We start from the raw sequence: 55752 nt of genomic DNA on the forward strand, positions 1-55752 counted from the left end.
CCGGTTGACGTGGGTCCTAGACAAGCCACACCTCAACCGGAGGTTCTCCCCACGTCAACCAGAACCTTCCGCTACCAACGTCCTGGCCAAATACATCTAGACCCCGTCTGACCTGGCGTAACATCCCGTTGATGACACCCGAGGAGCAGCTGCGCGAAGCCGACCCGGTCCTCGGCCGGGTCATGGACGAGATCGTCGGGCCGCCGCCCCGGCTGCCGCCCGACCCCGCGCTGGCCGGCGACCCGGATATCCCGAAGGACAACTACGGCGTGCTGGTGCGCGCGATCGTCAGCCAGAACATCTCGATCCACTCGTCGCGCGCCATCTTCCGCAAGCTGAAGGACCGCTTCGGCGGCCGGCTGCCGACGCCGGAGGAGCTGCTGGCCGACGACCCCGAGGAGCTGCGCCCGGCCGCCGGGCTGTCCCGCGCGAAAACGGTGTCGCTGCGCTCGCTCGCCGACTGCATCCTGTCGGGCCGCCTCGATCTCGACGCGCTGAACGAGCTGCCCGACGACGAGGTCGTCGCGCAGCTCGACCTGGTGAAGGGCATCGGCGTGTGGACCGCGCAGATGTTCCTGATGTTCCACCTGCACCGCCCCGACGTGCTGCCGACCGGGGACCTCGAGCTGCGCCGCAGCGTCGAGCGGGCCTACGGGCTGGCCACCCGGCCGACGCCGGCGGAGCTCACGCGCCTGGCCGAGCCGTGGCGGCCGTACCGCACGCTGGCGTGCCTGTACCTGTGGCAACTGGCCGAGCAGGCGCCGCGGTTGTGATTAAGCTGGTGCCACAGGACTTTTCGCGCAAAGGAGAAACACGTGGAGGGTGTCGACCCCGCGGTGGCGCCGAGCGGCAACGGCTGCGCCGAGTGTGATGCGGCCAGCCCGCAGGGCTGGTGGTTCCACCTGCGCCGCTGCGCGCAGTGCGGCCACATCGGCTGCTGCGACTCGTCGCCCGGCCAGCACGCCAGTGCGCACGCCGCCTCGTCCGGCCACCGGATCGTCCGCAGCTTCGAACCTGGCGAGGAGTGGTTCTGGGACTACGCCGAGGAAGTGATGTACGAACGCGGCCCCGAGCTCGCCGCCCCGACGCACCACCCGCTCACCCAGTCCGCTCCTGGTCCGGCCGACCGGCTGCCGGCGGACTGGGCCAACCGGCTTCACTGACCCGGCTCCGGGCGCCCGGCCGTGGTGACGGCCGGGCCGTCCGGGCCGGCACAGTACCTTCGACACCATGACCAGCTCACGTCCGAATCCCACCGACGTCGCGGGTGCGTTGTTCGATTTCGCACTTCGGCCCTCACAGGTGCAGGCGGCCGACGCGGTCGCGGCGGGCCAGGACACGTTGGCCGTGCTGCCCACCGGTAGCGGGAAAAGCGCCATCTACCAGGTCGCGGGCCTCGCCCGGGGTGGGCTGACCGTGGTCATTTCGCCGCTCATCGCGTTGCAGCGCGACCAGCTCCGGTCCATCGCGGGTCGCCCTTACGGCGACCGCATCATCAACGCCGAGCTCCTCAATTCCAGCCAGAAGGTCCACGAGCGCCGCGAGACGCTGGCGCGGCTGGAGAAGGGCGAGCTGGACTTCGTCTTCCTGGGCCCCGAGCAGCTCACGAACGCCGAGACGCGTGCGGCGATCACCAATGTCACGTTGTTCGTGGTGGACGAAGCACATCTGGTGAGCGAATGGGGACAGGAGTTCCGCCCCGAGTACCTGCGGCTGACCGACGCGGTCGCCGAGTTCGGCCGGCCGCCGATCCTCGCGCTCACGGCCACGGCGTCGCCGCCCGTGCAGGCGGACATCACGCGCCGGCTGGGGATGCGCGACCCTCAGGTGGTGGTCGCCGACTTCGACCGGCCCAACATCTCGCTCTCGATGCGCCCGACGCAGCCCAGCAAACCGGAGGCCCGGGCCGTCGACGACCGGTGCGTCGACGTCCTCATCCAGCACGACACCCCGGCCCTCGTCTACGCGCTCACCCACGCCCGCTGCGAGTCCCTCGCCGATCGCCTGCGCCTCGACGCCTTCCGCTCGGCGCCGTACCACGGCGGCATGACGGCGGCCGCCCGCGCGCAGGTGCAGGACGACTTCTTCGCCGGGAAGCTGGACGTCGTCGTGGCCACGAGCGCGTTCGGGATGGGGATCGACAAGCCCGACATCCGCACGGTCGTGCACGCCGGGGTGCCCGCGAGCATCGACGACTACTACCAGGAGATCGGCCGCGCCGGCCGTGACGGGGAACCCGCGGTGGCCGTCCTCGTGCACGACCCGCGGACCATCCGCATCCCGCGCCTGCTCGCCGCCCGCACGCACCTGGGCGAGGAGACCGTGCACCTGGTCGTCGACGCGGTCGAGAACTCGCCTCGGCAAGCGGCGCTCACCGACCTGACCGCCAGCGCCGGGGTGCCCGCCCACGCCGTCGAGCGGGTGGTCAACGAGCTGGCGGAGCTGGGGTTCGTGGGCGTCACGGGGTCGGGCCACCACCGCATGGTGGAATGCGAACACGAACTCACACCACCGGCCCAGCTCGCCGACCAGCTCGTGGACCTCGACCGGCGCCGGCAGGCCGTGCTCGCCAGCCGGATCGAGGCCGCGCGCTCGTACGCCGAAAGCACGCGGTGCCGCCGTGCGGAACTCCTCGCATACTTCGGTGAGAACTACACACCCCCGTGTGAGAACTGCGACAACGACCGTGCGGCGCACACCACCGAACACCAGCGCGCCGACGTCTCCGGCGGTGCTCCCGTGCACCACCGCCTGTGGGGAGACGGACAACTGTTGTCCCAGGACGAACACGAGTTGCTCGTTTACTTTCCCAGCGTGGGCTACAAGCACCTCACCGCGTCGACGATCTCGTCCGGCATCCTCCAGCCGCGCTGAACAACCGCGCGCGGGCTCGCCTGGTAACTTCCCGACTCGGGCGCGAGACTGGGTGCGCCCGGAGAGAGGAGCCGTCCGTGGACGACGACATCGAGGACAACGCCGACACCGGCGTGCTCGACCCTGAAGACACCCTCGAGGACGGCGATCCGTACGACGAGGGCTACTCGCCGCCGGAGAAGCCGTACGAGGTCGACGAGTTCGGCACCACGCCCGAGGAGGAGCGCGAGGGCGAAAGCTGGGAGGGCCGCCTGGCCCGCGAGGTGCCCGACGTGCAGCCCGAGGAGGGCGACGACCTCGGCGACAGCGAGGACACCGACGGCGAACTCATCGACGACGAACTCGGCGACTTCCGCGCCGGCCGCCTGGTCGCCGCCGACGAGGGCACCGGCGAAGACTCCGACGCCGAGCTCTACGCCTCCGACGTCGGCCTCGACGGCGGCGCCGCCTCGGCGGAAGAAGCCGCCGTCCACGTGGTCGACGACCCCGAGGACTACTGAGCACCACCGAGCATCACCGAACACCGCTGAGTGCGGGGTGGTGCGGGCCTTCCCGCACCACCTCCTCCAGCCGCCGCGGCCCGGGTTGCACCGCGCCCCACACCGCCGATTGGTGCGTCGCACCGGGGAGATCGCCCCTACGCTGCGCCGCGGCTACCACGCTGAGGTCTCGCTGTTCACCGTGTCGCTCGGCCGGCTTCCGCGAGCTTCGACCGGACTGCCCTGGGGCGCGAGGGATCTGGCGTGGCTGTCTTGCCGGGGGCAACCGTTCGGGCGCCGCACGCCCGCTATCCGCGAGCCGGGAGTATCCCAGCGCGGGGGCAGCGAGCCTCGCAATCGTGAAGGCGCGCCGCTGAGATTCCCGCCCAGCCCGACGTCCATCGACCTGCATCCGGCGTCCGGCAGCGCAACAGTCGCACGCCCTGGGGAGTCACGCCTTGCGCGCGATCTCCTCCAGCCAGCCAGTCACCTTCTCGCAGATCGTGGCCTCGCCGCCGCGCGTGTGTTCCACCAGCTTGTCCTGGGACCACAGCATGGCCGCGATCACGCCGTGGCGCACCGGTGTCAGGCCGATCTGCCAGCGGCCGTGGCGCCACTCCGCCGTGCTCCACTGGCCGGTCGTGGGGCTGCGCTCGACGGTCCAGGCCGGGCCGGCCGCCAGTTCTGCCACCGTTTTCGGCGCTCGCCACTGCCGCACGGTGTGGTTCTCGGTGCTCATCGGGGTCCCTCGGGGTGCGCAGGAACGGGGTCGTGTCGCGGGAGCGGCGGTCCGGCCGCGAGAGCGGGGAGTCAGCGCACGGTGGCAACCCTTTCGTTCAACTCCCGTTCACTTTAGCGGCCCGTGAGGTGTGTTTGCGCGTACTTCCGGAAAGCCGCGACGAGGCGGCTGCGGTCGTCGGCGCGGGTGGCGAGCACGACGTGCGCCGGTTCGACGTCCTCCAGTACGACCGAGGTCAGGTCGGGGCGCAGGAAGCGCACGTCGTGACCTGCGGAAATGGCCACGGCCTGACCGGACGCGACCAGCTCGAACTTGTCCTCCAGCGCTTCGATCACCGGCCCGTCGCGCACCGGCCGGCCGTTGGGCCGAGGTTCGATGCGCCAGTACGCGCTCCACGCCGGGTCGATGTCCCGCATGCGCGGCAGCGGCTCGTCGGCGATGTCGTTGATGCTCACCGACTCCTTGCCCGCCAGGCGGTGATCGAGTGGGAGAATAACCACACGCGGCTGATCGAAAAGCACCGTGACGTGGAGTCCTTCGGTCGCGAACGGCAGCCGGCTCACCACAACGTCGACCCGGTGCTCCAGCAGCGAAGCCGGCACGTCGTCGAACGCGATGTGCAGCGTCTGCACGTCGGCCTCCGGGTGCCGGTGGCGCATCTCCCGCACGGCCGGCGTGACGATGAGCCCGCCCGCGTACCCGACGGCCAGCCGGCTGGGCTGCGCGGCGGCCCGCGTGCGCGCGATGGTCTGGGCCGCCGTGCGCAGCAACGCCTTCGCCTGCGGCAGGAACACCTCGCCCGCCTCCGTGAGCCGGCTGCCCTGCGGCGTGCGGTCCAGCAGCCGCGCGCCGAGCTGCTGCTCGAGACGGCGGATCTGCCGGCTCAGCGAAGGCTGCGTCACGTGCAAGGCCTCGGCAGCGCGGCCGAAGTGCCGGTGCTCCGCGACGACCGTGAAGCAGTGCACCAGCCGGAGGTCGAGGTCGACCGGATGTTCGGGCATGTGCGCATTCTACCTGCGGTGATGCATGAAACGTATTGCGCAATACGAAGGTTTCATTGGCCGATGTGCGGGATCCGACGGCAGGGTGGAAGAACCAGAACATCCCTTGTTTGAGGAGCAACACCATGCGTGTGTTTGTCACCGGTGCGACCGGGTTCATCGGCACCGCGGTCGTGCGTGAGCTGCTCGGCGCCGGCCACCAGGTACGAGGCCTGGCCCGCTCCGACGCGTCGGCCGCCAAGCTGACCGCCGCCGGCGCCGAGGTCCACCGCGGCAGCCTCGAAGACCTCGACAGCCTGCGCACCGGCGCCGCCGCGGCCGACGGCGTGGTCCACATCGCGTTCGTCCACGACTTCAGCGACTTCGAGCGCTCCGTCGGCACCGACCGCCTGGCGATCGAGACCATCGGCGAAACCCTGGCCGGCACGGGCCGCCCGTTCGTGATCAGCTCCGGCACCCCGGCCACCCCCGGCGGCGTCGCGACCGAGGACACCGTCCCCGAAGGCGGCAGCCTCGCGGCCGGCCGGTTCGCGTCCGAAGAGATCGTGGTTTCGCTCGCAACGCGGGGAGTCCGCGGCTCCGTCGTGCGGTTGCCCCGGTCGGTCCACAGCGACGAGGATCGCCACGGCTTCATCCCCTTGCTCATCGAAACCGCCCGCACGCGCGGCGTTTCGGCTTACCCCGGCGACGGCGCGAACCGCTGGCCCGCCGTCCACTGCCTGGACGCCGCGCGGCTCTACCGCCTCGCCCTCGAACACGCCCCGGCGGGCACGCGCCTGCACGCCGTCGGCGACGAGGGCATCCCCGTGCGCGAGATCGCCGAGCGCATCGGCAAGCACCTCGGCCTGCCGGTCGAGTCCGTCCCGGCCGAACAGTCGGCCGAGCACTTCGGCTGGCTGGGCCCGATCTTCGCCGCGGACATGCCGGCGTCGAGCGTCGGCACGCAGGACCAGTTCGACTGGCAGCCGGCGCATCCCGGCCTGCTGTCCGATTTGGACGCCGGCCACTACTTCGCCCGCTGATGGCCACGTTCGAACCCGGTCCGGTCGGCGTCTGCCTTCCGGTCACCTTCACCAGCACGCCATCCGCCGACGACCAACGCGCCGCCGTGCGCCGCCTGGAACGCTCCGGCTACCACGCGGCGTGGACCAACGAGGTCATCGGCAAAGACGCCCTCGCCCAGCTGGCGGTGCTCCTGGGCGCCACCGAGACGCTGGCGTTCGGCACCTGCGTTGCCAACATCTGGGCCCGGGCGCCCCAGACCGCGCACGCCGCCGCTTCCTTCCTGGCGCAGGCTTTCCCGGGCCGGTTCACACTCGGCCTGGGCGTCGGCTACCCGCAGCAGGCGTCGAGTGTGGACCGTCCTTTCGGGACTGCGCTCGCCACCATGCGGTCCTATGTGGAAGGAATGGCCGCCGAAACCTGGCCACCCGCCCCTGACGCCCCGTACCCACTCATCCTGGGCGCCAACGGCCCCAAGATGCTCTCCCTCGCCGCCGACATCGCCGACGGCGCACTCCCCGCCGGCCTCCCTCCACAACACACGGCTCTCGCCCGGCAGACGTTGGGCCCGGACAAACTCCTGGTCGTGGCGCTGTCGATCGCCGACTCGGTCGAGACGGCCCGCCAAACCGTCTCGAACTGGCTCGACCGCCCCGCGTTTCGGGCAACACTCACGGACCTCGGCTACCCCGCCGAGCCCACCGACGACCTGGTCCGGACCCTCGTCGCATACGACGGCCCGGACCACGTCGCCGCCGCCGTCCAAGCCCACCTCGACGCCGGCGCCGACCACGTCACCCTGCTGTCCCCCGCGGGCACGGAATTCGGCCCGGGCATCGACCACCTCGTGGCGCTCGCCCCGGCACTGCGCTGATCACAACCTCCCGGCCACAGTCTTCGCGAGCGATGCGTAACTGTCGCGGGACGCGTCGCTCGGCCTCAGGGTGAGCGAGAGCAAGACGACGCGGGTCTCGCCGTGACTCGGCTTGGCCACGGTGATGTCGGTGCCGTTGTCCGCGTTGGTGCAGTAGACGGCGGCTTCGCTGAGGGTCTGCGGCTTGTCAACGCATTCCTGTGTGGACACCTGCAGCGCCGTCTTCTGCGAAGGATTCCCCGGCGCGGCAAGGACGGTCAGGCTCGCCCATTCGTAACTCGGCTCGTCGGAACGGTGGTATTCGCAGGTGTATGAAGTAAGGCCGTTTTCGGTTGTGGGGGATTCTTCGCTGCTGTCGTAGGTGTCCCCGTTGGTGAGCGCCCGCGCGATCTCGGCGGCGTCCAACAACGGACACGCCGCACTCAACCGCGCGGGCGACGCGGCCGGCACGAACGACGTCGGGGGAGCGGAACTCGTGGTGGTGGTCGTTTCGGGCGCCGTGCTCCCGCTCGGCGGTGGTGCCACCAGCGTCCCGTCTCCACCATTCGAACACCCCGCGGCGGCCGCCACCACAAAGGCGACGGCGATGAGTCTTCTGGGCAAACGCATGCCCCGAATCCTGCCCGATCTTCGGGGAGATCCCCGTCTTGGAGATCTACTCGTGATCATCCCTATTGTCCCTTTTTGGCCGAGATAGGGTGATTCGTGGTCCCGAGGAAGTGTCTCGGCGTTCCAGGACCGTCGACTGCGCGGATCTCACCGAGAAAGGGAGTGACCCCGGGCCGCCGAGCAGTCCGGGGTCACCACCTCAAGCCTTCGGCTTCGTCAGCTCGCATCCGGCCAACGAAAGGTCCACCGTCGACCCCGCGCCGAGGCAGGCCGGGATCCCGGCGGTCTGCTGTCCGTACGACCGACCCATGTGGACGGTGACCACGCCGTTCTCGTCGACCTCGCAAGGGTTGTCCACCTCGCACACCTTGCCCAGGCCGTTGGAGGTGTTGTGGATGCCCACGACCTGGCCGGTGTGCGGGTCGAGCACGGGCGAGCCGGAGTCGCCGCTGCCGGGGGTGCAGTCTTCGCTGTACTGGATCGCGTTGTGCTGCGTGTAGCCGCCCTCGCGGAGTTCCGGGACGATGTTCGCGACCGAACACGCCCAGGTCTTCCCGCGGGTGCCCGAAAGGACGTCGAGCTGGTCGGCCTGCTGGGGTTCGCTCGTGCCGAGGTCGAAGATCTTCGCGCCGGCGGCGGCGAGCTGCGCGTAGGTCTTGTCCACTTGGTACAGGGCGACGTCGGTGCCGGTCATGGTGGCGTACAACAGCTTCGTGGTGCGCAGCGTCGTCTTGATCCCGCCCGACGCGGACAGCACCGCGGCGTCGCGGGCCTCCGCGCGCTCGGTCACCGCCGAGCCCACGGCGGGGTGGTCGCCGGCGATGCAGTGGCCGTTGGTCAGCAGGAGGGCGGGGTCATCCGGACCCGCGCCGGCCTTGCGGACCAGCGATCCCGCGCACGAACCCAGGTTGACGGCGCCCTCGAGCGTCGGGTGGCGTTCCGCGATGGTTTCGCGCACCCAGTCGGCGTACGCGGGCACGTTCGTGTAGATCCCGGGCCCGTTGTCACCACCGCTGACGACACCCGCCAGCGTCCACGCGCCGCCTTCCTTCACGAGCGCCGGGCCTCCGGAGTCCATGTTGATAGGGCCGACCTTGCCGTCGAGTGCGCCGATGCACAAGTCGCTGAGCGAAACCTGACAGGTCGATGTTTGCTGGACAACAGTGTCGGCCTCGCGCAGGTGGTCGGGGTAACACTGGGGCGCGGACTGGTTGCAGGTCATGCCCCAGCCCATGATGCGCGCTTGCGTGCCCGGCGCCGGGGCCTTCGCGCTGATCTTGATCGGCGCGGCCTTCGCCGGGTGCGCGAGCTTCAGCAGCGCGATGTCCTTGCCGAAGATGTGCGGGAGGGTGCCGTTCGAACGGCGCACGAACTTCTCGACCGGGATCACCTCACCACCGGACGACGCGCTCACCGACCCCAGCCGCACCGACCAGTCGTGCGGATAGCCGACCTGGGTCTCGAGATCGTTGCGCGCACAGTGCGACGCCGTCACCACCCACTGGGGCGCGACCAGCGTCACCCCGCACACGTGCCCGTCGGGCCGCGGTGAGTCGGCCGGTCGGTTCAGCGACCCGGTGAACGGATACGCACGCGGAGATGGGACTCCGCCAACAATCGCTGATGCCGGAGCAACACCCAACGCGGTCACGGACAACGCGGCCGCCACGGCGGCCAGCACACTTCGGAGTTTCAACGGGCTCCCTCTCACCTGTGGATCACAGAACCCGCTCAGACTCCTCACCCTGTGTGCGCGCACCTCGACCGGAACGTCACGATCCTGTGACAGCGCCCGAAAACCGTCTACGGGTACGGCCCCAGAACACCCTGGACTCATGTCCTCGCCGAGCGCGACGCCCATCTCTGCCCCCTACAGCCGGTCGCAGACCGTCTCAGGGCACGGCCTCTTCCGGAGTGCGTGGACGGACACGCGAATGGTGTTCTTTTCACTCAGGCTGTCGCTTTAAGACCACGCCAGCCCAATGCCTATGGCAATGCGGCTCCATAGCGGGTCAATTGGCGCTCGTGGGGCTCCGGTGATCAGCGCGGCGGCCATGCTCGCACCAGGTCTTCCGTGAGGTTCCAGGTCGGCAGTTGAGACGTGGCGACCAGCACCGGCATCGCCGGGCCGTGCTCCGGCGCCTTCATCAGTTCGGGCGGGACAGTTTCGCTGCCGCGGCCGTTTGTGTGGCCCCACGACCTGGCGAAGATCCCGAAGAGGTCTCCGTGTCGATCCCGGACGCTGCCCCGATCACTACCGCGCGCCGCCCGCCGAGGTCTACGCGTTCGGCCACTTCTGCCGCGACGCCGGCGAAGCCAAAGGGAGTCTGAATGGAGGTCGCACTTTCACGCCAAGCAGCCACAGGGCATGCTGCCAGCGAAAGTTCACCGAGTCTGGTATGCGTAACTGTCATGGCCTTCACCGACGCGTCGCTGACCTCGCTGCGGGTGTTCCGCGAGGTGGCCGAGCGAGGCTCGTTCACCGCGGCAGCAGCGGCTCTCGGTTATACGCAGTCTGCCATCTCACGGCAGATCGCGTCGCTGGAGCGCGCGGCGGGCACCCGGCTCGTCGAGCGCCGCCACGACGGTGTGCGCCTCACCTCCGCCGGGCGGCTGGTCGTGCGCCGTGCCGCCGCCGTCGTCGACGAGGTGGACGCCGCGGCGCGCGACCTCGTCGGCTTGCCCGAGGGGCACGGGAGCGTCCGGCTCGGCTGGTTCGCCAGCGCGGGCGCCGCCCTGGTGCCCCGCGCGCTGGCGGAGCTGCACCGCGCGCACCCGGGCATCACCGTGACCACGCGCGAAGGCAGCACCCCCGCGCTGGTCCGCGCCTTGCGCGCGGGCACGTTGGACCTGGCGCTGATCGCGTCGACGCCGCCGTTCCGCCCGCCTGACAGCGAAACCCCGGCGCTGCGGGTGCAGATCCTCGCCGAACGCAACCTGTGCGTCGCCGTGTCGACCACCCACCCGCTCGCGCGCGGCGAGTTCATCGATGTCGCAGACCTGTCCGGCCGGCGCTGGATCGCCGGCTCCCGCAACGAGCCCGTCATGGGCGTCTGGCCCGGCCTCGACGAGCGCCCCGACATCGCCCACACCGCGCGCGACTGGCTCGCCAAGCTCCACCTCGTCGCCGCCGGCTGCGGCATCACGACCGTGCCCGCCGCCCTCACCCCGGCGCTCCCGCCCGGCGTCCGCGTCCTCCCCGTCCGTGGTGGCCCTGCCGAACGGCGGCGAATCCTGCTCGCTCGCCTGCCGGGCCGCCCTTCGGATGCCACGGCGCGGCTCGCGGAGGCTTTCCGCGCGGCAGCGTTGGAAGGCGATGTCGAGGGGTTCTGACGGTGTGATCCGATTGCCGCTGGTGGAGGGTGTGACCGTCCGAAGGGCGCACCCACTGTCAGCGCTGTCATCACTTTGTGTACTCATGCGCGAGAACGCACACTCGAGTCTCACCGGTGATCAAGTTTTGTGACTACCATCTCACCGGATGTGCGAATCCGACCGCGGGCGCGTCGCCAAAACGTCAACCCTTGATCGGCCGCGCACAGTCTTCCCTGGTCAAGGTGGTGCCGAAGTCACACACCTTGCTCAGATGAGCACTTCGATTCACTTGAACGTGTCCAGTCCCTAGTCTGGACTTGTTCCAGAAAACGTGATCTGATGCCCTCATGCCGGCCACCGATCCTGCGGAACGTCTGCGGGGTGTCTCACTGCGAGTCACCAAGCAGCGGACCGCCGTGCTGCACGCGGTGGCGCAGCGGCCCCACGCGGATGTCGAGGCCGTGGTCCGCGCGGTGCGCTCCGAGCTCGGCGCGGTGTCGACGCAGGCGGTGTACGACATCCTCGCCGCGTTGGGGGAAGTGGGGCTCGTGCGGCGCATCGAGCCGGCCGGGTCGCCGGCGCGGTTCGAGGTGCGCACGGGCGACAACCACCACCACGTGGTGTGCCGTCGCTGTGGTTCGGTCGCCGACGTCGACTGCGCCGTGGGGGAGCGGCCCTGTCTGACGCCGGCGACCACCAACGGGTTCGTCATCGACGAGGCCGAAGTGACGTACTGGGGCCTTTGCCCTTCCTGCAACGAAAACTGACTGTCCACCACCTGAAGGAGATGAAGTGGCTTTCGAGGAAAACACCAAACCGCTGACGACGGCGGCGGGTGCGCCGGTCGTGGACAACCAGAACAGCGTCACCGCCGGCCCGCGCGGCCCGGTGCTGCTGCAGGACCTGTGGCTCATCGAGAAGCTGGCGCACTTCGACCGCGAGGTCATCCCGGAGCGCCGCATGCACGCCAAGGGCTCCGGCGCGTGGGGCACTTTCCGCGTCACGCACGACATTTCGCAGTACTCGAAGGCCGCGATCTTCGCCAAGGTCGGCAACGAGTGCGAGATGTTCGCGCGGTTCTCGAGCGTCGCGGGTGAGCGTGGCGCGGCCGACGCTGAGCGGGACATCCGTGGTTTCGCCCTGCGTTTCTACACCGAAGAGGGCAACTGGGACGTCGTCGGCAACAACACGCCGGTGTTCTTCCACCGTGACCCGCTGAAGTTCCCCGACCTCAACCGCGCGGTGAAGCGTGACCCGCGCACCAACTTGCGTGACCCGGAGAACAACTGGGGTTACTGGACGAACCTGCCCGAGGCGCTGCACCAGGTCACGATCATCATGACCGACCGCGGCATCCCCAAGTCGTACCGGCACATGCACGGCTTCGGCTCGCACACCTACAGCCTCATCAACGCCGCGGGCGAGCGGAACTGGGTCAAGTTCCACTTCCGCACCCAGCAGGGCATCGAGAACCTGACCGACGAGGAAGCCGGCGCCGTCATCGCCGCCGACCGCGAGTCGAACCAGCGCGACCTCTTCGACGCCATCGAGCGCGGCGACTTCCCGAAGTGGAAGCTGTTCGTGCAGATCATGCCCGAGGCCGACGCGGCGACGTACCGCTTCCACCCGTTCGACCTGACGAAGGTGTGGAGCAAGAAGGACTACCCGCTGATCGAGGTCGGCGAGTTCGAGCTCAACCGCAACCCGGACAACTACTTCCAGGACGTCGAGCAGGCCGCCTTCACCCCGGCGAACCTGATTCCCGGCATCTCGTTCAGCCCGGACAAGATGTTGCAGGGCCGCCTGTTCTCCTACGGCGACGCCGCCCGTTACCGCGTCGGCGTGAACCACCACCAGATCCCGGTCAACTACCCGCGCGGCGCCAAGCTGGTCAACACCTACCACCGCGACGGTGCCATGCGCGTCGACGGCAACCAGGGTGGCGTCCCGGGCGTCGAGCCGAACAACTTCGGCCGCTGGCAGGAACAGCCCGCCTACGCCGACCCGGCCCAGGCCGTCGGCTCGACCGCGGACCACTTCAACTTCCGCGAAGACGACGACGACTACTTCACGCAGCCGGGCAACCTGTTCCGCCTGCTGTCCGCGGACGAACAGCAGCGCCTGTTCGAGAACACGGCGCGCGCGATCAAGGGTGCGCGCAAGGAAACCGTCCAGCGCCACATCGAGAACTGCACCAAGGCCGACCCGGCCTACGGTGAGGGTGTGCAGAAGGCCTGTGAGGCCCTGGGCGCTCTGTAAGTCCTTTGTGGCCGTTGCCCCCGTCGCCGTTTGCCGCGACGGGGGCACGGTCGTTCTTACAGGCTTTGCCCGAACATTTTCGCGGCTTCCCGCGCGCTCGGTGTCCCGGCGTCCAGATCGGCCCCCGCATTCTTCAACGCCGCGACGATTTCCGTCTCGCCCTTGAACAACGCACCCGCGATCGGCGACTGGTTGCGCGCGTTGCAGATGTCGGGATCGGCGCCGTGCTGCAGCAGGTAGCCGACGGTCTCGCTTCGCCCGTGGTACGCGGCGAGCATGAGGAGTGAATTGCCGGCCTCGTCGAGGGAGTTGACGTCCAGGCCGTGCTCGATGAACTCCGCGAGTTCCTTGGTGTTGCCTTCACGCGCGAGGTCCGCCATGACGGTGCGGGCTCGTTTTCGGAGATCTTCGTTTTCGTCAGAGGGCATGGCGGAATTTTAGCATCGGTCAATTGTCCAAGCCGACCTTCGATGCGTTGCGACTATTGGGCGGGCTTCGGAAATGGCCCTGATCGCGCGCCGCGGGGCCGCGCACAAATGCGTGCGCGGCCCCGGTGAAAAGATCAGCGCAGCGGTTCGAGCGCCTTCGCCAGCGGCTCCAGCACCGCGGGGGTGTGCGGCGGCGGCAGGTAGACGATCGCCAGGTCGAGGCCGGCCTCGCCGAGGGCTTCGGCCTGCTTGGCGACCGCGGCGTAGTCCAGGTCGGGCTCGAGGCGCACGTGCGAGGACAGCGTGATCTCGCTCGGGTCGCGGCCGATGTCGGCGCAGTGGCGGTGCAGGACGTCGCGCTTGTGGGCGAACTGCTCGGGCGTGCCGCCGGTGAAGTTCCAGTGGTCGGCGTACTTCGCGGCCGTGCGCAGGGTGCGCTTTTCGCCGCTGCCGCCGATGCAGATGGGCGGGTGGGGCTTCTGGACGCCCTTGGGTTCGTTGCGGGCGTCGGTGAGCTGGTAGTGCGTGCCCTTGAAGGTGGTGGTTTCCTTCGTCAGCAGGCTGATCAGGACCTCGCAGCCTTCCTCGAACCGGTCGCTGCGTTCCTTGAGGGTGCCCAGCTCCATGCCGTAGGCGCCGGACTCCTCCTCGTTCCAGCCGGCGCCGATGCCGACCTCCAGGCGCCCGCCGGACACGATGTCGAGCGTCGCGGCCATGTTCGCGAGCAGTGCGGGGTGGCGGTAGTGCATGCCGCTGACGAGCGTGCCCAGGCGCAGCCGCTTGGTGGCCTGCGCGAGCGCGGTCAGGGTGACCCAGCCCTCCATGCAGGGGCCGGTCGAATCGGAGAAAATGGGGTAGAAGTGGTCGAACGTCCAGCCGGATTCGAACAGCTCGATCTCGTCGGCCGCCTGCCAGACCGCGAGCATGTCCTCCCAGACGGTGTTCTGGGGCGAAGTCTTGATGGCGAATCGCATGGTCGTGAGCGTAAACCTGGAGTAACCCCAGCTGCCAACACCGCTGTAGTGGACCGGTGCTCGTCCGAATTGTGTCGCTTTGGGTGTAACAGGCGCTGGGCCTCCCGTGGGTGCACCTGGAAGAAGAGCTGACCTTCAGTACTTTGTGGACAGTGGGCACCACACTGGTGAACCACCGGCACGGTGCCCACCGCCGAAAGCCTCAGTCGCGGATCGCCTTGAGGGCGCCGGACCACGTCTCGAGCTGGGTGAACAGCGTGTCGGCCGCGTCGTTGTGGAGGGCGGCCGGGGCGAAGGACGCGAAGTTCTCGAAGTCCGTGAACAGGGAGAACGACAGCTGCTGCCGCACGTGGGCGATCTGGAGCTCGCTGCAGATGGCGCGCAGGTGTTCGATCGCGCGGGCGCCGCCGAGGGAGCCGTAGGACACGAAGGCCGCGGCCTTGTTGTTCCACTCCGCGTAGAGGTAGTCGATGGCGTTCTTGAGGACGGCGGACGTCGAGTGGTTGTACTCGGGCGTCACGAAGATGAAGCCGTCGTAGGAGTCGATCTTCGCGGCCCACGCCTTGGTGTGCTCGCCCGCGTATTGGCCGAGGGTGGGCGGCAGGGCCTCGTCGAGGTGGGGCAGCGGGAACTCGGCCAGGTCGACGAGCTCGTAGTCCGCGTCGGTGCGGGCCTTGGCCTTCTCGAAGACCCAGTCGGCGACCTGCTTGCCGTTGCGTCCCGGGCGGGTGCTGCCGAGGATGACGGCGATCTTCAGGTTACTCACTTGTGCCGGTTCCTTCCGGAGGTGTGACTTGAATGTTCATGTCAACTATCGAGCACCGGTACTTGAACATTCAAGTCACGCGCTAGACTGGGACGCATGACACACCGGCAGGCCACCCCGCGGTGGCTCGACTCCGAAGAGCTGCAGACGTGGCGCTCGTTCACGTACCTGCTGCACCGGCTGCCGACCGAGCTGGAGAAGCAGCTGCGGGAAGACGCGCAGCTCAGCTACGTCGAGTACTACGCGCTGGCAGGGCTGTCGGAGGAACCCGGCCGGCGCATGCGGCTCAGCGAGCTTGCGATCCTGACCAACGCCGAGCTCTCCCGCCTGTCGCATCTCATCAGCCGGCTGGAGAAGCGCGGGTTCCTCTACCGCGAGCCCGACCCCGAGGACGGTCGCTACACCCACGCCGTGCTCACCGAAGCCGGCTACGCGCACGTGCTCGAGTCCGCCCCGGGCCACGTCGAGCGCGTGCGTGAGCTCGTGTACGACGTGCTGTCCGAATCGGAGCTGCGCACCCTGCGGACGGCGGCCGACAAGATCACCCGGCGCATCGAAGCCGATGGCTGAAGGTCTCCATGAGAGGGAGCGGCAGGCGGCCCCCGCGCCGACGCATCCTGGTGGCATGACGAAGAATCCCGGCTTCGAGTTCGGGCTGAACTCCTTCGGCGAAGTCGCCACCGACGGATCGCGCACCCTGAGCGACGCGGAGACCGTCCGCCTGCTCGTCGACGAGGCACGCCTCGCCGAAGAAGCCGGCCTCGACGTCTTCAGTGTCGGCGAGCACTACCGCGAAGGCCACAACGACAGCGCGACACCGGTGCTCCTGGCGGCCGTCGCGACGGCGACCGAGCGCATCAAGCTCGGCACGTCGGTGACGGTCCTGAGCACCAACGACCCCGTCCGCCTCTACCACGACTTCTCCACCGTGGACGCCGTGTCCAACGGCCGGGCGCAGCTGGTGCTGGGGCGGGCGTCGGCGACGGAGTCGTTCCCCTTGTTCGGATACGACCTCGCCGACTACGAGCACCTGTTCGAAGAGAAACTCGAATTGTTCATGCGGTTACAACGCGAGGAGTCCGTGACGTGGTCGGGCACCGTGCGGGCGCCGCTGGTGAACCAGACGCTGCACCCGCGGATGCGCCCGGGCGGGATCCCGACGTGGATCGGTGTGGGCGGCAGCCCGGATTCCGTCGTGCGTGCCGCGAAGTACGGGCTGCCGCTGATGCTGGCGATCATCGGCGGGCGGCCGCAGCGGTTCGCCGGGCACGTGGAGCTTTACCACCGTGCTTTGTCGCAATTCGAACAGCCGGTGTTGCCCGTCGGACAGCACTCGCTCGGCCTGATCGCGGACACCGACTCCGAAGCCGTCGAGACGTGGTGGGAGTACTGGCAGCCGGTGGTCGCGAAGCTCGCGGCCGAACGCGGCTTCTACAAGCCGGACCGCCGCCGGTACCTGGCGGAGATCGAGGGTGGCGCGCTGTTCGTCGGCTCGCCGGAGACCGTCGCGAACAAGATCGCGACCATGGCGCGTGACCTGCGCCTCAGCCGTTTCGACCTGAAGTACGACATCATGAACCTGCCCCGCGAAGCCCGCGCCCGGTCGATCGAGCTGTTCGGCCGCGAGGTCGCACCGCGGGTCCGTGAACTGCTCACGAAGGCGCCTTCCCATGTCTGACCTGGTTTTCGGCCTCGACACCTTCGGCGACGTCCCGGAGGACGACGCCGGCACGCCGATGTCCTACGCCGCCGCGATCCGGCACGTGCTCGACGAGGCCGTGCTCGCCGACGAGATCGGCGTGGACGTGATCGCGCTCGGCGAGCACCACCGGCCGGAGTACTCGATCACCACTCCGGAGACGGTGCTGGCGGGCATCGCCACGCGCACGTCGCGGATTCACCTGTCTTCGGGGGTGACCGTGTTGAGTTCCGACGATCCCGTGCGCGTTTTCCAACGTTTCGCGACCGTCGACGCACTGTCGGATGGCCGGGCGGAGATCATTCTCGGACGTGGTTCGTTCACGGAGTCGTTCCCGTTGTTCGGATATGACCTCTCCGACTACGACAAGCTGTTCGAAGAGAAAATCGACCTGTTCGTTCGGTTACTCGACGAGAAGCCCGTGACGTGGAGCGGCACGCTGCGCCCGGCGCTGGACGCGGCCGATGTGTTCCCCAAGACGGAGTCGGGCCGCCTGACGACGTGGGTCGGTGTCGGTGGCTCGCCGCAGTCGGTGATCCGCACGGCTCACTACGGGCTGCCGCTGATGCTCGCGATCATCGGCGGGCCGGCGAAGCGGTTCGCACCGTACGTGGACCTCTACCGGCGGGCGGCCGCCGAGTTCGGCACGACCGCGCACCCGGTCGGCATGCACTCGCCCGGCTTCATCGCCGACACCGACGAAGAAGCGCGCGAACTGTTCTGGCCGCGCTACCGCGTGATCCGCGACCGCATCGGGCGGCCGCGTGGGTGGCCGCCGATCCAGCGCGCCGAGTACGACAGCGAAATCGAGCACGGCTCGATGTACATCGGCTCGCCGGAGACGGTCGCGCGCAAGATCGCCGGGGCGGTCAAGGATCTGGACGTGGGCCGGTTCGACCTCATCTACTCCAGCGGTTCGCAGCCGGCGAGCGCGCGGATGCACGCGGTGGAGCTCTACGGCACGAAGGTGATCCCGATGGTGCGGGACCTGCTGGCGGAGGGGAAATGACGCAGACGCTGGGCATCCTCGGCGCGGGCAAGGTCGGCACGGTCCTCGCGCGCCTGGCCGTGGCGGCCGGCTATCGCGTGCTGATCGCGGGCTCGGGCGCGCCGGAGAAGATCGCGCTCACCGTGGAGGTCCTCGCCCCGGGCGCCGTCGCCACGACACCGGCCGAGGCTGCTTCGGCCGACGTCGTGATCCTGGCGCTGCCGCTGGGCAAGTACCGCGGCATCCCGGTGGCGGAGCTGGACGGCAAGCTCGTGATCGACGCCATGAACTACTGGTGGGAAGTGGACGGTCACCGCGCCGACCTGGAGGTCTCCACGAGCGAGACGGTGCAGAAGTTCCTGCCCGGCGCGCGCGTCGTGAAAGCCTTCAACCACATGGGTTACCACGACCTCGAAGACGAGGCCCGCCCCGCCGGCACCCCCGGCCGCAAGGCCATCGCCATCGCCGGCGACAACCCCGCGGACGTGGTCGAAGTGTCCACTGTGGTCGATTCGCTTGGCTTCGACCCCGTGCCGGCCGGCGGCCTCGCCGAGGGCGTCCGCCTGGAGCCGGGCGCGGAGACCTTCGGGGCGGACGTCGAGGCTGCGGAGTTGCGGGCGATGCTGGAGCGGTTCCCGGAGTCGGAACGTGGTCGTGCGCTCAGTGAGCGGTTGGCGGAGGAGTCGCACTAGGCGCCTCCTCGAGCCTGGCACCGGGCGTGCCGGGTTGGCCGGTTTGTCGGCGGTCACGGTGACCGGGAATGTCGGGCACCGCTGATGCCGAGGCCGCGTGGGCCGGTCCGGGACCCAGGGGGCGGTTCCGCCGATGGCTCGGCTACGGCTCTGGCCGGCGCGGCAACAAACCAGCGAACCGGCTCGGGTACTCGGTGCCGGTCACCACTCGCCACGGAGTCCGGTCCCACCAGACCTTGCTGGTCGAGGGACCTGCGATGCGGGGCCGGTTCCGAGGCTGCGTCTTCAGCGTCGCGGCCGTAGGACCAGCGGAACTGGGTTGCGGCCTACGCGGCGGCGGGGGAGGTCGCAACGGTACCGGGGAGCGCCGGATGCGCGGATACCGAGGCCACGCGAAACCCGTCCGGACCTTGCCGTGCAGGTTCCTGTGGAGATTCGGCTTTGGGTGGCGCGGCAGCGGTGTCAGCGGAACCGATGCGGCTTACTCAGAGACCGTGAACGACGGTGTCCGGGAACTCCAGGTGGCGCGATCACGCCGATCGGTCCGCGATCTACCGCGCGGGGGCTCGGTTCCGCCGGCAACTTCCGAGTGGCGCGGCGACAAAACCAGCGGAACCGGCCCCACTCACTCGGCGCCGGTGAGCATGGCGACGAGGTCGCGGGCCGAGGTGCCGCGGGAGAAGAGTTCTTGCATCTCGGCGCCCTCGGTGGCGACGGCCTGGCTGCGGGGGAACATTTCGTGTTCGTATTCGGACAGGGCCTTCTCGACGTTGCCCGGGTGGGCGGCCAAGGCTTGGCCCAGGCGGGCGGCGTCGAGCATGGCGAGGTTGGCGCCTTCGCCGTTGGGGGGCATGAGGTGGGCCGCGTCGCCGAGGAGGGTGGCGCCGGGGACGCGGTCCCAGCGGTGGTCGTGGGGCAGGGTGAAGTGGGGGCGGAGCACGGGTGCGGTGTCAGCCTCGGTGATGAGGGCGGTGAGTTCCGGGGCCCAGCCGGTGAACTCCTGCGCGACGCGGGCGGCAGCACCCGCCGGGTCGGTGAAGTCGATGGCGGCGAACCACTCCTGGGGCCGGGTGAGGACGACGTAGGTGTGCAGCGTGTCGCCGCTTTCGCGGTGCGCGTGGATCTCGCGGCCGGACGCGGGCGCGATGAGTGAGCCGCCGCCGACGGCTTTCGCGGCGGCCGGGTGGCGGGTGTCGGCGTTGTACAGGTAGACCTCGACGAACGAGGTGCCGGCGTACGACGGAACCGCGTCCGACAGCAACGGCCGCACGCGCGACCACGCGCCGTCGGCGCCGATCAGCAGGTCGGTCGCGACCACGCTGCCGTCGGCGAAGGTCACCTCGTGGCGGCCGGTGCCCACGGAGCGCGCGTCGACGGCCTTGGCGCCCCAGCGAACCGTGCCGGCGGGGAGTGAGTCGAGCAGCAGCTGCCGCAGCTCGGCGCGTTGGACTTCGGGCCGGCCGCCGGTGCCGTCGTCGGGTTGGTCGAGCAGGAGGGTCCCGTCGGGATCGAGGACGCGCATCTGCTGGCGGCCTTCGAGGATCAGGCCGGAGAACTCGGCCATGAGCTGTGCGGCTTCGACGGCGATCTGGCCGTTGTAGTCGTGGATGTCGAGCATCCCGCCCTGGGCGCGCGCCCCTGCGGATGCCTCGGCTTCGTAGACGGTGGCGGGAATGCCGTGGACGTGCAGGACGCGGGCGAGGGTGAGGCCGCCGAGGCCGGCGCCGATGATCGTGACGGTGTTCATGGTGACTCCTGCCGAGAAGTGGACTGGAACGCTGTTCCAATGTTGGAACGACATTCCAGATGTGTCAAGATGGACGCATGGTTGCGCGGACCCGCCGAGCTCAGCGGCGTACCGAGGCGCTCTCCCGCGAGCGCATCACCGAGGCCGCCGTCGAGCTGCTCGACGCGTCCGGCGAGGGCGGGCTGACGTTCCGCGCGCTGAGCGAGCGCCTCGCCACCGGGCCCGGGGCGATCTACTGGCACGTCGCGAACAAGGGCGAGCTGCTCGAGGCCGCGACCGACGCCGTGGTCGCCGCCGCGCTGGCCGAGCCCGCCGAGGCCGGGGGCTCGCCGCGGGACGAGATCCGCGCCGTCGCGCTGGGACTGTTCACCGCGATCGCCGAACACCCGTGGCTGGCCACGCAGGTGTCGCTGCAGCTGTCGCACGGTCCGACGAAATCGGTGCCACTGCGGATCTTCGAGGGCATCGGCCGGCACGTCGGCGCCCTGGGTGTGCCCGAGGAAAGCTGGTTCACCGTGGCGTCGGCGCTGATGCACTACATCCTCGGCGCCGCCGCGCAGAACGCATCGAACACCCGCGTCGCCGGGTCAGTGGTGGACCGCGCGGAGTTCCTCGACGCGGTGTCGGCGGCGTGGGAAGCACTCGACCCGGACGACTACCCGTTCACCCGGGCTGTCGCCCGGCAAGCGCGCGAGCACGACGACCGCGAGCAGTTCCTGACCGGGATCGACCTCATCCTCGCCGGGATACGCGCCCGGTGACGGCGTTGCCGGCATTGTGGGGCAGCCGGATCGCGGCGACGAGCGGGATCGCCAGCAGGACGGCCAGCAGCGCCAGCGCCACGCGGAACGGACCGGGCGCGTCGGTCGCGACCAGGCCTCCGGCGCGGATGAGCAGGGCTCCGATGGCCACGCCCAGGCCCGCGCCGAGTTCCTGCAGCGTCGAGAGCAGGGTGTTGGCGTGGTTCATGAGCGGCTCGTCGACGTCGGCGAAGGCGACGCTGTTGTAGGCCGTGAAGCCGGTGGAGCGGGAGATGCCGCTGACGAGGAGCAGGGCGAGCAGCACGGGCAACGGCGTGTCGGCGCGCACGAACGCCAGGCCGACAAGGCAGGCCGCGCCGACCAGGATCGACGCGAGCAGCACCGTGCGGATGCCGAAGCGGCGCATGAGCGGGGTGGTGGCGGGTTTGATGCCGACGTTGCCCACGAAAAGTGCGATCACCACCAAGCCGGCGCGGGCGGGGGTCCAGCCGAAGCCGAGCTGGAACAGCAGCGGGAGGACGAAGGGGATGGCGGTGATCACGCCGCGGTAGACGGAGCCGGTGGCGGCGGTGATGCGGTAGGTCGTGATGCGGAGGATTCGCAGGTCCAGCAAGGGATTCGGTGCGCGCAGCAGATGCCGGATCGCCCAGCCGAGGCCGACGACGGCCACGACCAGCGCCACGGCCGTCGCCGGGCCGAAGCCCGAGCCGAGGCCTTCGAGGGCGACGACCAGCGCGGCGGTGCCGACGGCCACCCACCCGAACCCGACCCGGTCGAACGGCGCGGGCCGCTCCGCCCGCAGGTCCGGCACGATCGCCCACGCCACGGCCAGCGCGGCGATGCCCAGCGGCAGGTTGATCACGAAGATCCACCGCCACGACGCGTACTGCGCGAGCAGCCCGCCGACCACCGGAGCCACCACGGGCGCAAGCAACGCCGGCCACGTCAGGTAGGCGACCGCTTTGACGAGATCTTTTTTGGGCGTGGCGCGCAGGACCACCAGCCGGCCGACGGGCACCATCATCGCGCCGCCGACACCTTGAACGACCCGCGCTGTTGTCAAAAGAACAAGGTTTGGTGCGAGTGCGCACGCCAATGACGAAAGGGTGAACAGGATCAGTGCGGTCGCGAACACGCGGCGCGCGCCGAAGCGGTCGGTGAGCCAGCCGCTGATCGGGATGAGGACGCCGAGGGTGAGGACGTAGGCCGTGATGGTCACGTTGACGTCCACCGAGCTCACCCCGAGATCGGCCGCCATGAGCGGTGCCGCGGGCGCGATGATCGTGGCGTCGACGATCTCCATGAAGAACGTGGCGGCCACCAGCAGTGCCAAGCCGCGCCGGAACCCCATGGCGGTCGACCCTACTTGCCCGGCCGGGCGGGTCGGCTGGTCGCGATGGGGATCACATCGGGGTTGACGGTTGGGTCGCGTCGGCCACGGCACTGTCACCGGCGACGGGCGGCCGCCGCGCGCCGCCGCCGTCGGCGCCGCAGCCTCCCGACCGCCCCGACCTGGCGATGCTTCAACTCCTTCGAATCGGGGTATGAGGACGCTGGATCATGCCCGAAGTTCGGAAAAAGGAGCGCTGACCGCTGGTGGACTCTCCCCTGCGCTCGAGCCGGCCGCCGCGATGACGGCGCTGCCGCTGACCGGCGCGGGCGGCGAGCTGCACCAGGTGCGGTGCTGGACGCGCGAGCACCTGCTCGACGTCGATGCCGACGTGCTGATCGACATCGTCCAGGTCGTCGACGAGCTGGCCACCAACGCGCTCTCCCACGGCGGGCCCCCGCGGTGCGTGCGCCTGCTGCGGATGCCCGGGTTGGTCCGCGTCGAGGTCGACGACAGCACCCCGGCCCGCGCGGCGCCGCGGCCGCCGGACACCGAGGGTGGCCGCGGCCTGCACCTCATCGCCGCCCTGTGCGTGGCGTGGGGCCAGCAGGTCACGGCGACGGGGAAGACCGTGTGGGCGGAGCTCGCACTGGGGCCGGGTAACGGCACCGGTTCGTGAGGGTGACCGGCCGCGGCCGGAAGTGGTGGGGTCCCACCATCCTGTGGTGGAATTTTCGCGTGAGTTCTGAGCTGGAGCCGGTGGGGCAGGCGGCCAAGGTCGAGCAGCTGGAGGCTGCGCTCGCGACGCGCCCGGTGATCGAGCAGGCCAAGGGCATGCTGATGCTGGTTCGGAGCTGGACCGAGGACGAGGCCTTCGAAGCCCTGCGCGAGATCTCACAGCACACGAACGTGAAACTGCACGACGTCGCCACGGTCGTCGTCGCGAGCGGCACGGGCGCGAAGCCCGACTTGCCGGCCGAGACGGCCGACGTCGTGCTCGCCGAACTCCGGGCGGGCGTCCTCGGCAGCGCCTTCGGCGCAGAGAGCTGAGCCTCGAACGGAACAACCGAGCCGCAACCGCAATGACTTGAAGATTCAAGTCACCCTCGCTACCGTGAACGCGTGCACCCCGCCAAGACGCCCGTCACTTCGCGTGGCCGCGCCAAGCACGTGATCGCGGTGCTGCTGGTGCCCGATTCCGTGGCACTGGAGATCACGGTGGTGCAGCAGGTGTTCGGCCCGCGGATGTCCGCGATCGCCGAGCTGACCGGGGACGCCGAGAGCGCCTACGAAGTGGTGCTGTGCGGCGAGCAGCCGCGGCAGGTGCTGCGCTCGGGCGTCGACTTCGGCGAGCTCGCGCCACTGGAGACACTGCTGACGGCCGACACCGTGCTCGTCCCCGGCGTCGAGGATCCGCTGGCGGAACGCTCGCGGCCGCTGCTGGCCGCCCTGGTCGCGGCCGCCGGGAACGGCGCGCGGATGGTCTCGTTCTGCGGCGGCGCGTTCCTGCTGGCCCGCGCCGGGCTGCTGGACGGACGCCGCGCCACCACCCACTGGCTGTTCACCGAGGAGTTCCGCCGCGAGTTCCCCGAGGTCCGCCTCGAACCCGGCTGCCTCTACCTCGACGACGGCCCCGTGCACACCTCGGGCGGGATCTTCTCGGCCACCGACCTGTCGCTGCACCTGCTGGCCGAAGACCTCGGCCACGCCTACGCCGGCGACGTCGGCCGGCTGCTCGTGACGGCGCCGCGGCGGCCCGGCGCGCAGGCGCAGTTCGTGAAGGACTCGATCCGGATCGCGGGCGAGCCGGCGCTCGGTTCGTTCCTGGCGTGGCTGCGGGAGCACCTCCACGAGCCGCTCACCCTCGGCGGGCTCGCCGCCCACCTGCACCTGAGCGAGCGCAGCCTCGTGCGGAAGTTCCGCCGCGCCACCGGGATGACGGTGTTCGACTGGGTCAGCCGCGAACGCGTCGCGAGCGCGAAGGTGCTGCTCGAAACCACCGACCACCGCATCTCCGAGATCGCCGCGATGGTGGGGTTCGGCTCCGCGGAAACCCTGCGCCGCCACTTCGAACGCCAGGTCGGCACCACCGCGGGCAGCTACCGGAGCACCTTCCGCGCCGCGCTCGTCCCGGCCTGACCGGCGGCTAAGATACGTCTGGGATTTCTTCCGACCTCACGGGGGATCTATGGCGAGCGAGCGCTTCGGTGCGAAGGACCGTGCGCTCGCGTACGTCAAGGAGCAGGTGCTCTCCGGCGGCTTCCCGGGGGGCGAGCTGATCAGCGAGGGCGAGGTCGCCGAGGCGCTGGGCATGTCCCGGACGCCGGTGCGCGAGGCGTTCCTGCGGCTGGAGGGTGAAGGGCTGCTGCGCCTCTACCCACAGCGTGGTGCGCTGGTCGTCCCCGTTTCGCCCGACGAGGTCCGCGCGGTGCTGGAGGCGCGGCTCGTGCTGGAGCAGTTCGCGGCCGGCAAAGTCGCGGCCGCGGGGCCGGACGTGCGTGAAGCCGTCTTCGCGGCCATGGAGGAGCAGCGGGCCAAACAGCAGACGGCGGCCGGGCTCGGCGAGTTCCTCGAGGCCGACCGCGCGTTCCACACCGTGCTGGTCGACGCGGCCGCGAACCCGATCCTCGGCTCGGTGTACGGCTCGCTGCGCGATCGGCAGATGCGGATGGTCGGTGAGTCCACTGTGAACGGACGCAGCGGCACGCGCAATCGCCTCGACGTGATCCTCGAGGAACACCAGGAAATCGCGGAGGCCGTGCACGTGGGCGACGCCGAACAGGCGTGCGAGGCCGTCCGGGCGCACCTGTCCAGCACCCGCCGCGCGCTGGGCGTGACCGAGGACGCGGGGCTGTAGCCGGCCCGGCCATTGTTCAACCGGCGCTCAACCGTTCCGGAGTTATCGTGGCTGCATGGCAGGTGACGCGGATCTCGCCCGGATCGGATTCCTTCTCTCCGACCGGAACCGCGCCGCGATGCTGTTGCTGCTGCTCGACGGACGGCCGCAGCCGGTCTCGGCGTTGATGGCGGAGGTCGGCATCTCAGCGTCCCTGGCGAGCACGCACCTGCGCAAGCTGAAGGACGGCGGTCTGGTCGTCGTCGAAGTGTCCGGCCGCCAGCGGCTGTACCGGCTCGCGAGCCCCGTCGCCGACGCGATCGAGGGCCTGCTGCTCCTCGCGCCGCCCGGGCCGGCGAAGTCGTTGCGGCAGGCGACGCGGGGGCGCAAGCTGCGCGAGGCCCGGGTTTGTTACGACCACCTCGCGGGCAGCGTCGGCGTCGCCATCACCGACGCGTTCCTGGCCAAGGGATTTCTGGTCCAGGACCACGATTCCTACGGCGTTTCGGACCGAGGGCGCGATGAGCTGGCGGCGCACGGGATCGACGTCGACGGGTTGCGCGGGCGCGCGCGGCCGTTGGCCCGCCCGTGCATGGACTGGAGCGAACGCCGGCACCACCTCGCGGGCAGCCTCGGCGCCGCGGTGAAGAGCCGGCTGCTCGAACTGGGCTGGATCGACCTCCTGGAGGCGAGCCGCGCCGTCGACCTCACCGAGGCCGGGCGGCGCGAGCTGCGCGAATGGCTGGGTGTGGACACCGCGTAAGTGGTGCTGTTCAACGGAGAACGGAGCGAGATGTCCGATGTCAGCGAGGTGACGGTGATCGCCGTCGACGTCTTCGGGACCACTGTGGACTGGCGCAGCGGCGTGATCGACGGCGTCGCCGCGATCGCCCGAAACCAAGAGGTCGAGCTCGACTGCCCCGCGCTCGTGGACGCGTGGCGCGAGCGCTACCTGCCCGCGGTCGGGCAGATCAACCGCGGCGAACGCGGCTGGGCGAACCTCGACGCCGTGCACCGCGAGGCGCTCGACGAGTGCCTGGAGGTGCTCGGCGTCGCCGGGAGGTTCGGCGCCGAGACGCGTGAGCGCATGGTGCGGGCCTGGTACGCGCTGCCGCCGTGGCCCGACGCCGCCGAGGGGCTGGCCGAGCTGCGGCGCGATTTCGTGGTGGTCGCGCTGTCCAACGGCGGGTTCGCCCAGCTCACCCACGTGGTCAAGGGCGCCGGCCTCGGGTTCGACGCGATCCTGTCGGCCGAGAACGTCGGCGCGTACAAGCCCGACCGTCGCGCGTACACCAACGCGGCGAAGCTGCTCGACGTCGAACCCCGCGACGTCCTCATGGTCGCCGCCCACACGTGGGACATCCACGGCGCGCGCGACGCCGGGTTCCGCACGGCCTTCGTCGAACGACCGGGGGAGAAGGGCCCGGACCGGCCCGCCGACGCCGCCGCGACCACGGACTGCGACCTCAGCGCCGTGAGCTTCACCGACCTCGCCGGCCGGCTGCGCGCGGGGGTGAGGGAGGCCGGCCACTGAATTTCACCATGCGGAAGATCAATTACACTTGGTGGAAATTTATGGCCTTCAGCCCTTGTGACTCGGTAGGCTGGGAGTTAGCGTTGGACGGGCTACGACTTGTATCTCAGTCATGTTCCAGACCTCCTCCGTGAACCGGGGGAACGCTGGACGACCTGGTGGAGGTGACGACGGTGCCGCAGCGTTTGCACGCCGAGTTCGTCGAAGCCGTGGGTGCCGACGCGGTGGTGTCCGACCCGGTCGCCCTGCGGTCCTATGAATGTGACGGCCTGACCGGCTTCCGCGTCGTCCCGTCGCTGGTGCTCTTGCCCCGAACGGCGGAGGCGGTCGCCGCGGCCGTGCGGGTCTGCGCGAAGCACGACGTGCCGTTCGTCGCCCGCGGCGCCGGCAGCGGGCTGTCCGGCGGTGCGCTGCCGGTCGCCGACGGGGTCGTGATCTCGTTGCAGCGCCTGCGGTCCGTGGTCGAGATCGACGTGGTGAACCGGCGAGCGGTCGTCGAGCCCGGAGTGACCAATGTGGACATCAGCCGGGCGGCGGCGCCGTACGGGCTGTACTTTGCGCCGGACCCGTCGTCGCAGCAGGTGTGCACGATCGGCGGCAACATCGCGGAGAACTCCGGTGGCGCCCACTGCCTCAAGTACGGCTTCACCGTCCACCACATCCACTCGGCCGAGGTCGTGCTGCCCGACGGCACGACCACGGTCCTCGGCGGCGACTGCCCGCAGCAGGGTGGGTACGACCTGCTCGGCGCGTTCGTCGGCTCCGAGGGCACGCTCGGCATCGCCACGCGCATCACCGTGAAACTGCTGGCCAAGCCGGCCGCGGTCAAGACGCTCGTGGCCGACTTCCCATCCGTCGAGCAGGCGGGCGACACGGTGAGCGCCGTGATCGAGGCCGGCATCGTGCCCGCGGCGGTGGAGATGATGGACGCGCTGGCCATCGAGGCCGTCGAAGCCGCGGTCGACGCCGGCTACTCGCGTGACGCCGCCGCGGCGCTCGTGGTGGAGCTCGACGGGCCGCAGGCCGAAGTCGACGCGCAGTTCGCGCAGGTGAAGCAGCTGTGCGAGGAGTTCGGGACGACGAAGCTGCGCATTCCGGCGAACGCCGAGGAACGGGCGCTGGTGTGGAAGGGCCGCAAGGCCGCGTTCGCCGCGGTCGGGCGGATCAGCCCGAACTACTTCGTGCAGGACGGGGTCGTCCCGCGCACGCAGCTGGCGACGGCGTTGACCCGGATTTCCGAACTGGCCGCCGAGGCCGGGCTGCGCGTGGCGAACGTGTTCCACGCGGGGGACGGGAACCTGCACCCGCTGGTGCTCTACAGCGAGGCCGCCGGTGAGCACGAGCGGGCGGAGGCGCTTTCGCGGGCCATCGCCGAGCTGTGCGTGGACCTGGGCGGTTCGTTGTCCGGGGAGCACGGGATCGGCACGGACAAGGCGTGTTCGATGCCGCGCCAGTTCAGCCCGGACGACCTGGCCACGATGGCGCGGCTGCGCCACGCGTACGACCCCGCGGGGATCTGCAACCCGGGCAAGCTGCTGCCGACGCCGCGGCTGTGCGGGGAACGGCCGGGTGTCTACAAGCCGCATCCCCTCGAAGCCGCCGGCCTGATCGAGCGGATGTGAGGGGCGTGACGACGGAAACCACGTTCACTCCGTCCACTGTGGAGGAAGTGCACGCCGCGGTCGCGGACACCCGGGCGAGCCACCCTCGGCTGCTCGTGGCCGGTGCGGGGACCGCCCCGGACTGGGGTGCGCCCGCCGAGCCGGCCGACGCGATCATCGACACGACGTCGTTGTCCGGGGTCCTGAAGTACGCCCCTTCGGACCTGACGATCGCGGTCCGGGCGGGCACGCCGCTCACGACCGTTCAGCGGACGCTCGCGGAGGCGGGTCAGCGCGTGGTGCTCGACCCGGCTCGCGCCCGGCGGGGCGCGACGATCGGCGGGCTGCTGGCCACCGCGGATGCCGGGCCGTTGCGCACGGCGTTCGGCAGCCTGCGTGACCTGGTCATCGGGACGACCGTCGTGCTCGGCGACGGCACGGTCGCGCGGTCCGGTGGGCACGTGATCAAGAACGTCGCCGGCTACGACCTGGCGAAGCTGTTCCACGGATCCCTCGGGACGCTCGGGGTCGTCGCCGAAGTCGTGCTGCGGTCGCACCCGCTTCCGCCGGCGATGTGCACGGTGGCGGTGGAGGCCGACGCGGGCGAGGCGTTCGACCTGGCCGGCCGGATCGTCATGACGGGGTTGGAGGCTTCGGCCCTCGAATGGTCCGGCGGGCGGCTGCTGGTGAGGCTCGAAGGGACGTCGGAGGGCGTCGAGCAGCGTGAAGGTGAGCTGTGCCGATTCGCGGGCACGACGGCCCGGGTGCTCACGGACGAGGAAGCGGACGCGGCCTGGGCGGGTGTTGCCGCGATCGCGGATGGTGTTCAAGGGACGACAGTTGTGCGAATCGGGACACTGCCCGCTGCGGGCCCGGTTCTGGTGACGCGGATGGTGGCCGCGGGAGCCGCGGTGGCCAGTTCGATGGCGATCGGCGTCCACACCGTCCAGTTCACCGCCGGTGACCACGACGAACTCCTCACCCAGCTGCACCAGGAGTTCGGCGCGGCCGTGACCGTGCTGCGCCGCGACGGCCTCTCCGCCGGCCACGGATGGGGTCCGCCACCGGCGCCCGTGCGGGTGATGCGGGCGATCAAGCGGCAGTTCGACCCGGCCGGCCGGTTCGGAGCCGGCCGGTTCTCACCCTGGCTCGAAGACGAGGAGCGCGCGTCATGACCTCGACACTCGGCAGCTCCTTCGACGAGCACCACCCGCCGAAGCGCGAGCTGCTCGACGACTGCGTCCACTGTGGATTCTGCCTCCCGACCTGCCCGACCTACGCGGTCACCGGCCAGGAGATGGAGTCCCCGCGCGGGCGCATCTACCTGATGGACCTCGCCGCCCAGGGCGAGATCGGCTTGGACGAGACGTTCGGCCACCACATGGACACGTGCCTCGGCTGCCTCGCGTGCACCACCGCGTGCCCCTCGGGGGTGCAGTACGACAAGCTCATCGAGTCGGTCCGGCCTCAGGTCGAACGCCACGTGCCGCGCGGCTTCCTCGACAAGGTGTTCCGCGCGTTCGTCTTCTCGCTGTTCCCGTACCCGCGCCGGCTGCGGCTCGCGGCGTTCGGCGGGCTGCTCTACACCCGCCTCGGCCTGCGGGCGCTCGTTCACCGGTCGGGCACGCTGAAGCTGCTGCCACCACGGCTCCGGGCGTTGGAAGCGCTGCTGCCGCCGGTGACACTGCGGGCGCTGCGGGCGAAGACGCCGGAACGGACCCTCGGGCCGGTCGGCGAAGCGCGGCCGCGCGTGGGGTTGCTCGCCGGCTGCGCGAACCGCGTCTTCTTCGGTGACGTCAACGCCGCCACCATCCGGGTGCTCGCCGCCGAGGGCTGCGACGTCTACGTCCCGCAGGACAGCCAGTGCTGCGGCGCCCTGTCCGTCCACGCGGGACGGGAGGAGGAAGGCCTCGCCCGGGCCAAGGGGACCATCGAGATGTTCGAGCGCTACGACCTCGACGTCGTCGTCGCCAATGTGGCCGGTTGCGGGTCCGTGCTCAAGGAATACGGCGACCTGCTCGCGGACGTGCCCGAATACGCCGAGCGAGCGCGGACCTTCGCCTCGCGAGTGCGGGACATCAACGAGCTGCTCGCGGACCTCCCCGCGCGTGCCACCCGGCACCCGATGAAGACCAAGGTCGCCTACCACGACGCCTGCCACCTGGCCAACGCCCAGGGCATCCGCCGGCAACCGCGCGAACTGCTGCGCACCATCCCGGAGCTGTCCGTGCACGACATCGCCGAGGCGGAGCTGTGCTGCGGCTCGGCGGGGATCTACAACCTGGTGGAGCCCGAAACGGCCGAAGAACTCGGCCGCCGCAAGGCGAAGCACCTCGCGGACGTCGAACCCGACGTGGTGGCCACCGCGAACGCCGGGTGCCTGCTGCAGATCCGCCGGTTCCTCGACCAGGGCATCCCGGTCGTGCACCCGATCCAGCTGCTCGACGCGTCCATCCGGGACGTCGATCCACTCGATACGCGTTCCTGAGGGTCCTTTCACCGCACCGATTACCGAGCGCCGATCTTTCCGGCGCCGGTTCAGCGCGCCGATTTCACAGGAGATTTCACATGAGCACGGTGGGTTTCATCGGCCTGGGCATCATGGGCCTGCCGATGGCCGAGAACCTGGTCAAGGCCGGGTATGACGTCGTCGGCTACAACCGCGGCGCGAAGCGGGTCGACGCGCTGGTCGCGGCGGGCGGCCGGGGCGTGTCGAGCATCGCGGAAGCGGTCAAGGGTTCGGACGTCGTGATCACGATGCTGCCGGACTCGCCGGACGTCGCGGCGGTCGCGACGGGTGAAGGCGGCATCTTCGAGAACGCGCACCCCGGTCTGCTGCTCATCGACATGAGCACCATCGAGCCGGCCACGGCCCGCGCGGTCGCCGAGGCCGGTGCGACGGCCGGCGTGCGTGTGCTCGACGCGCCGGTGTCCGGTGGCGAGGCCGGTGCCGTGGAGGGCGTGCTGTCCATCATGGTCGGTGGCGCCGCCGAGGACTTCGCCGCGGCCAAGCCGGTACTGGAGGCCGTCGGGCGCACCATCGTGCACGTCGGTCCGCACGGTGCGGGCCAGACCGTCAAAGCCGCCAACCAGCTCATGGTCGCCGGTCACCTGCAGCTGCTCGCCGAAGCGCTCGTGCTCGCCGAATCGTCCGATGTGGACCCGGTGGTCGCCGTGGAGGTGCTCGGCGGCGGGCTGGCCGGCAGCACCGTCCTCGACCGCAAGTCGGAGAACATGCTCAAGCGCGATTTCACACCCGGTTTCCGCCTTTCCTTGCACCACAAGGACATGGGCATCGTCACCGCGGCCGCACGGGAAGCCGGGGTGGCGATCCCCCTCGGCAGTGCGGTCGCGCAGTTGATCGCCTCCCTCGTCGCTCGCGGCGACGGCGGGCTCGACCATTCCGGTCTGTTCAAGCTCACCGAAGAGCTCGCCGGCCGGACCCAGTAGGACAGTCACTTGTCAGGAGTGGACTCATGCCCAGAATGACCGCAGCCGACGCCGCCGTCGCAGTGCTGCGCCGCGAAGGCATCACGAATGCCTTCGGGTTGCCCGGCGCCGCCATCAACCCGTTCTACGCCGCGTTGCGCCGGGACGGGAACGTCGCGCACACGCTGGCGCGCCACGTCGAAGGCGCCTCGCACATGGCCGAGGGTTACACGCGGACGCGGCCGGGGAACATCGGCGTGTGCATCGGCACGTCGGGCCCGGCGGGCACCGACATGATCACCGGCCTGTACTCGGCCAGCGCGGACTCGATCCCGATCCTGTGCATCACCGGCCAGGCGCCGGTGGCCAAGCTGCACAAGGAAGACTTCCAAGCCGTCGACATCGCGGCGATCGCGGCGCCGGTCACCAAGTGGGCCGTGACCGTGATGGAGCCCGCGCAGGTGCCCGGCACGTTCCAGAAGGCGTTCTGGCTCATGCGCACCGGCCGGCCCGGCCCGGTGCTGATCGACCTGCCGATCGACGTGCAGCTGGCCGAGATCGACTTCGACATCGACTCCTACGAACCCCTGCCCGTCGCGAAACCGGCGGCGACGCGCGCCCAGGTCGATCGCGCGTTGGACCTGCTGGGCGCGGCGCAGCGGCCGGTGATCGTGGCCGGCGGCGGGATCATCAACGCCGACGCGGCCGACCTGCTGGTCGAGTTCGCCGAGCTGACCGGCATCCCCGTGATCCCCACGCTCATGGGCTGGGGCACCATCCCCGATGACCACCCGCTGATGGCCGGCATGGCGGGGATCCAGACGAGCCACCGCGGCGCCAACGCCACCATGCTCGAAGCCGACTGCGTGCTGGGCATCGGCAACCGCTGGGCCAACCGGCACACCGGTGACCTCGACGTCTACCGCGGCGAGCGGACGTTCATCCACGTCGACATCGAGCCGACGCAGATCGGCCGCGTGTTCGCACCGCACTACGGGATCGTGTCCGACGCGAAGGCCGCGTTGGAGCAGTTCGTCGCGGCGGCCCGGGAACGACGCGAAGCCGGGACTCTGCCGGATCGTGCGGCCTGGGCGGCGGATTGCGCGCGCCGCAAGTCCACGATGGAACGCAAGACGCACTTCGACGAGGTGCCGATCAAACCGCAGCGCGTCTACGAAGAGATGAACCAGGTGTTCGGAACGGACACCCGGTACGTCTCGGCCATCGGGCTTTCGCAGATCGCCGCGGCGCAGTTCCTGCACGTGTACCGGCCGCGGCACTGGATCAACTGTGGACAGGCCGGGCCGCTCGGGTGGACGGTCCCGGCGGCGCTCGGCGTGGCCACCGCGGACCCGGACGCCGAGGTCGTGGCGATCAGCGGGGACTACGACTTCCAGTTCATGATCGAGGAGCTGGCGGCCGGTGCGCAGTTCAACCGCCCGTACGTCCACGTGCTGGTCAACAACTCCTACCTCGGCCTGATCCGGCAGGCGCAGCGCGCGTTCGACATGGACTACTGCGTGCAGCTGGGGTTCGAGAACGTCAATTCGCCCGAGACAGCCGGCTACGGCGTGGACCACGTGAAGGTCGCCGAGGGACTGGGCTGCAAGGCCATCCGCGTGCGCCGGCCCGAGGATCTGCGGGCGGGGCTCGAGAAGGGGCGGCAGCTGGCGGCCGAGTACCGCGTGCCGGTGATCGTCGAGGTGATCCTGGAGCGCGTCACGAACATCTCGATGGGCGCGGACCTCGCGGGTGTCAACGAGTTCGAGCCGCTGGCCGAAAGCCCGGAGGACGCGCCGACCGCGCTCACGCACTGACGCGTCCGAAGTGGAGGTTCCGTAAGGAATCGGAAACTACTGTCCGGCCTTCGTCGACGATTAGCCTGGGTTCGACCAGCCCGGCCAAGACGAAGGAAACATCCATGGTGAAACGCGCGGTGGCCGGCGCTCTGGCGGCCGTGGTCGCGGTCGGGCTCGCAGCTTGTTCGTCGGACGAGCCCGCCGCGCCCGCCGCGCCCGCGGCCCCGGGTCCCCGCGCGGTGTACGTCACCAACTGGGCCTCCGACACCATCGCCGAGTTCGGGCTCAACGAGGACGGTTCCCTGAAGTCGCCGGCGATTTCGTTGCCGGTGGGGAAAGGGGACACGCACCCGCAGGCATCGATCCGTTCGCGCGACGGAAAATGGCTCTACGTCGGCAACTGGGGCACGCGGGACGTCACTCCATTCCGGATCGGAGCCGACGGGCGCCTGACCGCATTCCCCGCCGCGCACGGTCCGGCGCCCGAACCCGTGACCCCGTCGGGAATCGCGCTGAGCCCGGACGGCAAGAATCTCTACACCGCCAACTTCAGCAACGGCGGAGGCGGAACCGTTTCGCACTACCGAATTTCGGCCGACGGCCTGCCTCACGGCGTGGCAACGATCCCCGCCCACGGTCGCGGCACGACGGCACTGGCGGTTGCACCCGACGGCCGCACCCTCGTCACCGCCAACAGCGCTTCGGGTGACATCTCGACGTTCACCGTCGCCATTGACGGCAGCCTCGCCTGGGTGACGACCGTCGCCACGGGCAAGGGCGCTTTCTTCGTAGCCATCACCCCGGACAGCGCGCACGTCCTCGTCACGAACTCGCTGGCCGACAGCATCAGCTACCTCACCCTGGGCGCGGGTGCCCGGCCTGCGCTGGTCAGCACCGTACCCAACCCCGCCGACGAGCCCCGCGGCCTCGTCCTGACCGCCAAGGGTGACCGCGCATACGTCGCCAATTTCGCGAACGGCACCGGACCTGGCCACATCACGACGTTCACGGTGACGGCCGCCGGTCTCCGACAGGCCGGCCCGGCGGTGGCGACGGGCGGGAACGGCGCCGAGGGCATTGCCCTGTCCCACAACGGCCGCAGCCTGTACAACGCGAACTTCAACACCAACGGCGACGGCAGCGTCACGACCTACCCGCTGGCCGCCGACGGTTCGGTGGGCACCCCGCGCCCGCCGGTGCTCACGGGCGGCCGTCAGCCCGATCTGACGAGCATCACCCTGCCGGCGAGCTGACCGAGATACTGCGGAGAAACCGATGCCGCTGCGGAAGGCTGTCCACAGTGGTCTGCGGGGCGGGGTCGTCCTCACGGCGGTGAAGATCTCAGGTGAGCATGTGCATCCCGCCGAAGAACGCGACGGCGAGGACCCCCACAGCGAACCCGACGAACAGCGCCGCGCCGAGCCCGGGGCGCAGCCGCGTACCCGCGTAGGCCAGACCCAGCGCGAGGATCAGCCACGAGCCGATGAGGGCGACACCGCTCATCATGGACTCGGCGAAGACGGCGGCGACCCGCGCGCCGGCCGCGACGAACAGGGCGAACCCCGCCGCCGCGGCCGGGATGACCCACGCTTTACGGCCCAGGTGCGGCGTGTGGGCGGATTCCGGTGACCTCTGCATGGCAACGCTCCTCGGCTGGATGACCACTGTTCGTAGTGTGCCTCGCGTCACGGCGAAGATCCCTTACCGTCGGCTAACGCCCGGTCTGCCCAGTGGCGGCGAAGGACGAGGACGGCGCCGGTCAGGGTTTCGTAATGGCCGAGGTGCCCTGGGGTGGTCTCGGCGCTTGTAGCTTCGGGGACGTGATGTTCCGACGTGGTGCCCTTGCTGCCGGTGCGTTCCTGCTCGCTGCCTGCGGGGCTGCACCGGCCGCTCCGGCTGCGCCTCCCCTCGTGTTTCCGCAGGCGTCGGCCGGCGTCGCGACGTGGACGCCGTGGCCTTCCGCGTTGCACGACGCGCGGCACTCGGGCGCCTCGGCTGTGTCGGGACCGAAGCGCGGCACCATCCGCTGGCAACGTCGCCTCGAAGGCGCCACGACCCCCGGCCCGGTGGTCGGTGCGGACGGCACCGTGTTCATCGCGTCGAACGGCGGCGTACTCCACGCCCTCGACCCGGCTGACGGCCACGACAAATGGACCTACGACACGAAGACCCCCGTGGGCGGCGACCTGTCGATCTCACCCCTGGTGCTGCGCGACGGCACGATCCTCCTGCCCAGCGGCGAAGATCTGATCGCGTTGTCCCCGACCGGCCGACCACTGTGGACGCGAGCGTTCTCGTCCCGGGTGACCTCTCCGGCTTCCTTCGACGGCACCCGGGTCTACGTCGGAACCGGCGACGGCACGGTGTCCGCAGTGGACACCGTGGCCGGTCATGTCCTCTGGACCGTCGACACCGGAACGACCTCCTACGGCTCGGTGGTCACCGACGGCCGCGGCCGCGTCTACACCACCGCCGACTCGTCGCTGATCGCCCTCGACGACCAGGGCACCTCTGCCCGCATCGCCTGGCGCGCCGACCCGCACGACGACATCACCGAGGTCTCCGCGGGCCTCGGTCCGGACGGCACCGTGCTGCTGGGCACCAACGGCCGCGCCGAATGGGCCTATCACCCGGACGGGAAACCGGCCTGGCAGGCACCGCGCGTGATCACGTACTCCTCACCCGTGGTCACCGCCACCGGTCTGGCCTACGTGGCCGACCACAGTGGACAGGTCCACGTCTTCGACGTCCACACCGGACACGAGGCCGCCCGCTACGGCCCCATCGGCGCCCAGATCTGGAGTTCCACCGTCGTCGACCGCTCCTACCACCTCTACTTCGGCGGCGAAAACGGCCACGCCTACGGCTTCAACCCCGACGGCACCCGCCTCTTCGACGTCGACCTCGGCGGCAAGGTGGACAGCTACCCGGCCCTCACCGGCGACGGCGCGCTCGTGATCGGCAGCCGCAACGGACTGGTCACCGCCGTCGGCTGACCGTGGCTCAGGCCGGGTACCGCCGCTCGATCTCGGCCAGCTTGCGGTCCACGACCTGTTGCGCGCCCGCCCGGGGGGAGACCGCGTGGGCCTGGGCGAGCAGGTCGGTGACGATGCGGTCCATCGACTCGCGGACCTTGGTCTCGGCCTCCTGCGCGTCGGCGTCGAGGTCGCCGAACAGGGTCCACCACCACCAGGCGTTGGTGGCCGAGTTGGCCACGAAGTCGGGGATCACGGTGACGCCGCGGGCGGCGAGCGCGGCCTCGGCCTCGGCGGTGGTCGGCATGTTGGCGGCTTCGACGACGACCCGCGCGGTGACGCGGTGCTGGTTCGTCTCGTCGAGGCAGTAGGACACCGCGGCCGGGACGAGGACGTCACATGCGACGTCGAGCCAGGCGCCTCGCGCGAGCTCGCGGTCGGCCGGGCGCAGCTGCGTGCGGTCGAGGCTGCCCCACGGATCGCGCGTGAGCAGGAGACGTTCGACGTCGAGACCGGCGGGATTCGCCACCACGCCGTCGGCGTCGGCGATCCCCACGACGAGGACGCCGGCCCGGGCGAGGTAACGCGCGGTCGCGCCGCCCATCGAACCGAAGCCCTGCACGACGGCCCGGCGCGGCGCGGCCGGCAGACCGAGGTGGTCCATCGCGGTCAGCGCGGCCTGCGCGACGCCGAGCCCGCCGACGAGCTCAGGCAGCGCGACGCCGTTGACGTCGATCGAAAACGCCTTCGCCAGCCGGGCGCGCGCCTCGTCGGCGTTGTCCAGCAAGGGGTAGACGGCCTGCACGGAACTGTCCATCCCGAGCTCCGCCACGACTTCGTCGATCGTCTCCTGCCGGACGCCCAGGTCCTCCCCGGTGGTCCAGTGCCGTTCGACGATCGCGCGCACCGCGGCCAGGAACCGCGCGAGGACGCCGCGGGCCTCGGGATCGCGCGGGCTGCAGTCGATGCCGCCCTTGGCGCCGCCGAGCGGGATGTAGCGGGCGCCGGGTTCGTAGTGCAACGCTTCCTTGCGGGTCATGCCCGCCGCCAGGCCGCGGACTTCGTCGAGCGTGCAGCCTTCGCGCATGCGCAGCCCGCCGCTCGCGACGCCACGCACCAGTCGGTCGATGACCACGAACCCGCGGCGGCCCGTCTCGGTGTCGGTCCAGGTGATCGAGAGGTGCGGCTCCCGCGCTGTCATGTGTGCCCCGTTCGTTTCACTACTGAATCACCATGCAGTAGTGAGTGAATGGTTGTCAACGGCCGAGGCCCAGCTCGTGCGCGACGTGCCGGCGCGCCCACTCCTGCATCCGCTCGCTGTTCTGCACCCCGCCGTGCACCAGGGTCTGCACGGCGAGCCCGTCGAGGAACGCGGTGATCCGCCAGGCCGCGCCGCGCGGGTCGGGCGCGGTGAACTCGCCGGCGTGGACGCCGTCCTGGATGATCGTGACCAGCGCTTCCTTCCAGCGCAGGTCCAGCTCGCGGCCGACCTGCCGGAGCTCGGGTTCGCGCAGCGCCGCCGACCACCCCTCGATCCACAGGCGCCAGCCCTTCGCCCGCCCGGTCGGCGCGTACCAGTCGAGCGCGGTGCGCAGCCGTTCGGACGCCGTCGTCACGCCCGCAGTGAGCTGTTCGAGCTTCTCGAGATCGCGTTGCGCGGCCCAGGTGAACGCATCCGCGATCAGCGCTTCCTTGTTCTTGAAGTGGTAGAGCACCAGCGACGTGCTCACCGACAGGTCGGCCGCGACGTCGGCCATCCGCACGGCGTGGATCCCGGCCTGCTCGAGGCGGCGGACGGTGGCGCGCAGGATCTCGTCCCGGCGCACGGTGGTGTCTTTCCGGCTGCGGCTCACGAGGCGAGCTTATCCTGAACCACCGATCAGTAGTGGCTCACAGGACGCCCGCGCGGAGAGCGAAGGCCACCGCCTGCGTGCGGTTGCGGAGGTTGAAGCGGCCGATGATCGAGGCCAGGTCCTTCTTCACCGTGCTCTCGGAGTACACGAGGGTTTTGGCGATCTCCCGGGTTTCGACCCCCTCGGCGAGCATGCGGAGGATCTCGACCTCGCGGGCGGACAGTCCGGGGCCGGTGTAGCCCAGGGGCTCCAGGACGTTGCGTTGCAGGCCGCGGATCTGGGCGACGAGGGTGCCGAGCAGGCGGGGCGACATCACGGCGGACCCGTTGGCGCTCGACAGGACCGCCTCGGCGAGGTCGGCGCCCGTGGCGGTGGTGCGGTCGAGCACGGCGACGACGCCGTGGCTGACGAGGGACAGCAGCGAGTGCTCGCGCACGTCGGCGGTCAGCAGGACGATGGGGGCGGTGAGCACGGCCGCGGCTTGGACGCGGCGCATCGTGGCCGTGGAGAAGCGGTCGTCGACGACGACGGTGACGTCGGGCGGCGGCTCGTCTCCCGCCGTGCGCGGGGTTTCGACGCCCAGGAGCTTGCGGATGCTTTCCGTCGTCAGCGGGTCGGGGCCGAAGACCGTGATCGCGACCTCGGTGAGCGACCGGTGCGGCTTGGCCGCGACGGGTGAGCAGGACGTCACGACGAATCCTTCCTCCGGTGCCGTTGTCCCACCGAAGATACTGAGCGAGTTCGCCGGGAACCGGTTCCGCAAGAGTTCGGTCACATGAGAAATCCGGTGGCCGGACCACGAAACGGCGAATGGGTCTGCTCAGCGCTGGAGCGCGTGGGCGGCCAGCACGTGGGCGACGGTTTCGGTGATCTGGCGGGCGAACGGGATGTTGAGCCATTCGTCGGGCACGTGCATGTTCGACTCGGCGCCGACCGCGCCCGTGACGAGAAAGGCCGCGTCCGGGTAGGCCCGGCCGAGCATCTGCATGAACGGGATCCCGCCGCCCAGGCCCAGGAACTGGTGCGGAGCCTCGAAAACGCCGGATTCGAGCGCGGCGGACAACCAAGCCGGCGGCTCGGGTGCGCACCAGCCGTCCTGGGCCATCACGTCGGTGATCGTCGCCGAAGCGCCGTAGGGGACGTCGGTCGTGGTCGCCCGCTCCAGCGCGGCCGCCGCGTCGGCCGCGCTGACGGTGGGCGGCAGGCGGAAGCTGAGCCGCAGCGACGTCGAGGCCCGCAGGACCGCACCGGCTTCGGCGACGTCCGGGAGGCCGGCCGCGCCCGTGACCGACAGCGTCGGGCGCCAGGTGTTGTTGAGGATGCGTTCGGCCTCGTCGTCGGCGGACGGTCGGCCGCCGGGGATCAGGGAAAGCGGGTGCAGCGTCGACAATGGACGCAGTTCGGCCAGCCGCTGCGCGTCCGCCACGCGTTCGGGCGGGATCGGCGCGTTCAGCTCCGGCAGCAGGATCCGGCCGGTGGCGGGATCTTCGAGCCGGTCGAGCAGCAGCCGCAGAATGCGGAACGAGCTGGGCACGACGCCGCTGGCGATCCCCGAGTGCACGGCTTCTTCGAGCACGGCGACGGTGAGCGTCGCCTGGAGGATCCCGCGCAGGCTCCGCGTGACCCACAGCCGTTCGAAGTCACCGCCGCCGGAGTCCAAACAGGTCACGAGGCTCACCCGGCCGAGCCGGTCCGCCAGGTGGCCGAGGTAGTCCGGCAGGCCGGGGCTGCCGGACTCTTCGCCGGCCTCCAGCACGAGAACCACGCGGCAGTGCTCGCCACCGGCGGCCCGGACCGCGGTGACGGCGGTGAGAGCCGCGTAAGCGGCGTATCCGTCATCGACGGCGCCACGGCCGTAGAGCCGGTCGCCCCGCAGCACCGGCTGCCACGGGCCGAGTCCTTCGGACCAGCCGTCGAACGGCGGTTGCTTGTCAAGGTGCCCGTAGAGCAGGGCCGTGCCTTCGCCGGACGCTCCCGGCGTGGCAGGTATTTCCGCGAACAGCAAGGGCGGCACGTCGTCGAGCTCCACGACCTCGAAGGTGCTGCCCGCCGGCGCGTTCGCCTCGAGCCAGCCGCGGACGTGCTCGACGGCGCGGCGCAGGTGCCCGCGTTCGCGCCACTGCGCGTCGTACGCGGGGGACACGGCCGGGATCGCCACGAACTCCGCGAGGCTCGGCAGGACCCGCTCCGACCACGCGGTCTCGACGTGGTGTCGCACCTGTTCGATTTCCACCAGCCCACCCCGCTCCTTCGTGACTACTCGATCATCGAATCACAACACGCCCGCGCGCAGGGCGAACGCGACCGCCTGGACCCGATTGCGGAGCTTGTAGCGCGTGGTGAGGCTGTGGAGGACGTGCTTGATCGTGCTCTCCGAGTACGTCAGCTTCCGGGCGATTTCGGCGGTTTCCGCACCGTCGGCCAGGAGCCGCAGCACCTCGACCTCGCGCTCGGTGAGGCCGGCGCTGTTCACACCGAGAGGCCCGAGCGTTTCGCGCTGCATCCGCCGCACGAGGCCGATGAGCGTGCCGAGCAGGTCCTGCGGCATCACGCTGTGCTGGTGCGCGGCGGCCGACACCGCGGCGGCGAGCTCGGCGCCGTCGGCCGACTTGCTGTCCACGATGGCCACCACCCCGTGCTCGATGAGTGTGAGCAGCGCGGCTTCCTCGACGCCGGCGGTGAGCAGGACGACCGGGACACCCGAAGACTGCAGGGCTCGCAGCTGTGCCACGGCGGCGGTGTTCACGTGCGGCGTCGAGAAGACGAGGACGTCGGGCCGCGAGCCCGGACGCGCCCGCACGAGGCCGGCGTGGCTTTCGAGGACCAGCCGCAGGCCGGTGGCACTGAGGGTGTCCGTGGCTTCCACCCGGACCGAAACCTGCTGGGCAACCCGGGGCCGGAGTGCGACGGGGTGGGATCCCGGGACGGGGTGCCGGGGCCGGACCGCAACGTGTTCCATGGTGCTCTTTCCTTGCCTGTTTTCGTCATCCGGAGCCGGTGCGGGGACTCGGGCGTGCTCCTGGTGCTCCTTCACCATGCCCCGGGCGCGTTGGCCCGGCATTGACGAAAGCTTTATCGCGCGCGGCGATCACCCGCGCACGGTCGGTGTCATTCGTCTTTCGGCGGCCGAGCCTCGGAAAGACTCATGCGACGACCCCGCCGCGGCGGCCGGGGACGATCTACGCTCATCCGGCGCACAGCAGTGAACCGCAACTCGTCCGCCGGCGAAAGGTGTGGCACCGAAATGGCCGAAGTGGACCCCGAGGTCGAGTACACCGCAACGCACCAGTGGGTGCGGCGGCTGCCGGGCAACTCGGCGCGCATCGGCGTCAGCGATTTCGCGCAGGAGGAGCTGGGCGACATCATCTCCGTGTCCCTGCCGGCGGTCGGTGCCAAGATCATGGCGGGCGAGCCGTTCGGCGAGGTCGAGTCGACGAAGAGCGTGGCCGAGGTCTACGCGCCGGTGTCCGGAGTGGTCACCGCGGTCAACGGCCTGCTCGCCGACAGCCCGGAGGTCGTCAACGACGACCCGTACGGCGACGGCTGGCTCATTACCGTCGACGTGCGGCCCGGGGAGACGAAACTGTTGGGCGGGCAGGACTACCGGACCTCCACCGAGGGCTGAGCCACGCGGGCGAGGCAGGCGTAGGTCGCCTCGACCAGCGCCATCTTGCGCGGATCGTCGCGTGGGTGGGCGCCCATCCGGTTCATCACGTACCCGAAGCCGACGCCGTTCTCCGGGTCGGCGAACCCGGTCGAGCCGCCGAACCCGTCGTGCCCGAAGCTACGGGGGTTGGGGCCGAAGCTGAGCTGGCCGCTGCCGAGGGTGAACCCGAGGCCGAACTCGTTGTCCAGCCCCATGACCAGGTCGCGGCCGCGGCCCTGGCCGGTGCGGGCGAGCTCGATCGTTTCCTCGCGCAGCAGCCGTTCCGACCCGTCGGCGAGGGCGCCGTAGATCGTGGCGAGGCCGTGGGCGGTGCCGTGCCCGTTGGCCGCCGGCACCTCCGCGACGCGCCAGCGGGTGAGGTTCGCCGTGCGGCCCAGGGGAAGCGGGTTGGCGAGCGCGGCCAGCGTCGCACGGTCCGGCACGACTGTCCTTTCCGGACCGGCGGACGGCTCGACCATCGTGGAGCAGCGGGTGAGGTCGTCGCGGCTCACTCCGATGTGGACGTCCACGTTGAGCGGGTGCGCGACGTTGGCGCGGAAGAACTCGCCGACGGTCTGCCCGGTGATCCGGCGGATCACCTCGCCGATGAGGAAACCGTAGGACAGCGCGTGGTACCCGCTGGTCGAACCGGGCTCGAACAACGGCTCCTGTGCGGACAGGAGCAGGGTCATCTTCGTCCAGTCGAGCAGGTCGTCGATCTGCAGCGGGTGCTCGGGCGCGACCCCGGTGACGCCGGAGCGATGCGAAAGCAGCCACCGGACGGGGATGCCGGCCTTGCCCGCGGCGGCGAACTCGGGCCAGTAGCGGGCGACCGGCGCGTCGAGGTCGAGATCGCCGCTTTCCACGAGCTGCATCGCGCACAGCGCGACGAGGCCCTTGGTGGAAGACCACAGGTTGGTCAGTGTCGGGCGTCGCCACGGAACCCGGCGCTCCTCGTCCGCCCAACCGCCCCACAGGTCGACCACGGTCCGGCCGCGCACCACGACGGTGACGGCCGCGCCCAGCTCGTCGCGCTCACCGAAGTTCTCGCGGAAAGCCTGGGCCACCGGCTCGAAACCTTCGGCGGTCTCACCGTGCACGGGTGCGGGGGACGAGAGGGGCATCGGCTTTCCTTAGGTCGAGGCGAGATCGCCGGACGCGCTGGTGGCGGCCCGGCGAGGTCGATTCTCCCCGGCCCTGCGGCGGGAAAAGGTCGCGTTGGCCGGAAAGGCGGGAAACGTCGCCCGCGCGATCACGGGGTCGCCCGCAGGAGGTCGTCGAGTGCACGCCGGGCTTGCCGTCCGTCGTGCTCGCGATGTTGCTGGTGGTAGAGATCCACCGCCTGGCGCAGACTCTTCAAGGCGAGGTCGTGGCGGCCCAGCTTCTCGTAGGCGGCGCCGAGCGTGAGCAGGGTGTCCGGGATGGAGAACATCTCGTCCCCGAACAGCGCCAGCGCCTCTTCGAGGTAGGCGATGGCCCGGTCGAGGTTCCCGAGGCCGAGGTGGATGGTGCCGAGAGTGTCCAAAAGGGCCGGACGGATGTTGTTCATGCGGGCCTCGTCGGCCAGCGCGAGAGCCTGTTCCGAGATCTCCAGCGCCCTGTCGTACTGGCGCTCCAGCTGCAACGCCCACGCGAGGTGGTTGCCGACCCATGCCCGGATCGCCGGGGGCAGCCCGGCGGCCAGCTGCCACGCGTCGGTGCTCAGCTCGACGGCCTCGGCGATCCGCTGCGCCCGTACGGAGATCTCGGACCACGCGTTGAGGCTGAGCACCCGCTGCGACACGTCGCCGAGCTCCTCGGCGATGGTCAGCGCCACCTCCACGTGCTGGACGGCTTCCTCGTGGCGGCCGGTGCGGGTGAGGGCTTGGGCGATCACTCGGCGGGCCAGACATTCGGAGCTGCGTTCCCCGAGGATCTGCGCGGCGGCCAGCCCGTCGCGCCAGACCCCGATGGCGTGGTGCGCGTCGCCCTGGGTGGCGTAGAGCGAGCTGCTGCCCCACGCCAGCTGCCACACGATCTTGTGCCACTCGCGCTCTTTCGCCACCGACCGGACGGCGCCGATGTTCTCGGCCTCCGTGTTCACCCACCGCTTGGCTTCGGTGCTGTCGCGCAGCGGCACGGGCGTGCACCCCGCGGGGAGCGGCACGGGGGTGATGGGCGGACGCCCGGCGTCGGCGAGAGTGACCGCGTGAACCAGGGTGTGGAGGTAAAAGCACGTCAAACGGTGGAGTGCGGACGTGATTTGTTCGTTGTCGCGCGAAAGTTGTGCGAGTTCTCGCGCGTACGCACGCACCAGGTCGTGAAGGCGGAAGCGGCCCGGCTCGTGTTGCTGGACCAACGAAGCGCGTTCGAGAACTCGCAACGCGGTCCGCGTCGCCGCGTAGGTCTTGCCCGCGAGTGACGCCGCGGCGTCGAGCGAGATGTCCGGGCCGGGCACGAGACCGAGCAGCGTGAACAGCTCCGCGGGCTCGCCCGCCAACGCCGCCAGCGACGTCCGCAGCACGGCCCGGATGCTGAGGTCGGTGCCGATCTCCAGCGCGTTGAGGGTGGAGCCGGAGTCGGCGAGCTCGTCGGCCAGCGCGGTGAGCGCGAACTCGGGGTGCTCCTGTGCCCGGCCGACGACGATGCTCAGGGCCAGCGGCAGGCCCCCACACGCGTCGGCGAGCCGGGTGACGGCCGCGGGCTCCGCTGCCGTGCGCGAAGGGCCCAGCCGCGAGACGAGCAGCTGCCGCGCGGCGGCGCCGTCGAGGACGTCGAGGGAGATGAGGTCGGCGTGGTGGCTCGAGACCAAAGTGGTCAGCCGGTTGCGGCTCGTGACCACCACCGGGCACTGCGAGGTGCCCGGCAACAGCGGGGTGACCTGGTCGGCGTCGAGCGCGTTGTCGATGACCACCAGCAGGCGTTTGTCCGCCACCAGGCTGCGGTAGAGACCGCTCATCGCGGCGAGGTCCTGCGGGACGGCCGCCGGCTTCACGCCGAGCGCGGAGAGGAACGCGCGCACGGCGGTCTCCGGCGGCACCCGGTCCCCGGACGGCGCGAACCCCCGCAGATCGACGAACAGCTGCCCGTCGGGGTAGCGGCCGGCGTGGTCGTGCGCCCAGCGCAGCGCGAGACAGGTCTTGCCGACCCCGCCGGGGCCGACGATCACCGACACCGGAGCGTCCGCCAGCGCCGAGAGCTCCCGGTCGCGCCCGGTGAACGCGCGCGGCGGCGCCGGCAGCTGCCGCGGAACCGGCGGTGGGAGGCCGGGATCGTCGTCGGCCGGGCCGGACCGCGCGGGTTGATCGTCCACAGTGGTCTCGTCCCGCAGGATCGCCTGGTACACGGCCCTCAGCGCGGGGCCGGGATTCACCCCGAGCTCCTCGGTCAGCAGCGTCTTCACCTTCTGGAAGTGCCGCAACGCGTCGGCCTGGCGGCCGGTCCGGTGCAGCGCGACCATCAGCTGCCCGGCCAGACGTTCGTCGTACGGGTGGTGCTCGGCCCGGCTGGTGAGCGTCGGCAGCACCTGCGCGTGGCGACCGAGCTCGAGCTGCAGGTCCGTTCTGGCCAGGAGCACTTCGTCGCGCTCGGCCAGCAGCGCGGTGCGGAACTCCCGCAGCCACGGGCTGTCCAGCCCCGCGAACGGTTCGCCCCGCCACAGCTCCAGCGCTTCGTCGTAGAACCCGACCTGCTCCTCGGCGTCCTCCGAACGCCGGGCGAGGCCGCTCAGCCGCCGGAAGCGATGTACGTCGACCTGGCCGGGCTCGACGTCGAGCACGTACCCGTGGCCCCGGCGCACGATCCGGTGCTCACCCGCCAGCGCCGTGCGCAGCCGGGTGAAGTAGCTGTGCACCATGCCCCGCGCGCTGCCGGGTGCTTCGTCGCCCCACACGCGGACCACGAGGTCGTCGAGCGAGACCGGCTGCCCGGCTTCGAGCAGCAGCGACACCAGGATGGCGCGTGGCCCGGCCGGGCCGATCGGCTGGGGCTCCTCGCCCCGGACCACCTCGACGTTGGCCAGGAGCCGGAAGCCGAGAGACATCTGAGACCACCTCTGACCCGCTCCGCGCGAACATTCGCCACATCTTAAGCACGGTCGCCGAATGTCTCACCCGACAGGTAACCGCGTCCCGCATTCTAGTTCCGCGCCGTCGACGAATTCGGATCCGGAATCCTTATCATTCGATTAAGGAATGCGCCGCGTCGTGCCGCCCGGATTCGGTCGCGGCGGCTACATTCGCGGGAAGCCTCGCGAAAGGAGCCCTGATGGCCGCAAGAGCCCGGACCGTGGGCTTCACCGGGATCTGCCTGGGGTACTTCGCGATCATCCTCGACGGCAGCGTGCTCAACATCGCCGTGCCCGCGCTGCGCGACGACCTGAAGACGTCCCTGGCCTCGGTCCAGTGGGTGATCAACGCGTACACGCTGTGCCTCGCCGCGCTGCTGCTCACAGCGGGTGCGCTGGGCGACCGCTGGGGCCTGCGCCGGTGTTTCCTCTGGGGCACCGCGATCTTCACCGCCGCCTCGCTGGCCTGCTCGCTGGCGCCGTCGGTGCACGTGCTCATCGCCGCCCGCGTCGTGCAGGGCGTGGGCGCGGCAGCGCTGCTGCCGGCGACGCTCGCGCTGATCCGCACGCTGTTCTCCGACGACGGCGAACGCGCCCGCGCCACGGCGATCTGGGTGTCCACCGGCGCGATCTCCACCGCGGTCGGGCCCATGGTGGGCGGGCTGCTGATCGACGCGTTCGGCTGGCGCAGCATCTTCCTGATCAACCTGCCCATCGGTGTCGCCGCGATCCTGCTGGCCCGGGCCGGGATCACGGAGGCGCCGCGCCACAAGCGCAAGGTCGACCACGCCGGGCAGGTCACGGCCGTGGCCGCGCTCGGGCTGATCACCGCCGGCGTGATCGTGAGCGGCAGCGCGGGCTGGAGCTCCCCGCTCAGCCTCGGCCTGCTGGCCGGCGGCCTCCTGTCCGCCGCCGCGTTCTGGCTGGTCGAACGCCGCGTCGCGCAGCCCATGCTGCCGCGGGGGTTCTTCTCGGTCCGCGTGCGCACGGTCGCGGTGGCAAGCGCCGCGTTCATGGGGTTCCTCTTCTACGGCACGCTTTTCGTGATGTCGCTGTACTTCCAGCAGGTGCGCGGCTGGTCGGCGGGCGAGGCCGGGATCGCGCTCCTGCCGCTCACGGTCGGGTCGACGATCGGCTCGCTCGTCCTCTACCGGCCGCTGTCGCGCAGGTTCGGCAACCCCGTGGCGCTGCTGACCGGGTTCGCCTGCTGCGCGTCGGGCGTCGCGGTGCTGCTGGTCTTCACCGGGGCCCCGGCGTATGTACCGGTCGCAGCCGGCCTGCTGCTGGTCGGGGTGTCGAGCACGATCGCGTTCTCCGCGCTCACGTCGCTGCTGGTCCCGAGCGTGCCGGTGCACCAGTCGGGTGTCGCGTCCGGCGTGCAGAACACGAGCCGGCAGTCGGGCGCGCTGATGTCGGTGTCGGTGCTCGGCGCGATCCTGAACACGGCGGCGTTCACGGCGCGGCTGCCGATCGCGTTGGGCGTACTCGCCGCGGTGGTCGTGCTCGCCCTCGTCTCGGCCGGGTTCGCGATGCGGCCCGCCCGCTGAACCGTTGTCCGTTCGAGCACCGAAATCGGTCCGTGCGACCAAGATCGGCGTGGGACCGGTTCGGCCGACGGGGCCGCCGGGTAGCCAGGTGCCGACCCGGACGAAGGGAAGTTCTCATGTCGGCTGGCACTCGGTGGCACGTGATCCCGCGAACCGCGGGGCTGTGCGTGCTCTGGCTCCTCGTCGGTCTCGCGCTGGCCGTTCAAGCCGTGCTGGTGCTCAGCACCTCCAGCGTGAACCAGCCCGCGCTGGAGGTGGTCGTGGCCGTGCTGGGCGTGATCCTGGCCGGGTGCTCGATCGCCGGGCTGGTGTCCCCGCGCCGGCGCGGTCGGTGACCTACTGGTCGAGCACGACGTCGGTCTCCGGCCGGGCGCAGCACACGAGGATCCGCCCGGCCGGGGGCAGTTCGAGCGGCGCCGGGTCGTACGTCGTCGTGCCGGCGAGCAGCGGGGTGTCGCAGGTGTGGCAGACGCCGCTGCGACAGGCCCAACGAGTGGGCACGGCACACGCTTCGGCCAGCTCCAGCAGGGTTTCCCCGTCGTCGCGCCAGCGGACCGTGAGGCCGCTGCGGGCGAAGGTGACGGCGGGGCCGGTTCCGGGCGGGCCGTCCGGCGGGTGGGGCGCGACGGTGCCGGCCTCGCGCACGCCGGGGTTGATCGCGGCGAGGGCGCCGAAGAGTTCCGTGCGCACGTCGGTGCAGCCCAGCGCGACGAGAGCTTCGCGGACGTCGTCCATGAAGGACGGCGGGCCGCAGACGTACGCGGTGGCGCCGGCCGGCAGGGCGAGCTCCTTCAGCGTCCGGCCGGTGACGCGACGGCTGTCCGCGCCGGATTCCGGCCGGGTGTGGAAAAAGTGCGCGTGACTGTTCGGCAGCCTCGCGAGCAGACCCCGGACTTCGAGCTCGAACGCTTGGTCCGCAGCGTTGCGGGCCGTCTGGATCCACCAGACCTCACGCTCGGGCTCCTCCGCGGCGAGCTGGTGCAGCATCGCCAGGACGGGGGTGACACCGACGCCGGCGGACACCAGCACGACCGGGCCGGAACCCGGCTCCAGCACGAAGTCGCCGCGGGGCGCGGCCGCGTCGAGGGTGTCGCCGGCCTTCAGCACGTCGTGCACGTAGGTGCTGGCGGCGCCGTCGCGCTTCACGCTGATGCGGTAGCCCTCGGTCGTCGAGAGCGAGTAGCTGCGGACCAGCGGCGTTTCGCCGGCACCCGGCAGCCGCACGGTGAGGTACTGGCCGGGCCGCGCGGCCGGGAGGGCTTCGCCGGGCGCGTCGAGGTGGACGGACGTGATGGTCGCGCTCTCGCGCACGACCTTCGTCACGGTCAGCGGCCGGAACCCGGTCCAGCCCGGGTCAGCGGGCTTCTCGGCCGGGCTGAGCAGCTCGCGGAACGACTGGCGCCAGCCGGGGCTCAGCGCGGGGATGTCGACGGCGGACTCGAGCGCTTCGGTGGTGCGGTTCGGGGTGTAGAGCAGGGCGTCGACGTCGGCGACGGTCATCTCGTGCGGGCCGCGCCGGGTGCGCACGATCTCGTCGCCGGCCGCGACGTGGCCCTCGCGCAGGACGCGGAAGTAGAACCCAGGCCGCCCGTGGGACACCAGCAGCGACGGCAGCTCCGGCTCGTTCAGGCGCATGCCGACGCGGAAACACGTGACGCGCGGCTGCGTCACCTCGAACTCCGCCTCGCCGATGCGGTAGCGGTCGCCAACGCACACTTCGTCGTCGGGCATCCCGGTGACGGTGAAGTTCTCGCCGAACTGCCCGAACTCGTAGCTGTCGTGCCCGAAGTACGCCTGCCAGTACTCGATCGACTCCAGCTGGTAGACGAACACCGCGCGCTGCTCGCCGCCGTGCCCGGCCGGGTCGCCCTGCCCGTCGCCGTCGACGTTGAGCCGCCGCACCATCCGGGGGCCACTGACCGCGCCCTTCCAGATGCCGGTGTGGACGATCCTGCCGTTCCACTCGACGTCCTTGGGCATTCCCACGTTGACCGACACCAGCGTTGGCACGCCTGCTCCTTCCGCGATGGCGCCAAACTACTGTGGGCGCGTTTTCCGCGGTGTGCGGGAAATGGTCACGTCACATGAAATTTCCGGAGGATCTTGTTAGATTTTCCGAATGACAACGCTGCGCGCCCTGGAATGTCTGGTCGCCCTCGTGGAAGAGGGCTCGGTGACGCGTGCCGCGGCCTCGTTGCAGATGTCGCAGCCCGCGCTGTCGCACCAGCTCGCCTCGCTCGAACGCGAGATCGGCACCCCGATGGTGCAGAAGATGGGCCGTGGCGTGCGGGTGACCGCCGCGGGCCACGCGGTCGCGGAAGAGGCGCGGGTGGCGTTGAAGGCGTCCGAACGCGCGGTGCGCGTGGGCCGGCAGATCGGGTCCGGCGGCGCGGGGCGGCTGCGGATCGCCTGCGCCGAGACCATGACGGCGTGGCTGCTCGTCCCGGTGCTGCGGCACTGGCGGGCGCGCCGGGCCGAGGTGCTGATCGAGCTCAGTGAGCACACCAGCTCCGACCGGATGGTGGAACTCGTGGCGTCGGGCGAGGTCGACGTCGCCGTCGGACCGCGGCCGTCGGAGACGGGTGAGCACCTCGAAGTGCTCGGCGAGGAGGAGGTGGTGGTCGTCGCGCCGGCGGGCCACCCGTTCGGCGAACGCCTGTCGGTGCCGTTCGCGGATCTCGCGGCGGAGCCGTTCGTCCATTTCGTGAGTGACAACGGGTTGTCGGTGTGGCTCGACCAGCTGGCCGCGGACCACGGTGTGGTGCTGGATCCCGTGCTGCGCACCAGGAGCCCCCGCACGGCCGCGCAGCTCGCGGCCGCGGGCATGGGCGTGACGATCGTTCCCGTCTCGGCGCTGCCTCCTCGCCCGCCGGGGGTGGTGCGGCGGCTGGATCCTCTGGTGGAGCGGGAGATCGTCGTGGTGGTCGCGGCGCCGTCGGACTCGCTGGTCGACCTGTTCGTGGGCGATCTTCGACGGCGTGGGTTGCCCGGAGGCCGTCCGGCGCGCGCGAACTGAGAGTGTGACGGAATTCTTTCGGCCTCGGCGCCGCGGGTTCCGCGTCGCCTGACGCGGCTACCGTGACGCTCGACCTGGTTGTCGACCGGGAACGCGAAATGGGTTCGCACTCTCTTCTCCCGCAATGATTCTCGCGGCTCTGGCGCGCGTTCCCCCGATCACGGAAGAAGCGCGTACGTGGATCAGCTGCAGGCTTTTGTACTCGACGTCGACGGGACCGACATCCAAGCGGAGGGCGCGCGGTTGCGCGCCGGCGGCTCGGCGGTGGTGGTGGAGCTGCCGGGCGGGGTCCGTGCCTGGGCGGTCGGCCACGCCGGCACGCTCAAGTCCCTGCTGACCGACAGCAGAGTGTCCAAGGATCCGCGGCAGCACTGGGCCGCGTGGAAGGAAGACCGCATCGCCGCCGACTGGCCGCTGCGGCTCTGGGTTTCGGTGCAGAACATGTTCACCGCCTACGGAAGCGACCACCGGCGGTTGCGCTCGCTGGTCGCGTCGGGCTTCACCGCGAAGCGGACGATGGAGCTCAAGCCGTGGGTGGAACGCATCACGGCGACGCTGCTCGACGAGGTGGCCGCGCTGGGCCGGGCCGACGTCGTCGACCTGCGAGCGGCTTTCGCGTATCAGCTGCCGGTGGAGGTCATCTGCCGGTTGTTCGGTGTGGACGACTCACAGCGCGCCGGCCTGCGCAAGGTGGTGGACACCGTCTTCGACACGACGACCACCCCCGAAGCCGCGCAGGCCAACGCCGAGGACATGTACCGGATCCTCACGGGCCTGGCCGAGCAGAAACGCGCGCGGCCCGGCGACGACGTGACGAGCGCGATCATCCAGGCCGACTCCGACCGCTTCGGCCGGCTCACCGACGCCGAGGTCGTCGACACCCTCATCCTCATGCTGACCGCCGGGCACGAGACGACCGTGAACCTGCTGGACCAGGCCGTGACGGCGATGCTCACGCACCCGGAGCAGCTCGCGCTCGTGCGGTCCGGCGAGCGCACGTGGAGCGACGCGGTCGAGGAAACCCTGCGGTGGCAAGCACCCGTGGCGTACCTGCCGCTGCGGTACGCGGTGGCCGACATCGACCTGGGTGACGTCGTCATCCCCGAGGGCGACGCGATCCTCGCCGCCTACGCCGCGGCCGGCCGGGACGAGGCGGAGTACGGCGAGACCGCGGGCGAGTTCGACATCATGCGCGGGGTGAAGCGGCACCTGGCGTTCGGGCATGGGATCCACCACTGCCTCGGTGCCCCGCTGGCGCGGCTGGAGGCGACGACGGCGTTGCGGATGTTGTTCGAGCGGTTCCCGGACCTCGCTTTCGCGGAACCGTCGGCACGGCTGGTGCCGATGAGCTCGTTCCTGTCCAACGGTCACGCGGAGCTGCCGGTGCGCCTGGGGCGTGACGCAGCTGTGTGACGGGCGGACCGGTGGCCTCGATGCCTCGGGGCCACCGGTTTTCGGCTCAGGTCAGGGGTTCGCCGCCGTCGACGCGCAGGGTCACGCCGGTCAGGAACGGGTTGGTCATCGCGAAGAGCACGGCCGACGCGATGTCGTCGACGGTGCCGATGCGCCGCGCCGGGTTGTGCGTGCGGAAGTGCTCGAAGTAGGCGGCTTTGCCTTCTTCGCCCAGGGCGTCCCAGATGCCGGTGTCGATGACACCCGGGGAGATGGCGTTGACGCGGATCGGCGCCAGCTCCAGTGACAGCGAGCGGGTGAGGAAGTCGGCTGCGCCGTTGGTGATGGCGACGCCGAGGAAACCGACCGCGGGCTTGAACGCGGCCACGCCGGAGAACAGCGTGAAGGATCCGTCTTCGGAGAGGTGCGGCGCGAAGTGCTTGGCGAGCATGACAGGTCCGATGACCTTCGTGTCGAACGAGCGGCGCAGCGCGTCGCGGTCCAGCTCTTCGAGGAGGCCGCGGGCGCGCGACGACGCCGTGGTGACGAGGTGGTCGACCTGGCCCAGACGTTCGGCCAGTGCGGCGATGGACTCGTCGACGGTGACGTCGACCTCTTCGGCGCGGATGCCCTCGTCGTCGTAGGCCTGGGCCAGCTTGGCCGGGTCGCGGCCCGCGACCACGACCTGGGCGCCCTCGGCGCGGGCCGCGAGCGTGACCGCCCGGGCGATGCCGCTCGGCCGTCCGATGACCAGAACCGTCCGGTTTTCCAGCGCTGTCTCCACGGCCGTCCCTCCCGTGCTCCTCTGTGGACTCTTCCACCGTAGGGCCCGGGCGCGGCGGGGAGCCATCGATGTTGTGGCTGGTCAGGTGAGGTTTTGTGCATGGATGGATGGCAACCATTAGGTGGGTATCCGGCTGTCGACCTTGATCGTTCGGCTGGGTGAAAGTCCGGGCCTTGCATCTGTGAGACTAATGGGTATAGCGTAGTTGTACGCGTTAGTTAGACGGTGGGTGAAGCATTCGCCGGCTCTCGCTCACGGGCAGAAAACTTTCATGAAGCGGGCCGAGCCCCCGGCCTACGCTTCCTCGCGGGACTGTGCAAAGGAGACACACTCATGTCCGAATCCCTCAAGGGACGCAAGGTTCTCGTCGTCGGTCGCGGTAGTGGCATCGCCCGGGCGGTGGTGCTCGCGGTGCGCGCCGCGGGTGCGGAGGTCGTCGTCGCCGGTCGCGACGAGGAGAAGCTCAAGGGCGCGTACGACGATCCGGGCGTCTCGGTCGAAACGGTCGACCTGACCGACGAAGCCAGCGTGGCCGCGCTCGCCGAGCGTCTCGGGCAGGTCGACCACGTCGTGTCCACGGCGTCGGCCCGCGCCCGCGGCCTGGTCGGTGACCTGGCGCAGGGCACGATCGCGCTTTCGTTCGAGACCAAGGTCATCGGCCCGATCCTGCTGGCGAAGCACCTGGCCCCGAAGATGCCGGCCGACGGCTCGATGGTGATCTTCTCCGGCGCGACGGCCCGCAAGCCGTCGATCGGGATGCTGGCCGTCGCCGCCACCAACGGCGCGGTGGACTCGTTGACGAAGGCGCTCGCGGTGGAGCTCGCACCGATCCGCGTCAACGCCGTCTCGCCGGGCACGATCGACACCGGCGCGTACGACGCCCTCGGCGACGACAAGAAGGCCGCGCTCTTCGCGCAGCGTTCGGCGAGCAACCCCGCGCGGCGGATCGGGACGTCGGAGGACATCGCCGACGCGGTGCTCTTCGCGCTCACCAACGGGTTCGTGACCGGGGTGTCGCTGGGCGTCGACGGTGGCGAGCCGCTGGTGTGACGCTGTCCTGAGTGGACGGTCGTAAGGGTTCGGCGCGGTCCCGATCGGGCGCGTCGTGGGGGATCGAAACGATGAACGGAGGTTCGTGATGCCGTTGCCGTGGTTGCTCGCTCCGCAGCCGGACGTGTTCCGGGGCAAGTTCCTCGTGCCCGGCGCGTTGCCGGATCGCCTGTCGTACCGCGAACCCCTGCGACGCCGGCTGCGGGTGCGGTTCGCGGGGGAGTGGATCGCGGACAGCGAGGACGTCGTTCTCCTGCACACGCCGGGCCGGTTTCCGGTCGCGTACTTCCCGGCCGCGGACGTGCGGGTCGAGGTGCTGGAGTTCCGCCAGCGCACGACGCTGCACCCGGATCTCGGGAAGACGGCGTGGTTCGCCGTCCGCGTCGGGGACTGGGTTCACGAGGGCGCGGCGTGGCAGCACGTGCGGCCGCCGGCTCATGCGGCTGAGTTCGCGAACCTCGTCGCTTTCTCGTGGCGGGCGATGGACGGGTTCCAGGAGGAGGACGAGCCCGTCACCGCTCATGCCGCGGACCCCTACCACCGCATCGACGTCCGGAACGCCTCGCGCGAGGTAGTGGTCGAAGTGGACGGACGGGTGGTCGCGAAGTCGCGCCGGTCGCGGGTGCTGTACGAATCGGACCGGGAGCCGCAGTGGTATTTGCCGCGGGCGGACGTCGACGAGACCGCGTTGGCCGAGGAGACCTTGCGGACTCGGTGCCCGTACAAGGGGGTGGCGACGTACTACGCCATCGGTGGGCAGTCCGGGGCGGCGTGGTCCTATACGGACGCTCCGGCGGAGTCGGCGGCGGTCGCGGGGTTCGTCGCGTTCGACCCGAACAAGCTCGGGGTGTACGTCGATGGCAAGCGGTTGCACGACACGCTCGGCCGCGGTGGAGCGAGGACGGGGCTGGATCGGGCGTTCGCTTCGCGTCGCTGAGGTGGGCCGCGGCGGCTGGGACGCTGAGGTGGGGTGTCATGGCCGGGGTGTTGCGGCCGGGACATTGACGTCAGTGGCCGTCCGCGAACAGTCGTTCGCAGTGGTCGAGGAACACCTGCGCTCGGTGCGTGAGCGGGCCTCCGGCCGGCCAGCCCATGATGACGGGTGTCGAAGGTGCCTTTTCGCGCAACGGAAGTGCGATTACTGCCAGGCCTTCGTAGGAATGCGACAGCGCGGGTTGCTGAACGGTCATCGAGTAGCCGAGACCGCGTGCGACAAGCGACCGTGCGAGTTCGAAACTTCGCGCCCGGTGTGCGGGAACCATCGCCAGCTGCGCGGACTCGAACACGGCACGGAAGTAGCGCTCGCTCGGGGGCACGTCGAGCAGGATGAAGGGCTCGTCGGCCAGCTCTTCGAGCGAGACCGACTCGCGGCCGGCCAGCCGGTGGTCGCCCGGCAGGAGGATCGCGGGCTGCTGGTCGTACAGGGTCCGGAACGTGATCGCCGGGTAGACGTCCTGTTGGTAAAGGAACGCGATCTCGCACCGGCCGTCGAGCAGGTGGTCCTGGATCTCGGGCAGGCTGCCCTCGACGAAGCGCACCGACACGTCCGGATGGTCGTTTTCGAACGTCGCGATCGCGGCCGGCAGGTGGAACGGCGCGATCGGGCCGTAGCAGCCGACGACCAGCGTGCCGCTCACGTCGCGGCTCAGCCCCCGGGCCTCGACGCCGAGGTCGCTCATGGCCCCGACCACCCGCCGCGCGTCGGTGA

At 70.4% G+C, this 55752-nt stretch carries 54 protein-coding genes (1 of these 54 only partly in view); 34 read left to right on the plus strand and 20 right to left on the minus strand.

What is annotated here, in order from left to right:
* The first annotated feature begins 131 nt into the window (after positions 1 to 131).
* The 4 genes from AB0878_RS41700 to AB0878_RS41715 all read left to right on the plus strand — a co-directional run bounded on the left by AB0878_RS41700 (position 132) and on the right by AB0878_RS41715 (position 3374).
* A complete protein-coding gene (locus AB0878_RS41700) occupies positions 132 to 773 on the plus strand; it encodes a DNA-3-methyladenine glycosylase 2 family protein (protein WP_366587315.1) in 642 nt (213 codons plus the stop codon).
* 42 nt (positions 774 to 815) lie between these two features.
* Complete coding sequence (locus AB0878_RS41705) at positions 816 to 1163, plus strand: UBP-type zinc finger domain-containing protein (RefSeq protein WP_366587317.1); 348 nt, start codon at positions 816 to 818, stop codon at positions 1161 to 1163.
* A gap of 67 nt (positions 1164 to 1230) precedes the next feature.
* Positions 1231 to 2874, plus strand: a complete 1644-nt coding sequence (locus AB0878_RS41710; RefSeq protein ID WP_366587319.1) for a RecQ family ATP-dependent DNA helicase — start codon at positions 1231 to 1233, stop codon at positions 2872 to 2874.
* Between the two features lie 77 nt (positions 2875 to 2951).
* Positions 2952 to 3374, plus strand: a complete 423-nt coding sequence (locus AB0878_RS41715; protein ID WP_366587321.1) for a DUF5709 domain-containing protein — start codon at positions 2952 to 2954, stop codon at positions 3372 to 3374.
* A gap of 430 nt (positions 3375 to 3804) precedes the next feature.
* On the opposite strand, the gene AB0878_RS41720 is transcribed toward AB0878_RS41715, so the two are convergent.
* On the minus strand, positions 3805 to 4092 hold the full coding sequence (locus AB0878_RS41720) for a hypothetical protein (RefSeq protein ID WP_366587323.1): 288 nt from the start codon (positions 4090 to 4092) through the stop codon (positions 3805 to 3807).
* Positions 4093 to 4205: 113 nt separating this feature from the next.
* The gene (locus AB0878_RS41725) at positions 4206 to 5093 is read right to left on the minus strand and encodes a LysR family transcriptional regulator (protein ID WP_366587325.1); all 888 of its coding nucleotides are present in this window, start codon (positions 5091 to 5093) and stop codon (positions 4206 to 4208) included.
* A 125-nt stretch (positions 5094 to 5218) separates the two neighbouring features.
* On the opposite strand from AB0878_RS41725, the gene AB0878_RS41730 reads away from it, so the two are divergent.
* The gene (locus AB0878_RS41730; RefSeq protein ID WP_366587327.1) at positions 5219 to 6115 is read left to right on the plus strand and encodes an SDR family oxidoreductase; all 897 of its coding nucleotides are present in this window, start codon (positions 5219 to 5221) and stop codon (positions 6113 to 6115) included.
* The gene (locus tag AB0878_RS41735) at positions 6115 to 6969 is read left to right on the plus strand and encodes an LLM class flavin-dependent oxidoreductase (protein WP_366587329.1); all 855 of its coding nucleotides are present in this window, start codon (positions 6115 to 6117) and stop codon (positions 6967 to 6969) included. The genes AB0878_RS41730 and AB0878_RS41735 overlap by 1 nt, the downstream gene beginning before the upstream one ends.
* Here the strand turns inward: AB0878_RS41735 and AB0878_RS41740 are convergent, their stop codons facing one another.
* Both AB0878_RS41740 and AB0878_RS41745 read right to left on the minus strand, forming a co-directional pair.
* Complete coding sequence (locus AB0878_RS41740; RefSeq protein ID WP_366587331.1) at positions 6970 to 7638, minus strand: hypothetical protein; 669 nt, start codon at positions 7636 to 7638, stop codon at positions 6970 to 6972. It lies immediately after the preceding gene.
* Positions 7639 to 7777: 139 nt separating this feature from the next.
* Positions 7778 to 9289: a trypsin-like serine protease gene (locus AB0878_RS41745; protein WP_366587333.1), complete on the minus strand. Its 1512-nt coding sequence runs from the start codon at positions 9287 to 9289 to the stop codon at positions 7778 to 7780.
* Between the two features lie 701 nt (positions 9290 to 9990).
* Between AB0878_RS41745 and AB0878_RS41750 the strand changes: the two genes are divergently transcribed.
* From AB0878_RS41750 to AB0878_RS41760, 3 genes are all read left to right on the plus strand, one after another.
* Positions 9991 to 10911, plus strand: a complete 921-nt coding sequence (locus AB0878_RS41750; protein WP_366587335.1) for a LysR family transcriptional regulator — start codon at positions 9991 to 9993, stop codon at positions 10909 to 10911.
* A 329-nt stretch (positions 10912 to 11240) separates the two neighbouring features.
* The gene (locus tag AB0878_RS41755; protein ID WP_366587337.1) at positions 11241 to 11660 is read left to right on the plus strand and encodes a Fur family transcriptional regulator; all 420 of its coding nucleotides are present in this window, start codon (positions 11241 to 11243) and stop codon (positions 11658 to 11660) included.
* A 25-nt stretch (positions 11661 to 11685) separates the two neighbouring features.
* Positions 11686 to 13152, plus strand: coding sequence for a catalase (locus AB0878_RS41760; RefSeq protein WP_366587339.1), 1467 nt, complete (start codon positions 11686 to 11688; stop codon positions 13150 to 13152).
* A 56-nt stretch (positions 13153 to 13208) separates the two neighbouring features.
* On the opposite strand, the gene AB0878_RS41765 is transcribed toward AB0878_RS41760, so the two are convergent.
* The 3 genes from AB0878_RS41765 to AB0878_RS41775 all read right to left on the minus strand — a co-directional run bounded on the left by AB0878_RS41765 (position 13209) and on the right by AB0878_RS41775 (position 15320).
* Positions 13209 to 13580, minus strand: coding sequence for an ankyrin repeat domain-containing protein (locus tag AB0878_RS41765; RefSeq protein WP_366587341.1), 372 nt, complete (start codon positions 13578 to 13580; stop codon positions 13209 to 13211).
* 134 nt (positions 13581 to 13714) lie between these two features.
* Positions 13715 to 14554 carry an LLM class F420-dependent oxidoreductase gene (locus AB0878_RS41770; RefSeq protein ID WP_366587343.1) on the minus strand — a complete coding sequence of 280 codons (840 nt, stop codon included), beginning with the start codon at positions 14552 to 14554 and terminating at the stop codon, positions 13715 to 13717.
* Positions 14555 to 14756: 202 nt separating this feature from the next.
* Positions 14757 to 15320, minus strand: a complete 564-nt coding sequence (locus AB0878_RS41775) for an NAD(P)H-dependent oxidoreductase (RefSeq protein WP_366587345.1) — start codon at positions 15318 to 15320, stop codon at positions 14757 to 14759.
* A 96-nt stretch (positions 15321 to 15416) separates the two neighbouring features.
* On the opposite strand from AB0878_RS41775, the gene AB0878_RS41780 reads away from it, so the two are divergent.
* From AB0878_RS41780 to AB0878_RS41795, 4 genes are read left to right on the plus strand one after another with little or no spacing between them, the layout of a single operon-like run.
* Complete coding sequence (locus AB0878_RS41780) at positions 15417 to 15890, plus strand: MarR family transcriptional regulator (RefSeq protein ID WP_366587347.1); 474 nt, start codon at positions 15417 to 15419, stop codon at positions 15888 to 15890.
* Positions 15891 to 15945: 55 nt separating this feature from the next.
* On the plus strand, positions 15946 to 16998 hold the full coding sequence (locus AB0878_RS41785; RefSeq protein WP_366587350.1) for an LLM class flavin-dependent oxidoreductase: 1053 nt from the start codon (positions 15946 to 15948) through the stop codon (positions 16996 to 16998).
* Positions 16991 to 18028 (plus strand): LLM class flavin-dependent oxidoreductase, encoded by a 1038-nt coding sequence (locus tag AB0878_RS41790; RefSeq protein ID WP_366587352.1) that lies wholly within the window; start codon positions 16991 to 16993, stop codon positions 18026 to 18028. Before AB0878_RS41785 ends, AB0878_RS41790 begins: the two co-directional genes overlap by 8 nt.
* Positions 18025 to 18699, plus strand: coding sequence for an NAD(P)-binding domain-containing protein (locus AB0878_RS41795; RefSeq protein ID WP_366587355.1), 675 nt, complete (start codon positions 18025 to 18027; stop codon positions 18697 to 18699). Before AB0878_RS41790 ends, AB0878_RS41795 begins: the two co-directional genes overlap by 4 nt.
* A gap of 625 nt (positions 18700 to 19324) precedes the next feature.
* On the opposite strand, the gene AB0878_RS41800 is transcribed toward AB0878_RS41795, so the two are convergent.
* The gene (locus AB0878_RS41800; protein WP_366587357.1) at positions 19325 to 20446 is read right to left on the minus strand and encodes an NAD(P)/FAD-dependent oxidoreductase; all 1122 of its coding nucleotides are present in this window, start codon (positions 20444 to 20446) and stop codon (positions 19325 to 19327) included.
* A 77-nt stretch (positions 20447 to 20523) separates the two neighbouring features.
* Here AB0878_RS41800 and AB0878_RS41805 point away from each other — a divergent pair, with 77 nt between their 5' ends.
* Entirely contained in the window at positions 20524 to 21207 is a 684-nt protein-coding gene (locus AB0878_RS41805) for a TetR/AcrR family transcriptional regulator C-terminal domain-containing protein (protein ID WP_366587360.1), read from the plus strand.
* Here AB0878_RS41805 and AB0878_RS41810 read toward each other — a convergent pair.
* Positions 21179 to 22558: an MFS transporter gene (locus AB0878_RS41810; protein ID WP_366587362.1), complete on the minus strand. Its 1380-nt coding sequence runs from the start codon at positions 22556 to 22558 to the stop codon at positions 21179 to 21181. The genes AB0878_RS41805 and AB0878_RS41810 overlap by 29 nt on opposite strands.
* Positions 22559 to 22751: 193 nt before the next feature.
* Here AB0878_RS41810 and AB0878_RS41815 point away from each other — a divergent pair, with 193 nt between their 5' ends.
* From AB0878_RS41815 to AB0878_RS41870, 12 genes are all read left to right on the plus strand, one after another.
* Entirely contained in the window at positions 22752 to 23216 is a 465-nt protein-coding gene (locus tag AB0878_RS41815; protein WP_366587364.1) for an ATP-binding protein, read from the plus strand.
* A 59-nt stretch (positions 23217 to 23275) separates the two neighbouring features.
* Positions 23276 to 23587, plus strand: coding sequence for an ANTAR domain-containing protein (locus tag AB0878_RS41820; RefSeq protein WP_366587366.1), 312 nt, complete (start codon positions 23276 to 23278; stop codon positions 23585 to 23587).
* 72 nt (positions 23588 to 23659) lie between these two features.
* Positions 23660 to 24676 (plus strand): helix-turn-helix domain-containing protein, encoded by a 1017-nt coding sequence (locus tag AB0878_RS41825; protein WP_366587368.1) that lies wholly within the window; start codon positions 23660 to 23662, stop codon positions 24674 to 24676.
* Positions 24677 to 24725: 49 nt separating this feature from the next.
* Positions 24726 to 25394, plus strand: a complete 669-nt coding sequence (locus AB0878_RS41830; protein WP_366587370.1) for a GntR family transcriptional regulator — start codon at positions 24726 to 24728, stop codon at positions 25392 to 25394.
* 55 nt (positions 25395 to 25449) lie between these two features.
* On the plus strand, positions 25450 to 26136 hold the full coding sequence (locus tag AB0878_RS41835; protein ID WP_366587373.1) for a winged helix-turn-helix domain-containing protein: 687 nt from the start codon (positions 25450 to 25452) through the stop codon (positions 26134 to 26136).
* Positions 26137 to 26166: 30 nt separating this feature from the next.
* A complete protein-coding gene (locus tag AB0878_RS41840; protein ID WP_366587375.1) occupies positions 26167 to 26907 on the plus strand; it encodes a haloacid dehalogenase type II in 741 nt (246 codons plus the stop codon).
* A gap of 173 nt (positions 26908 to 27080) precedes the next feature.
* On the plus strand, positions 27081 to 28529 hold the full coding sequence (locus AB0878_RS41845) for an FAD-linked oxidase C-terminal domain-containing protein (RefSeq protein WP_366587378.1): 1449 nt from the start codon (positions 27081 to 27083) through the stop codon (positions 28527 to 28529).
* Between the two features lie 5 nt (positions 28530 to 28534).
* A complete protein-coding gene (locus tag AB0878_RS41850) occupies positions 28535 to 29683 on the plus strand; it encodes an FAD-binding protein (RefSeq protein ID WP_366587380.1) in 1149 nt (382 codons plus the stop codon).
* The gene (locus tag AB0878_RS41855) at positions 29680 to 30996 is read left to right on the plus strand and encodes a heterodisulfide reductase-related iron-sulfur binding cluster (RefSeq protein WP_366587382.1); all 1317 of its coding nucleotides are present in this window, start codon (positions 29680 to 29682) and stop codon (positions 30994 to 30996) included. Before AB0878_RS41850 ends, AB0878_RS41855 begins: the two co-directional genes overlap by 4 nt.
* Entirely contained in the window at positions 30885 to 31958 is a 1074-nt protein-coding gene (locus AB0878_RS41860; protein WP_366587385.1) for a 2-hydroxy-3-oxopropionate reductase, read from the plus strand. Before AB0878_RS41855 ends, AB0878_RS41860 begins: the two co-directional genes overlap by 112 nt.
* A 26-nt stretch (positions 31959 to 31984) precedes the next feature.
* The gene (gcl, locus tag AB0878_RS41865; protein ID WP_366587388.1) at positions 31985 to 33754 is read left to right on the plus strand and encodes a glyoxylate carboligase; all 1770 of its coding nucleotides are present in this window, start codon (positions 31985 to 31987) and stop codon (positions 33752 to 33754) included.
* A gap of 104 nt (positions 33755 to 33858) precedes the next feature.
* Positions 33859 to 34989: a beta-propeller fold lactonase family protein gene (locus tag AB0878_RS41870; RefSeq protein ID WP_366587390.1), complete on the plus strand. Its 1131-nt coding sequence runs from the start codon at positions 33859 to 33861 to the stop codon at positions 34987 to 34989.
* Positions 34990 to 35077: 88 nt separating this feature from the next.
* On the opposite strand, the gene AB0878_RS41875 is transcribed toward AB0878_RS41870, so the two are convergent.
* The gene (locus AB0878_RS41875) at positions 35078 to 35374 is read right to left on the minus strand and encodes a hypothetical protein (RefSeq protein WP_366587393.1); all 297 of its coding nucleotides are present in this window, start codon (positions 35372 to 35374) and stop codon (positions 35078 to 35080) included.
* 134 nt (positions 35375 to 35508) lie between these two features.
* On the opposite strand from AB0878_RS41875, the gene AB0878_RS41880 reads away from it, so the two are divergent.
* The gene (locus AB0878_RS41880) at positions 35509 to 36732 is read left to right on the plus strand and encodes a PQQ-binding-like beta-propeller repeat protein (RefSeq protein WP_366587395.1); all 1224 of its coding nucleotides are present in this window, start codon (positions 35509 to 35511) and stop codon (positions 36730 to 36732) included.
* 7 nt (positions 36733 to 36739) lie between these two features.
* On the opposite strand, the gene AB0878_RS41885 is transcribed toward AB0878_RS41880, so the two are convergent.
* From AB0878_RS41885 to AB0878_RS41905, 5 genes are all read right to left on the minus strand, one after another.
* Positions 36740 to 37912, minus strand: a complete 1173-nt coding sequence (locus tag AB0878_RS41885; protein WP_366587397.1) for a Glu/Leu/Phe/Val dehydrogenase dimerization domain-containing protein — start codon at positions 37910 to 37912, stop codon at positions 36740 to 36742.
* 55 nt (positions 37913 to 37967) lie between these two features.
* A complete protein-coding gene (locus tag AB0878_RS41890) occupies positions 37968 to 38564 on the minus strand; it encodes a TetR/AcrR family transcriptional regulator (protein WP_366587399.1) in 597 nt (198 codons plus the stop codon).
* Positions 38565 to 38601: 37 nt separating this feature from the next.
* Entirely contained in the window at positions 38602 to 39255 is a 654-nt protein-coding gene (locus tag AB0878_RS41895) for a response regulator transcription factor (RefSeq protein WP_366587401.1), read from the minus strand.
* Positions 39256 to 39384: 129 nt separating this feature from the next.
* Positions 39385 to 40797 carry a M20/M25/M40 family metallo-hydrolase gene (locus AB0878_RS41900; RefSeq protein ID WP_366587403.1) on the minus strand — a complete coding sequence of 471 codons (1413 nt, stop codon included), beginning with the start codon at positions 40795 to 40797 and terminating at the stop codon, positions 39385 to 39387.
* Between the two features lie 39 nt (positions 40798 to 40836).
* Entirely contained in the window at positions 40837 to 41430 is a 594-nt protein-coding gene (locus AB0878_RS41905; protein ID WP_366587405.1) for a LuxR C-terminal-related transcriptional regulator, read from the minus strand.
* Positions 41431 to 41808: 378 nt separating this feature from the next.
* Here AB0878_RS41905 and gcvH point away from each other — a divergent pair, with 378 nt between their 5' ends.
* Complete coding sequence (gene gcvH / locus AB0878_RS41910) at positions 41809 to 42189, plus strand: glycine cleavage system protein GcvH (protein ID WP_366587407.1); 381 nt, start codon at positions 41809 to 41811, stop codon at positions 42187 to 42189.
* Here the strand turns inward: gcvH and AB0878_RS41915 are convergent.
* A complete protein-coding gene (locus AB0878_RS41915) occupies positions 42165 to 43334 on the minus strand; it encodes a serine hydrolase domain-containing protein (RefSeq protein ID WP_366587409.1) in 1170 nt (389 codons plus the stop codon). The genes gcvH and AB0878_RS41915 overlap by 25 nt on opposite strands.
* Positions 43335 to 43462: 128 nt before the next feature.
* Positions 43463 to 46231, minus strand: a complete 2769-nt coding sequence (locus AB0878_RS41920) for a BTAD domain-containing putative transcriptional regulator (protein ID WP_366587411.1) — start codon at positions 46229 to 46231, stop codon at positions 43463 to 43465.
* A 224-nt stretch (positions 46232 to 46455) separates the two neighbouring features.
* Between AB0878_RS41920 and AB0878_RS41925 the strand changes: the two genes are divergently transcribed.
* The gene (locus AB0878_RS41925; RefSeq protein ID WP_366587413.1) at positions 46456 to 47802 is read left to right on the plus strand and encodes an MFS transporter; all 1347 of its coding nucleotides are present in this window, start codon (positions 46456 to 46458) and stop codon (positions 47800 to 47802) included.
* Positions 47803 to 47918: 116 nt separating this feature from the next.
* Positions 47919 to 48137 (plus strand): hypothetical protein, encoded by a 219-nt coding sequence (locus AB0878_RS41930; RefSeq protein WP_366587415.1) that lies wholly within the window; start codon positions 47919 to 47921, stop codon positions 48135 to 48137.
* 1 nt (position 48138) lies between these two features.
* Here the strand turns inward: AB0878_RS41930 and AB0878_RS41935 are convergent, their stop codons facing one another.
* Positions 48139 to 49812 carry an MOSC and FAD-binding oxidoreductase domain-containing protein gene (locus AB0878_RS41935; protein WP_366587417.1) on the minus strand — a complete coding sequence of 558 codons (1674 nt, stop codon included), beginning with the start codon at positions 49810 to 49812 and terminating at the stop codon, positions 48139 to 48141.
* 109 nt (positions 49813 to 49921) lie between these two features.
* Between AB0878_RS41935 and AB0878_RS41940 the strand changes: the two genes are divergently transcribed.
* Together AB0878_RS41940 and AB0878_RS41945 are read left to right on the plus strand one after the other, a co-directional pair.
* Positions 49922 to 50818: a LysR family transcriptional regulator gene (locus AB0878_RS41940; RefSeq protein ID WP_366587419.1), complete on the plus strand. Its 897-nt coding sequence runs from the start codon at positions 49922 to 49924 to the stop codon at positions 50816 to 50818.
* Positions 50819 to 50995: 177 nt separating this feature from the next.
* Entirely contained in the window at positions 50996 to 52231 is a 1236-nt protein-coding gene (locus AB0878_RS41945) for a cytochrome P450 (RefSeq protein WP_366587421.1), read from the plus strand.
* Between the two features lie 46 nt (positions 52232 to 52277).
* Here the strand turns inward: AB0878_RS41945 and AB0878_RS41950 are convergent, their stop codons facing one another.
* On the minus strand, positions 52278 to 52994 hold the full coding sequence (locus tag AB0878_RS41950; protein ID WP_366587424.1) for an SDR family oxidoreductase: 717 nt from the start codon (positions 52992 to 52994) through the stop codon (positions 52278 to 52280).
* 333 nt (positions 52995 to 53327) lie between these two features.
* Between AB0878_RS41950 and AB0878_RS41955 the strand changes: the two genes are divergently transcribed.
* Both AB0878_RS41955 and AB0878_RS41960 read left to right on the plus strand, forming a co-directional pair.
* Positions 53328 to 54044 (plus strand): SDR family oxidoreductase, encoded by a 717-nt coding sequence (locus AB0878_RS41955; protein ID WP_366587426.1) that lies wholly within the window; start codon positions 53328 to 53330, stop codon positions 54042 to 54044.
* An 88-nt stretch (positions 54045 to 54132) separates the two neighbouring features.
* A complete protein-coding gene (locus AB0878_RS41960; RefSeq protein WP_366587428.1) occupies positions 54133 to 54981 on the plus strand; it encodes a DUF427 domain-containing protein in 849 nt (282 codons plus the stop codon).
* Positions 54982 to 55051: 70 nt separating this feature from the next.
* Here the strand turns inward: AB0878_RS41960 and AB0878_RS41965 are convergent, their stop codons facing one another.
* On the minus strand, positions 55052 to 55752 hold the 3' portion of the coding sequence (locus tag AB0878_RS41965; RefSeq protein WP_366587431.1) for a LysR family transcriptional regulator. 211 nt of this gene lie beyond the right edge of the window; the window shows 701 of its 912 coding nt (coding positions 212-912); its start codon lies beyond the right edge, outside the window — the gene reads right to left on this strand; it ends in the stop codon at positions 55052 to 55054.

Origin of the sequence: Amycolatopsis sp. NPDC047767, from assembly GCF_040704195.1 — a bacterium.
Lineage (GTDB): Bacteria > Actinomycetota > Actinomycetes > Mycobacteriales > Pseudonocardiaceae > Amycolatopsis.

Bases quoted from the DNA above. Each gene is read 5' to 3' on its own strand.
- AB0878_RS41720 (WP_366587323.1), bottom strand. From the start codon at position 4,092: ATGAGCACCGAGAACCACACCGTGCGGCAGTGGCGAGCGCCGAAAACG.
- AB0878_RS41880 (WP_366587395.1), top strand. From the start codon at position 35,509: ATGGCCGAGGTGCCCTGGGGTGGTCTCGGCGCTTGTAGCTTCGGGGAC.
- AB0878_RS41750 (WP_366587335.1), top strand. From the start codon at position 9,991: ATGGCCTTCACCGACGCGTCGCTGACCTCGCTGCGGGTGTTCCGCGAG.
- AB0878_RS41840 (WP_366587375.1), top strand. From the start codon at position 26,167: ATGTCCGATGTCAGCGAGGTGACGGTGATCGCCGTCGACGTCTTCGGG.
- AB0878_RS41790 (WP_366587352.1), top strand. From the start codon at position 16,991: ATGTCTGACCTGGTTTTCGGCCTCGACACCTTCGGCGACGTCCCGGAG.
- AB0878_RS41785 (WP_366587350.1), top strand. From the start codon at position 15,946: ATGACGAAGAATCCCGGCTTCGAGTTCGGGCTGAACTCCTTCGGCGAA.
- gcvH (WP_366587407.1), top strand. From the start codon at position 41,809: ATGGCCGAAGTGGACCCCGAGGTCGAGTACACCGCAACGCACCAGTGG.
- AB0878_RS41815 (WP_366587364.1), top strand. From the start codon at position 22,752: ATGAGGACGCTGGATCATGCCCGAAGTTCGGAAAAAGGAGCGCTGACC.
- AB0878_RS41830 (WP_366587370.1), top strand. From the start codon at position 24,726: ATGGCGAGCGAGCGCTTCGGTGCGAAGGACCGTGCGCTCGCGTACGTC.
- AB0878_RS41955 (WP_366587426.1), top strand. From the start codon at position 53,328: ATGTCCGAATCCCTCAAGGGACGCAAGGTTCTCGTCGTCGGTCGCGGT.
- gcl (WP_366587388.1), top strand. From the start codon at position 31,985: ATGCCCAGAATGACCGCAGCCGACGCCGCCGTCGCAGTGCTGCGCCGC.
- AB0878_RS41795 (WP_366587355.1), top strand. From the start codon at position 18,025: ATGACGCAGACGCTGGGCATCCTCGGCGCGGGCAAGGTCGGCACGGTC.
- AB0878_RS41835 (WP_366587373.1), top strand. From the start codon at position 25,450: ATGGCAGGTGACGCGGATCTCGCCCGGATCGGATTCCTTCTCTCCGAC.
- AB0878_RS41870 (WP_366587390.1), top strand. From the start codon at position 33,859: ATGGTGAAACGCGCGGTGGCCGGCGCTCTGGCGGCCGTGGTCGCGGTC.
- AB0878_RS41755 (WP_366587337.1), top strand. From the start codon at position 11,241: ATGCCGGCCACCGATCCTGCGGAACGTCTGCGGGGTGTCTCACTGCGA.
- AB0878_RS41855 (WP_366587382.1), top strand. From the start codon at position 29,680: ATGACCTCGACACTCGGCAGCTCCTTCGACGAGCACCACCCGCCGAAG.
- AB0878_RS41710 (WP_366587319.1), top strand. From the start codon at position 1,231: ATGACCAGCTCACGTCCGAATCCCACCGACGTCGCGGGTGCGTTGTTC.
- AB0878_RS41700 (WP_366587315.1), top strand. From the start codon at position 132: ATGACACCCGAGGAGCAGCTGCGCGAAGCCGACCCGGTCCTCGGCCGG.
- AB0878_RS41915 (WP_366587409.1), bottom strand. From the start codon at position 43,334: ATGCCCCTCTCGTCCCCCGCACCCGTGCACGGTGAGACCGCCGAAGGT.
- AB0878_RS41930 (WP_366587415.1), top strand. From the start codon at position 47,919: ATGTCGGCTGGCACTCGGTGGCACGTGATCCCGCGAACCGCGGGGCTG.
- AB0878_RS41725 (WP_366587325.1), bottom strand. From the start codon at position 5,093: ATGCCCGAACATCCGGTCGACCTCGACCTCCGGCTGGTGCACTGCTTC.
- AB0878_RS41885 (WP_366587397.1), bottom strand. From the start codon at position 37,912: ATGACAGCGCGGGAGCCGCACCTCTCGATCACCTGGACCGACACCGAG.
- AB0878_RS41735 (WP_366587329.1), top strand. From the start codon at position 6,115: ATGGCCACGTTCGAACCCGGTCCGGTCGGCGTCTGCCTTCCGGTCACC.
- AB0878_RS41740 (WP_366587331.1), bottom strand. From the start codon at position 7,638: ATGATCACGAGTAGATCTCCAAGACGGGGATCTCCCCGAAGATCGGGC.
- AB0878_RS41770 (WP_366587343.1), bottom strand. From the start codon at position 14,554: ATGCGATTCGCCATCAAGACTTCGCCCCAGAACACCGTCTGGGAGGAC.
- AB0878_RS41810 (WP_366587362.1), bottom strand. From the start codon at position 22,558: ATGGGGTTCCGGCGCGGCTTGGCACTGCTGGTGGCCGCCACGTTCTTC.
- AB0878_RS41960 (WP_366587428.1), top strand. From the start codon at position 54,133: ATGCCGTTGCCGTGGTTGCTCGCTCCGCAGCCGGACGTGTTCCGGGGC.
- AB0878_RS41765 (WP_366587341.1), bottom strand. From the start codon at position 13,580: ATGCCCTCTGACGAAAACGAAGATCTCCGAAAACGAGCCCGCACCGTC.
- AB0878_RS41780 (WP_366587347.1), top strand. From the start codon at position 15,417: ATGACACACCGGCAGGCCACCCCGCGGTGGCTCGACTCCGAAGAGCTG.
- AB0878_RS41875 (WP_366587393.1), bottom strand. From the start codon at position 35,374: ATGCAGAGGTCACCGGAATCCGCCCACACGCCGCACCTGGGCCGTAAA.
- AB0878_RS41805 (WP_366587360.1), top strand. From the start codon at position 20,524: ATGGTTGCGCGGACCCGCCGAGCTCAGCGGCGTACCGAGGCGCTCTCC.
- AB0878_RS41730 (WP_366587327.1), top strand. From the start codon at position 5,219: ATGCGTGTGTTTGTCACCGGTGCGACCGGGTTCATCGGCACCGCGGTC.
- AB0878_RS41925 (WP_366587413.1), top strand. From the start codon at position 46,456: ATGGCCGCAAGAGCCCGGACCGTGGGCTTCACCGGGATCTGCCTGGGG.
- AB0878_RS41940 (WP_366587419.1), top strand. From the start codon at position 49,922: ATGACAACGCTGCGCGCCCTGGAATGTCTGGTCGCCCTCGTGGAAGAG.
- AB0878_RS41920 (WP_366587411.1), bottom strand. From the start codon at position 46,231: ATGTCTCTCGGCTTCCGGCTCCTGGCCAACGTCGAGGTGGTCCGGGGC.
- AB0878_RS41800 (WP_366587357.1), bottom strand. From the start codon at position 20,446: ATGAACACCGTCACGATCATCGGCGCCGGCCTCGGCGGCCTCACCCTC.